Annotated in this window: 37 protein-coding genes and 4 pseudogenes (2 of these 41 running past the window's edge); 37 read left to right on the top strand and 4 right to left on the bottom strand. The window is 42.8% G+C overall.

The window, feature by feature from the left end; all coding sequences use genetic code 11:
- The 4 genes and pseudogenes from AC58UU_RS18705 to AC58UU_RS18690 all read left to right on the top strand — a co-directional run.
- A protein-coding gene (locus AC58UU_RS18705) for a low temperature requirement protein A (RefSeq protein WP_497318147.1) crosses the window boundary here: on the top strand, positions 1–378 show its final stretch. It extends 711 nt beyond the left edge of the window; 378 of the gene's 1,089 nt are visible here — the last part of the coding sequence; its start codon lies off the left edge, out of view; it ends in the stop codon at positions 376–378.
- 240 nt (positions 379–618) lie between these two features.
- The gene (sigK, locus tag AC58UU_RS18700) at positions 619–1,143 is read left to right on the top strand and encodes an RNA polymerase sporulation sigma factor SigK (protein WP_127527862.1); all 525 of its coding nucleotides are present in this window, start codon (positions 619–621) and stop codon (positions 1,141–1,143) included.
- Positions 1,144–1,202: 59 nt separating this feature from the next.
- Positions 1,203–1,877 carry an ABC transporter ATP-binding protein gene (locus tag AC58UU_RS18695; protein ID WP_497318145.1) on the top strand — a complete coding sequence of 225 codons (675 nt, stop codon included), beginning with the start codon at positions 1,203–1,205 and terminating at the stop codon, positions 1,875–1,877.
- Between the two features lie 180 nt (positions 1,878–2,057).
- Positions 2,058–2,312, top strand: a pseudogene (locus AC58UU_RS18690) (Y-family DNA polymerase); the annotation flags it as partial.
- Between the two features lie 51 nt (positions 2,313–2,363).
- Here AC58UU_RS18690 and AC58UU_RS18685 read toward each other — a convergent pair.
- A pseudogene (locus AC58UU_RS18685) lies at positions 2,364–2,591 on the bottom strand (DDE-type integrase/transposase/recombinase); the annotation flags it as partial.
- A 478-nt stretch (positions 2,592–3,069) separates the two neighbouring features.
- On the opposite strand from AC58UU_RS18685, the gene AC58UU_RS18680 reads away from it, so the two are divergent.
- The 17 genes and pseudogenes from AC58UU_RS18680 to AC58UU_RS18600 all read left to right on the top strand — a co-directional run.
- On the top strand, positions 3,070–5,424 hold the full coding sequence (locus tag AC58UU_RS18680) for an AraC family transcriptional regulator (RefSeq protein WP_497318143.1): 2,355 nt from the start codon (positions 3,070–3,072) through the stop codon (positions 5,422–5,424).
- Between the two features lie 206 nt (positions 5,425–5,630).
- Positions 5,631–6,545, top strand: a complete 915-nt coding sequence (locus tag AC58UU_RS18675) for an ABC transporter permease (RefSeq protein WP_497318141.1) — start codon at positions 5,631–5,633, stop codon at positions 6,543–6,545.
- An 11-nt stretch (positions 6,546–6,556) separates the two neighbouring features.
- Positions 6,557–7,450, top strand: coding sequence for a carbohydrate ABC transporter permease (locus tag AC58UU_RS18670; RefSeq protein WP_464651282.1), 894 nt, complete (start codon positions 6,557–6,559; stop codon positions 7,448–7,450).
- Positions 7,451–7,519: 69 nt separating this feature from the next.
- Positions 7,520–9,070 carry an ABC transporter substrate-binding protein gene (locus tag AC58UU_RS18665; protein WP_497318138.1) on the top strand — a complete coding sequence of 517 codons (1,551 nt, stop codon included), beginning with the start codon at positions 7,520–7,522 and terminating at the stop codon, positions 9,068–9,070.
- 134 nt (positions 9,071–9,204) lie between these two features.
- The gene (locus AC58UU_RS18660) at positions 9,205–11,310 is read left to right on the top strand and encodes a DUF5054 domain-containing protein (RefSeq protein ID WP_497318136.1); all 2,106 of its coding nucleotides are present in this window, start codon (positions 9,205–9,207) and stop codon (positions 11,308–11,310) included.
- Positions 11,311–11,330: 20 nt separating this feature from the next.
- On the top strand, positions 11,331–13,700 hold the full coding sequence (galA, locus tag AC58UU_RS18655) for a beta-galactosidase GalA (protein WP_497318135.1): 2,370 nt from the start codon (positions 11,331–11,333) through the stop codon (positions 13,698–13,700).
- 260 nt (positions 13,701–13,960) lie between these two features.
- Positions 13,961–19,012, top strand: coding sequence for an OmpL47-type beta-barrel domain-containing protein (locus tag AC58UU_RS18650; protein ID WP_497318133.1), 5,052 nt, complete (start codon positions 13,961–13,963; stop codon positions 19,010–19,012).
- Positions 19,013–19,629: 617 nt separating this feature from the next.
- Entirely contained in the window at positions 19,630–20,025 is a 396-nt protein-coding gene (locus tag AC58UU_RS18645) for a helix-turn-helix transcriptional regulator (RefSeq protein WP_497318131.1), read from the top strand.
- 342 nt (positions 20,026–20,367) lie between these two features.
- Positions 20,368–20,928, top strand: a complete 561-nt coding sequence (locus tag AC58UU_RS18640) for an S-layer homology domain-containing protein (RefSeq protein WP_497318129.1) — start codon at positions 20,368–20,370, stop codon at positions 20,926–20,928.
- 314 nt (positions 20,929–21,242) lie between these two features.
- Positions 21,243–21,440: pseudogene (locus AC58UU_RS18635) on the top strand (macrolide ABC transporter ATP-binding protein); the annotation flags it as partial.
- 467 nt (positions 21,441–21,907) lie between these two features.
- Positions 21,908–25,807 carry a discoidin domain-containing protein gene (locus AC58UU_RS18630; RefSeq protein ID WP_497318127.1) on the top strand — a complete coding sequence of 1,300 codons (3,900 nt, stop codon included), beginning with the start codon at positions 21,908–21,910 and terminating at the stop codon, positions 25,805–25,807.
- Positions 25,808–26,152: 345 nt separating this feature from the next.
- A complete protein-coding gene (locus tag AC58UU_RS18625) occupies positions 26,153–27,088 on the top strand; it encodes a carbohydrate ABC transporter permease (RefSeq protein WP_497318125.1) in 936 nt (311 codons plus the stop codon).
- A gap of 22 nt (positions 27,089–27,110) precedes the next feature.
- On the top strand, positions 27,111–27,941 hold the full coding sequence (locus AC58UU_RS18620) for a carbohydrate ABC transporter permease (protein ID WP_497318123.1): 831 nt from the start codon (positions 27,111–27,113) through the stop codon (positions 27,939–27,941).
- A 113-nt stretch (positions 27,942–28,054) separates the two neighbouring features.
- A complete protein-coding gene (locus tag AC58UU_RS18615; RefSeq protein WP_497318121.1) occupies positions 28,055–29,422 on the top strand; it encodes an ABC transporter substrate-binding protein in 1,368 nt (455 codons plus the stop codon).
- A gap of 60 nt (positions 29,423–29,482) precedes the next feature.
- Positions 29,483–31,165 (top strand): sensor histidine kinase, encoded by a 1,683-nt coding sequence (locus AC58UU_RS18610; RefSeq protein WP_497318118.1) that lies wholly within the window; start codon positions 29,483–29,485, stop codon positions 31,163–31,165.
- Positions 31,166–31,172: 7 nt separating this feature from the next.
- Positions 31,173–32,711 carry a response regulator transcription factor gene (locus tag AC58UU_RS18605; RefSeq protein ID WP_497318116.1) on the top strand — a complete coding sequence of 513 codons (1,539 nt, stop codon included), beginning with the start codon at positions 31,173–31,175 and terminating at the stop codon, positions 32,709–32,711.
- 202 nt (positions 32,712–32,913) lie between these two features.
- A pseudogene (locus tag AC58UU_RS18600) lies at positions 32,914–33,327 on the top strand (sigma-70 family RNA polymerase sigma factor); the annotation flags it as partial.
- A gap of 193 nt (positions 33,328–33,520) precedes the next feature.
- Here the strand turns inward: AC58UU_RS18600 and AC58UU_RS18595 are convergent.
- The gene (locus tag AC58UU_RS18595) at positions 33,521–34,318 is read right to left on the bottom strand and encodes a helix-turn-helix domain-containing protein (RefSeq protein ID WP_497318114.1); all 798 of its coding nucleotides are present in this window, start codon (positions 34,316–34,318) and stop codon (positions 33,521–33,523) included.
- Between the two features lie 212 nt (positions 34,319–34,530).
- Here AC58UU_RS18595 and AC58UU_RS18590 point away from each other — a divergent pair, with 212 nt between their 5' ends.
- Genes AC58UU_RS18590 through AC58UU_RS18580 form a run of 3 tightly spaced genes read left to right on the top strand, consistent with a single transcriptional unit; the run spans position 34,531 to position 36,936 of the window.
- Positions 34,531–35,298, top strand: a complete 768-nt coding sequence (locus AC58UU_RS18590) for a sugar phosphate isomerase/epimerase family protein (RefSeq protein ID WP_497318112.1) — start codon at positions 34,531–34,533, stop codon at positions 35,296–35,298.
- Between the two features lie 17 nt (positions 35,299–35,315).
- Positions 35,316–36,380, top strand: a complete 1,065-nt coding sequence (locus AC58UU_RS18585) for a Gfo/Idh/MocA family protein (protein WP_497318111.1) — start codon at positions 35,316–35,318, stop codon at positions 36,378–36,380.
- A 46-nt stretch (positions 36,381–36,426) separates the two neighbouring features.
- The gene (locus AC58UU_RS18580) at positions 36,427–36,936 is read left to right on the top strand and encodes a DDE-type integrase/transposase/recombinase (RefSeq protein ID WP_497318109.1); all 510 of its coding nucleotides are present in this window, start codon (positions 36,427–36,429) and stop codon (positions 36,934–36,936) included.
- Between the two features lie 229 nt (positions 36,937–37,165).
- Here the strand turns inward: AC58UU_RS18580 and AC58UU_RS18575 are convergent, their stop codons facing one another.
- Positions 37,166–37,981, bottom strand: coding sequence for a helix-turn-helix domain-containing protein (locus AC58UU_RS18575; RefSeq protein WP_497318107.1), 816 nt, complete (start codon positions 37,979–37,981; stop codon positions 37,166–37,168).
- Positions 37,982–38,179: 198 nt separating this feature from the next.
- Here AC58UU_RS18575 and AC58UU_RS18570 point away from each other — a divergent pair, with 198 nt between their 5' ends.
- The 12 genes from AC58UU_RS18570 to AC58UU_RS18515 all read left to right on the top strand — a co-directional run bounded on the left by AC58UU_RS18570 (position 38,180) and on the right by AC58UU_RS18515 (position 54,474).
- Positions 38,180–38,323 (top strand): hypothetical protein, encoded by a 144-nt coding sequence (locus AC58UU_RS18570; RefSeq protein ID WP_497318105.1) that lies wholly within the window; start codon positions 38,180–38,182, stop codon positions 38,321–38,323.
- Positions 38,295–38,924, top strand: a complete 630-nt coding sequence (locus AC58UU_RS18565) for an alpha-L-rhamnosidase N-terminal domain-containing protein (RefSeq protein ID WP_497318103.1) — start codon at positions 38,295–38,297, stop codon at positions 38,922–38,924. Before AC58UU_RS18570 ends, AC58UU_RS18565 begins: the two co-directional genes overlap by 29 nt.
- 42 nt (positions 38,925–38,966) lie before the next feature.
- Positions 38,967–40,196 carry an alpha-L-rhamnosidase-related protein gene (locus AC58UU_RS18560; RefSeq protein ID WP_497318101.1) on the top strand — a complete coding sequence of 410 codons (1,230 nt, stop codon included), beginning with the start codon at positions 38,967–38,969 and terminating at the stop codon, positions 40,194–40,196.
- The gene (locus AC58UU_RS18555; RefSeq protein WP_497318099.1) at positions 40,091–40,381 is read left to right on the top strand and encodes an alpha-L-rhamnosidase C-terminal domain-containing protein; all 291 of its coding nucleotides are present in this window, start codon (positions 40,091–40,093) and stop codon (positions 40,379–40,381) included. Before AC58UU_RS18560 ends, AC58UU_RS18555 begins: the two co-directional genes overlap by 106 nt.
- Positions 40,382–40,399: 18 nt before the next feature.
- Entirely contained in the window at positions 40,400–41,656 is a 1,257-nt protein-coding gene (locus AC58UU_RS18550) for an FAD-dependent oxidoreductase (RefSeq protein WP_497318097.1), read from the top strand.
- 955 nt (positions 41,657–42,611) lie between these two features.
- Positions 42,612–44,717, top strand: a complete 2,106-nt coding sequence (locus AC58UU_RS18545) for a helix-turn-helix domain-containing protein (protein ID WP_497318095.1) — start codon at positions 42,612–42,614, stop codon at positions 44,715–44,717.
- A gap of 424 nt (positions 44,718–45,141) precedes the next feature.
- Positions 45,142–45,993, top strand: coding sequence for an ABC transporter permease (locus AC58UU_RS18540; protein ID WP_497318093.1), 852 nt, complete (start codon positions 45,142–45,144; stop codon positions 45,991–45,993).
- Positions 45,994–46,006: 13 nt separating this feature from the next.
- Positions 46,007–46,882 carry a carbohydrate ABC transporter permease gene (locus tag AC58UU_RS18535; RefSeq protein WP_497318091.1) on the top strand — a complete coding sequence of 292 codons (876 nt, stop codon included), beginning with the start codon at positions 46,007–46,009 and terminating at the stop codon, positions 46,880–46,882.
- 127 nt (positions 46,883–47,009) lie between these two features.
- A complete protein-coding gene (locus tag AC58UU_RS18530) occupies positions 47,010–48,704 on the top strand; it encodes a type 2 periplasmic-binding domain-containing protein (protein ID WP_497318089.1) in 1,695 nt (564 codons plus the stop codon).
- Between the two features lie 87 nt (positions 48,705–48,791).
- Positions 48,792–48,941: a hypothetical protein gene (locus AC58UU_RS18525; protein WP_497318087.1), complete on the top strand. Its 150-nt coding sequence runs from the start codon at positions 48,792–48,794 to the stop codon at positions 48,939–48,941.
- A 54-nt stretch (positions 48,942–48,995) separates the two neighbouring features.
- Positions 48,996–54,158: an OmpL47-type beta-barrel domain-containing protein gene (locus tag AC58UU_RS18520; protein WP_497318085.1), complete on the top strand. Its 5,163-nt coding sequence runs from the start codon at positions 48,996–48,998 to the stop codon at positions 54,156–54,158.
- Positions 54,159–54,273: 115 nt separating this feature from the next.
- The gene (locus tag AC58UU_RS18515) at positions 54,274–54,474 is read left to right on the top strand and encodes an amidohydrolase family protein (RefSeq protein WP_497318083.1); all 201 of its coding nucleotides are present in this window, start codon (positions 54,274–54,276) and stop codon (positions 54,472–54,474) included.
- Positions 54,475–55,012: 538 nt separating this feature from the next.
- Here AC58UU_RS18515 and AC58UU_RS18510 read toward each other — a convergent pair.
- Positions 55,013–55,915: a helix-turn-helix domain-containing protein gene (locus tag AC58UU_RS18510; protein WP_497318081.1), complete on the bottom strand. Its 903-nt coding sequence runs from the start codon at positions 55,913–55,915 to the stop codon at positions 55,013–55,015.
- A gap of 394 nt (positions 55,916–56,309) precedes the next feature.
- Between AC58UU_RS18510 and AC58UU_RS18505 the strand changes: the two genes are divergently transcribed.
- On the top strand, positions 56,310–57,671 hold the 5' portion of the coding sequence (locus AC58UU_RS18505) for a UxaA family hydrolase (RefSeq protein ID WP_497318079.1). 1,341 nt of this gene lie beyond the right edge of the window; only the first 1,362 of its 2,703 coding nucleotides appear in the window; its start codon is at positions 56,310–56,312; the stop codon falls past the right edge of the window.

Genomic DNA, 57,671 nt, shown 5'->3' with positions numbered 1-57,671 from the left:
TATTTTGATCACATTGAACGGAAAGTGAGCAAAGAAATACAAACTACCGGTCAAACGATTATTTATGGCCATCTATTCATTTATTTATCCATGAGTTCGATAGCTGCTTTGATCCAATTGTTATTTAAGGAACAACTCGATTATCTATTCATGTTGGGTTTTATTTTTGGATCCGTACTGCTATATTTTTTCTCTACATCACTGGTTTTTCACCGATACAGACACAAACACCTACGCCTTAAGAACTATCATTTGGTGATATTATTAGGGATAATTGGATGTTTTATGGCGTTGGACTTGGTTTTTCATGTACCTAATTATGCAATCATCGGAGAGATGATGGTGTTTTTTATCGTATACGCAAAATTAACGACTTGAGCTTTTTGCTCGTTTCCAAAAAAAAATTTGAGATGAAGAAAGGATGGCAGACATGAGAAAGGTTGATGTGAAAGAAAAAGCACGGACTCGTGAGCTGCGTATCTTGAATCAATGGAACCACTACGATACGTTTCGCAAATCAATTGATAACCAGTGAGGTTACCCAAAACTTCGTATTTTATGAAGGACCTCCTACCGCAAACTTATGAAATTGATTCATATATATGAGTAAGTTTTACGTTGCTTTGTGTTCACAATGTCAAAAAATTCGACAATACAGGAGAAGATCTCGAGGATTTAATCTCCATCGGGACGATTGGTTTGATCAAAGCTATCGAGTCGTTCTCTCCAAACAAAGGGACGAAACTCGCAACATTCGCTGCTCGCTGTATTGAGAATGAGATCTTGATGCATCTGAGGTCGCTGAAGAAAACGCGGAAAGACGTGTCCTTGCATGATCCCATCGGAACGGATAAAGAGGGGAATGAGATTACGTTGATCGACATCCTTGGCACGGAAGCAGATGATGTCGTGGATAAGGTTCAGCTCAAGATAGAGAAAAGCAAAATCTATCGCAATCTGGAGATATTGGATGATCGTGAAAAGGAAGTTGTCGTAGGGCGGTTTGGGTTGGAACTAGGTGGGGAAGAGCGGACGCAGCGGGAGATTGCTAAGGAGCTGGGGATTTCGCGTTCGTATGTATCAAGGATTGAGAAAAGGGCGCTGATGAAGCTGTATCATGAGTTTTATAAGGCGAAGCGGTAAGGTTACGAATCGGATACTTCATTTATTTGGACCCTGTGCAAGTAATGGAGGTGAAGGTTATGTCGTTAATCCATATCGAGAAAGCCAGTAAATACTATACGATGGGCGAGGAAACGATTAAAGCATTAGATGATGTCTCGTTAGATATTGATCATGGAGAGTTCGTTGCAATCATGGGACCGTCAGGTTCCGGCAAATCCACACTGATGAACATCATCGGGTGTTTGGATATTGTAGATAAAGGTATCTATGATCTAGATGGTCAAGCAATAAACGTGCTTAAGGATTCTCAGCTTGCTGAGATTCGTAATCAGAAGATCGGGTTTGTTTTCCAGAGCTTTAACTTGCTGCCGAGATTAAGTGCCTATGAGAATGTGGAGTTGCCTTTGATCTATCGGGGTATGAGCCAAAGGGAAAGAGGGCCGCTTGTTCTACAGGCGTTGGAAGCGGTGGATTTACTGGATCGCAGGAAGCACTTTCCATCGGAGCTATCTGGCGGACAGCAGCAACGTGTTGCTATTGCGCGAACGCTGGCAGGAGATCCGTCGATCATTTTGGCGGATGAGCCTACAGGAGCGCTGGATTCGAAGACAGGTGTGGAGATTTTAAACATTTTAAAGAGATTAAATGCACAAGGTCGGACGATTATATTGATTACGCATGATTTATTGATTGCGCAGCAGGCGAAGCGGATTGTGAGGTTTCGGGATGGGCGGTTAAATGAAGTAGTTTAGTGTTTATAAGACCGGAACTCCAAACAAGGGGGTCCGGGTTGTTTTATTTTCTTTGAGTTATTCACTGAAAATATTTAAAAATGGGCAGATTTGCGGAAATTACGATATAAGAAATCCGAAATGAACGTTTGGATGCTCCATATAATGATGCAAACAAGTATTCTTATCTAGGGGATGATTATGTTGGCAAAGGAACGGACGATTTTCCTTGCGGACTGCCAATCGTTTCTAAACAAGCGTTGAAAAGGCTACTCATCCCGGTTTAGAAAATTTCCCCGTTGTTGCAGGTGATCCTGCACGTCGATCCGGTAACTTGCCGCTTGTCCCATCGCGAAGAGTTTCGGTATTACAACCGCTCAACGACCTGGGGAGGAACTCCAATTGTGCCCAAACGCCATCGTAATGCGTCCGCACATGCAGCGCTATATTGACGTTGTGGTGCAAGAATTAAAAAAAGATAGCAATTTCCCAATAAATTGTAATTAACTATGCCATAATACCAAATATTTTATTAAGCCATTCAACTGCAGAGAGGACTGACGAATTATTTTCGGTTTGCCCTTTCCTAATCATATGCATAGCCTCGATTCCCTTTAACGTCTGTTCTGCAGTTAGAAATGATTTGAAACCAAGCATCGGTTTTGTAATTTTCTTAATGAATCGTTGATCTTGCTCCACAATGTTGTTTAGATATTTTGTCTGTCGAATCAAGATTTCTTTTGGTAGGGAACTGAACGGATTTCTGCTTACAGCAAAAAAATAGGGGGAGCTTTGGCTCCCCCTATTCAAATTCCTCGAAAGAAAAAAATGCATATTTTCGGTGAAAATTCCTGCATAATGCAACAAAAATTAAATTTTATATGTATATTTGTTGGATTATTTAAATATGACAGTGTTTATTTGTATGAGTTCTATATTATGATAGTATTTTGAAAAGGGACTGCTATAGCCAACATCTCATCATCCGATTAACGAAGTCAATAGCGCGGATAGACAAACTGTTTGTTTACAGTACGATGATTGTGAGGAGGGGGGAGAGATTGATGATTCTGCACAGGATCATATATGCCCTACCGAGGTTATCCGATAGGCTTGTTAAGCTCATTGGATTCTTTTTTTGATGTATGGATTGGATAATCCTGTACCACAATGTGATTAAGGTCCAATATCAACCAGAAGGAGTAACATTGACATGATGAGGTTTTTTGGATCAAGCAAATACTTTCATAAGATTTATCTATGGATTGGCTTGGCCTTTTTGAGTCTACTGATTATTTTTTCAACGATTATTTACTTGGGTGTCAAGAAGTCGGTACTCCAAAATAACTATGAACTAAATAAGCAGCTGCTTTCAGAAGTTGCCTATAATCTAGATAATTTCGATCAAATGGTGAAAAATTTATGTTACTCCATTTATATGAGCAGTGACACCAAATCCATTTTTGAATTGGATAGTATCAGCAACAATATTGTCGGAGCGAGTGCCGCCCTGGAGAACTTAAGATCAGCCTATATGAGCAATAACGGATTTATCCATTCAATTTTTATCCATAATGGAAAGTCAAAAGTCTATTTGTCTACAAACAAAGGGCTGTTCAGCAGCGATCCTCAACTTGAAGAAATGATTCGCTTTTACCCGGTCCTGCCAGTACTTAAGCCAATTTACAGAAAGATGGAGAGCCTTTATCCGATTGCGTCCAAGCCAACGGATGATGTTTTCACCTATGCGATGTATGATTGGTTGGGAAAGGAAAATATGCCGGAAGACAGCATTTATGTGAATATTAAAGCGGATTGGATGCTGGAGAATATCAATAGGATCAACACATCGAATCCGAAATCAAAGAGCAGTATTTATATCCTGAACGGCAATGGCGAAAGTATTGGGAATCCGATACAAGATGATACGAAAGCTTCCCTGCAATTGGTTTTTAGAGACTTCATCAAGGACAAAATCACGGACTCTGGAGCCCCGTTCGATTCCTTTTCTGTCGACTTTAAGGGGGAAAAAAGCTATGTGTCATTTATATACTTGCAACGTGTCGATTGGGTACTGGTGAAGGTTCAGCCTTATAAAGAGGTATTCCAACATATAGAAAATATTAAATTCATTATGCTGCTTATAACCTTGTTATTCATTCTCATTGCACTCGTTGCTTCCTTTGCGATATCCAGGAAAATATATATTCCTATAGGCAAGCTTGTAAAACAGATTAATAATACGATGGATGATGAAGAAAACGATGTAAATCCGGCAGATGATGAGATCGGCTTTTTAAATCAAATGTACAATAAGTACTCTGAATACAGAGAGCTATACTTGAAAGAAAACCACAAGAAAGATCGGCTCCTCAATAATTATTATCTTACAAATCTTCTGATGGACAGTAACTCTGTGACTAAGGACGATATTGCTAATGCATCAGGGAGCAATATCGCTTTGTTCGACTCCGGCGGGAAATTGGCCGTATGTGTCATTAAAATCGATCAATACAATCATTTTGTTATGAAAAGCAATAAAGATCAAGAGTTGTACAGGTTTGCTATCGCCAATATTATGTGTGATATGGTTGCGTCAGAATTTTATAATGAAGCGGTGGATATGAAAAAAGACCAGATTGTGCTTATTGTGAATACAGGACAAGATCAGGTGGACGATGTTATCCGCATTCTGTCTGAGCGTATCGCGGAAGCGCAGAAGATGATTATGAATTATTTTAAATTGTCCGTAACTGTGTCCATTGGCGAAATGGTGGAATCCGCTGTTGCTCTGGAAGGGAGCTACCGCGTTGCCTTGTATAATGCCAACTATCGAACCTTGTTAGGAAGAATGTCCATTATTACAAGTGATAGAGTGAAAAAGAATAATGAAAATGAGCAAGTTCATTATTCTCCTCAGTTGAATAAAAAGCTGGTTGAAGCCATGAATTCTGGACATATAAAGAATGCCGAGAAGATCATTTTAAGTATGTTGGATGAAATCAAAGAGCAAAATTTCAACAATATGATGCTGTCTGTCATGCATATAACAACTTTTATTTTGAATACGCTCAATGAAATGAATAGGTCCAAGCTTCAACCCCAGAATATCGATTACAATGTTTATAATATTAAAATGATGGAATTCGAAACGATAGAGGAGATTCATGGCGAGCTTATCCGATTGCTTTCTCATGGAGTAGGAACGGTCAGACATTCAAATATAGAGAAACATGCCATTCTTATAGAAACGGTCAAAGGAATCGTTGAGGAAAGTTATTCGGATCCTGGTTTAAGCTTGCAGCATATAGCAGAAAATCTAAAAATGTCATCCGTATACCTGGGGAAAATTTTTAGAGATAATCTGTCGGTCTCTCTCGCAGAATATGTTAACGGAGTCCGATTGGAGAAGGCAAGAGAGATGCTGGAGCATTCAAATTTCACCATCGTCCAGATCATTGAGAAGATCGGCATGGAAAATGAAAGTTATTTTTATAAACTTTTTAAAAAGAAATATGGGCTAACACCGAAGGAATATGTTCTGAAGAAAACGATAATGAAATCTTAAAAGCTCACCGCTTATGTCCTCTATTGGGAATAAGCGGTGAGCTTTTGTCTGTTGCGTGAGAAATGCAACAATAATTAAATTTTACATGTTTAATTTGTCGGATTGTTTAAATTGGACAGTGTTTTTTCGCGTAAATTCAATCTATGATTCGATTAAAGAGAGAACCAAGCTAGAAGGAAATACGATCATCCAGGGAGTGAGTACATTTGAGGCAATCACATTTTATCAAAACCTTCAAGAGAAACAAGCAACTATTTATTTTATCTTTTCCAGGCGTATTGTTTTTGTTCATTTTTAGTTATATGCCCTTATATGGCATACTGTTACCTTTTAAGAATTATAAAATTGATTTGGGTTTCTGGAAGAGCCCATGGGTCGGACTTGATAATTTTAAATATTTGTTCACTCAAGATGCGTTCCGAATCACCAGAAATACAGTTGGGTACAATCTGGCTTTTATTGTTGTCTTATTGATCGTGTCTGTAGTGTTTGCGTTGATGCTAAATGAAATGAGACGATCTTCTGTTAAGGTTTACCAAACGATTTTGTTCCTGCCTTATTTTCTTTCTTTTACCGTAGTCAGCTACGTTTTCTTGGCTCTGTTCGACATGCAAAATGGATTTGTGAATGCCATACTCCATATGTTTGGGAAGGAAGCGGTTCTTTGGTATAACGATGCGAAATATTGGCCTCCATTGCTGATATTAACCTATGTTTGGAAGAACGCTGGATATTTTACAATCATCTATTACACGGGCCTCTTAGGTATTAATGATGAATATTACGAAGCGGCAAGGGTAGATGGCGCAAACAGATGGCAGCAAATAAAAAACATTTCAATTCCGTTATTAAAGCCGCTTATCGTGATCATGGTAATGACGCAGGTCGGGAAAATCTTCGTAGGAAATTTTGATTTGTTTTATCAGATACCAAGAGATTCATCGTTGCTGTATGCCACAACAGATGTAATCGATACGTATGTGTTCAGATCATTAAAATCACTCGGTGATGTTGGAATGGCTTCGGCTGCAGGCGTGTATCAATCGGTTGTCGGTCTTGTGCTGGTTATTTTTGTGAATTGGCTTATTCGAAAATTCGACTCCGAAAATTCAGTATTTTAAGGTGGGTTACTATGCATAGTTCAGTTCAACGAGGATTCCCTGTATTCAATGTAATATCGCATCTGATCTTGATTGGTTTTGCAGTGCTCTGTATATTTCCATTAATTCTTGTGATCTCAGTATCTTTATCCAGTGATGCGAACATTATGCAATATGGATATAGTCTTCTCCCCCAAAAAATCGACTTTACTGCTTACCGATTTATTTTTGCAAGTCCGGATCAGCTTCTGACTTCTTATGGCGTAACCATCTTTGTATGTATTGTGGGCACAATAATTAGTACTATCATAACCACAATGCTAGCCTACACCATGTCTCGAAAAGATTATGCATATGCGCAGAAAACGTCGTTTTATGTTTTCTTGACCATGTTGGTCAGCGGTGGATTAGTTCCTTGGTATATTATTATTTCCAAATTTTTGCACATGTCGGATACGATATTCGTATTATTCGTTCCTTATCTGGTCATTCCCATGTTTGTATTGATTATGAAAGGATATATGTCTGACATCTCTCCTGCAATTATCGAATCGTGCAAGCTGGATGGTGCCAGCGAATACCGTATATTTTTCAGCATCGTTGTTCCTATGACGATATCGGGTATTGTCACAGTGGCGCTATTTATTGTGCTCATGTACTGGAATGATTATTACTTAAGCCTAATGTTTATTCAGAACAGCAAATATGTTTCGCTTCAGTTCTTGTTATGGAGGATTATGTCCAATGCGGATTACCTTAGAAGCTCTGTAGCAGCCTCAATGGGTTTATTGAAAGGCGTCGTTATGCCGGATCAGTCAGCAAGAATGGCCATTTGCGTGCTGGCTGCTGGTCCCATGATGTTCATCTTCCCATTTATTAATAAATTTTTCATCAGAGGTATTTCCGTCGGTTCCGTAAAGGGATGAGACGCATTGTGATTGTAATACTGGAAACAGTATTCAATATATAAAAGTAAAAATCAGGAGGGTTCAACAATGAAAACCAGAAAATTGTCAAGAACGTCAGGTTTGCTTTTGGTTACAGTCTTGCTTGCATCAGCTGCGTTATCCGGTTGCGGTTCAAACACTCCCAAATCGGATTCTGCTTCACCGAACACTTCGACTCAAGCACCAACAACAGATACCAAAGCTCTGGCCCCCGTTAATTTAACATGGTACGTCGTAGGGACGCCTCAAAAAGATCAGCAAGTTGTTACAGATGCGATCAATAAAATTTTAAAAGAAAAAATCAATACGACCTTAACGATCAATACGATTGATTGGGGTGCGTACGATCAAAAAATGAATGTCATAATCTCTTCCGGGGAGCCGTACGACCTTGCCTTCACATCGTCCTGGGCAAACAACTATTCTCAAAACGTATCCAAAGGAGCCTTGCTTCCGCTGGATGATTTGCTTCCAAAATACGGTAAGCATATTTTGGAGCAAGTGCCGGAAAAATATTGGCCTGCCGCCAAGGTAAACGGAAAAACGTACGGCGTATTAAACTATCAGATTTATGCGATCGGCAGAGGTTTAAACATTAAAAAAGACTTTGCTGACAAATATGCCCTAGATACATCGAAAATTAAGAAGTATGCCGACATTACGCCTTTCCTGGATCAAGTGAAACAAGGCGATCCGGGCGTTACACCTTTTTTGGCAACTGGCAATATAACGAATATGTATGATTTGTTCGATAATGAAAAAGGCATGACGCTTGACCAAGTGCAAGGGAACAGTGTGAATCCGCTTGGCATTCATACCGCCGATAAATCGTTAAAGGTATTCGACTTGGTGGAAAGTCCGGAATTTATGGCACAAGCCAAAATGTTCAGAGATTGGTATCAAAAAGGTTATATTCGCAAGGATGCCGCTTCTTTAAAAGATGGGAAAGCGGAAGGAAAGACTGGTAAATATGGGGTAATGACAGGCGGATATGGTCCCGGAAGTGAAGCAGGCCAATCCACTGAACTCGGATATCCAATTGTTCAGGCAAAACCTGTACCTCAATTTGTTAATACAGGCGCTGTCATTGCCGCTATGACGGGTATTAATAAAAACAGTAAAAACCCGGAAAGAGCCATGATGCTGTTGGATCTATTGTTCTCGGATAAAGATCTTTATAATCTGTTTGTTTATGGAATTGAAGGCACTCACTATACCAAAGCAGATGCCAACACTGTTGAAGTTGCCAAAGACTCCGCATACAATCCGAACAATGCATGGGAATTCGGCAGCTGGTTCAATGCCTATGTGCAAAAAGGTCAACCTGCGGATACTTGGGAGCAAATGAAAAAGGCAAATAACGATTCCATAGCGTCGCCGCTTCTTGGCTTCCTGTACAACGCAGATGCCATGAAGAAAGAGAATGCACAGATCAATGCCATTATGAATGAGTATCTTCCAATTATCTATACAGGTACGCAGGATCCCGAAAAAACGATTCCGCAACTAATTACTAAACTGAAAGCAGCCGGTTTGGACGCGTTGACTACAGATGCTCAAAAGCAAATTGACGATTGGAAAGCCGCAAACGGTAAATAAAAAGTTAGAAGAATTCTAAAGAATTTTAATGAATTTTAATGAATCTGCGCTGATTGAAGGTTGAGGGGAATGGCCAGTTAATCGGGTCATTCCCTTCTTATAAAGCCTGTTTCACTGACTTGGAGGAACCATACATGAGCAAACTGAAAAAAGTTCACGTTATATTTAAAACTCATTTGGACATTGGTTTTACGGATATGGCGGAGAATGTAATCAATAAATATTTTAATGTATTTATTCCTCAAGCGATGCAATTAGCCAAACAGTTAAGGTCGGAAGGAGATTCTGACAAATTTGTCTGGACGACCGGCTCTTGGTTAATTCATGAATTTCTCAAACAAGCTTCCGAGGCTCAGAGAAAAGAGATGGAGGAGGCCATTGAAAACGGAAGCATCGCGTGGCATGGATTGCCTTTTACCACCCACACCGAACTCATGGACGCGGCTTTATTCGAATACGGCTTGTCGATTAGTAAAAAGTTGAATACCAGATATGGGAAAAACATCATTGCGGCGAAAATGACGGATGTCCCTGGGCATACGATCGCCATGATTCCATACTTGGCTAAATTCGGAATTCAATATTTGCATCTCGGCGTAAATCCTTCATCCACAATTCCGAGTGTTCCCACGCTCTTTATTTGGAAGGGGAAAGATGGATCGGAAATCATTGTGAATTATGCAAGCGACTATGGGAATGTTGTGGAAATTGACGGATTCGATGAAGCGATGGTATTTGCCCATACAGGTGACAATTCAGGGCCACCGTCAGCCGCCGATATTCGAGCGGAATTTGCGCGGCTTTCAGAACGATTCCCAGGTGCAACGATCCAAGCATCCACAATGGACGCCTTTGCCGAGAAAATAATCAGCATGAAAGACCGCTTTCCTGTCGTTTACGAGGAGATTGGAGATACCTGGATTCATGGCGTCGCTACAGATCCCGTGAAAGTTTCCCAGTACAGGGAATTGTTGAGACTCCGCGACAAGTGGGTACAGGAAGGCAAATTGGATCCGGATAGCAAGGAATATGATGAATTTTGCAGTCAGCTTATTCTGATTCCAGAGCATACATGGGGAATGGATGAAAAGAAATTTTTGACGGATTTCAAAAATTACTCGATTCGCGATTTCCATCGTGCAAGACAGGTTGATCATATTTCAAATGGAGCTATTCATGATAAATATCGGTATCTGGGACTTTTCGCCATGAATAATGAGTTTGGCGCTTCACCTGACTTGTTTGCGGCATCTGGCGTAGAGAAGAGTTTCAGTTACTTTGAAAGCTCATGGAAAGAGCAGCGGAATTATGTCCACAAAGCCGTTAGCGCTTTGTCTGAGGGCAAGCAGCAGGAAGCCGCGGAAGCGTTCCAGGCATTGGCGCCTGAACAAACTCAATTGCACAATGCGAAGGAACTTAACAATTCCAGTACGTATCAGCTCGGTTTGTTTCAGGTTGCGTTTGACAGTCAAGGAGCCATTTGCAAGCTAATCGACAGTCATGGCAAGATTTGGGCGGATGAGCATCATCGGTTAGGTTGTTATCAGTACGAAGCCTTCGGTCATGAGAATTACAATGCATGGTCCCAAAACTATTCCCAAAATTTGAGTGAAACCTATTTCTGGGCCGATGCGGATTTTGGGAAGCCTGGCATGGAATTTGCAGAGCCTCGGCCTGAACATAAGAGGTTCTCGCCCCATTTGATCAGCTTAAGAACTCAGACTCAAGAACACTACGACCACGTACAAGCGCAGCTTGTTATGCCTTCCGAATGCGTTCAGGCAAATGGAGCTCCGCGAGATCTTCAAATTGACTACAAATTTTATAAAAACCGTAAGCAAATCGACGTGGAAATAAGCTGGTTCAATAAGCAGGCTAACCGTTTACCGGAAGCAAGCTGGTTCTCATTTGGGCCCAACGTCGATAATCCGAATTTGTGGAAAATGGATAAGATGGGCCAACTGATTTCTCCGCTTGAGGTTGTAAAAAACGGAAACCGCAATCTGCATGCTGTCAATTCAGGCGTTTATTACCATGGAAGTGATGGCGAAGTTCGCTTGGAAACGTTGGATGCCCCTTTATTATCGCCTGGCGAGAAGAGGGTGTTGCAATTCGACAATAGTTTTGCTCCTTTGGATGGAGGCATGCACTTTAATTTGCACAATAATGTGTGGGGAACGAATTTTCCAATGTGGTTTGAAGACAATGCCAAATTCAGATTCTCCATTCATATAAGTTAAGAAGTACAAGGAGAGAAACCATGGCTGACATCAATAGAGTGAAGGAAAATTTTGATAAAGGATGGAAGTTCCATCAAGGGGATTTGCCCATCATGCATGCCGTTAAAGGTGGAATGACCGGAGGCTTAACCGATTGCGAGGATATCGAAGACGGCGAATGGCTAAAGATCGCGTACTTTGATGAAAGGGAAACCTCGCAGATTGATCTGGCAGCCTGGAAGGAGGTCGTCCTGCCTCATGATTGGTGTGTTGAGGGCGACTATGTGAATGATGGAGGCAAAGTCAAACACCACAAAAGTCATGGCTATCTGGCTGCGGGAGTCGGGTGTTACAGGAAAGTATTCGACATTCCACAAGAGCTTGAAGGCAAGAAAATTTCTCTGGAGTTTGACGGTGTGTTCCGTAACAGCACGGTCTGGGTGAACGGTCATTTGCTAGGCACCCACGCAAGCGGATACACAGAATTTACGTATGATATTTCGGATATCGCGCGTTACGGAAGCGAAGGGAAAAATGTTGTTTTTGTCAAAGTGGATGCGCGCGATTATGAAGGCTGGTGGTATGAGGGCGCCGGGATTTACCGTCATACGTGGTTAACCGTAACGGATCGGCTTCATGTAGACCGGTTCGGGACTTATGTGACGACGCCTGAGGTTAGCGAAGAGCAAGCGGGAATTGCCATCGTCACTGCCGTGAGAAATGAATATGATGCCGCGAAAGCTTGCAGGCTCGTAACGAAGGTATACGATAGTCATGGGAAAATAGTTGGCGAAAGCGCCAGTGCTATGGAAATTTCATTCCAGCAGCAAGGAGTTTTCGAGCACTTTGTACGCATAGCTAAACCGGCGCTCTGGTCGCCGGAGTCGCCTTCCTTATATTATGTCATGTCGGAAGTCTACCATGAAGAGCAGCTTATGGATACGTTCCGGACAAACTTCGGTATTCGATCAATCGAATTCAAAGCGGATGCAGGCTTTTTCCTGAATGGGAAGCATTATCCCATCAAAGGCACCTGCAATCATCAGGACTTTGCCGGCGTCGGTGTGGCGCTGCCTGATCAGCTCATTGCATACAAGCTCAGATTGCTTAAAGAGATGGGCTGCAACGCGTATCGAAGCGCTCATCATCCAGCAACGCCGGAGCTTCTGGATCTATGCGATCAGATGGGCATGCTAGTCGTGGATGAGAACAGGAAGCTGGATGTTTCACCTTCAGGGATTGAAGAATTGAAACATATGCTTTATCGGGGCCGCAATCACCCTTCAATCATCATTTGGAGTATGGAAAATGAGGAAATATTGGAAGGGACCATTATGGGAGCGCGAATGGTCAAAACCTTGGCTTCAATTACGCGCAGTATAGATCCGACTAGACCGACGCTAGCAGCTATGAATCATGGATGGAATGACGGCGGATACAGCGATGGCGTGGATATCGTAGGGTATAACTACGGTCAGCGTGAGGATCAGGATATTAGCGACCATGAAAAGTACCCTAACCGAATCATGCTGGGAAGTGAAAGCGCAAGCTGCACGGTAACCCGAGGCATTTATGAAAGAGACGACATTCAAGGATATTGTCCGGAATACGGCATTCATATTCCTGAGTGGAGCTGTTCGGTGGAGAAAGCATGGCGTGATGTAGTCGAAAATCCTTTCCTTTCAGGTGTGTTCATTTGGACAGGATTTGATTACAGGGGTGAGCCTACGCCTTATGAATGGCCAAACATCAACTCTCACTTTGGCGTGATGGATACGTGCGGCTTTCCGAAAGATAACTATTTCTATTTAAAGTCGGCATGGACCGAAGAGCCGATCGTGCATATCATGCCTCATTGGAACTGGCAGGGTAAAGAGGGTCAGATCATTGATGTATGGGTATATAGCAACTGCGAACGCGTAGAATTGTTTCTGAATGGAAAGAGCTTGGGCGAACAACAGATGCCGCGCGCTTCACATTTGGAATGGAAAGTGATCTATGCGCCGGGCGAACTCAAGGCCATCGGCAGGAACGGTTTTACGGAGGCAGCGCGTAAAGTTGTCGCAACAACGGATGAACCTTATGCGATAACATTGGTGCCTGATCGAACTCAAATTGCAGCCGATGGCAGCGACGTAGCCGTCTTCAGAGCGTTTGTCGTGGATGCTCTTGGAAGAGTGGTGCCTACAGCGGATAACGAATTGCATTTCACAGTGGAAGGGAAAGCGAACATCTTGGGCGTAGGCAACGGAAATCCAAGCAGTCACGAACCTGATAAAGCGAATCGAAGGAAAGCTTTCAACGGCAGTTGTCTGCTGATTATTCAATCCGTAGAAGAAGCCGGCGAAATCGCCGTAAAGGCAGCTTCCGACGGTCTCATGGCGTATAACTGCACAATTGCTTCAGTCTAATGTTTAATTGAAGCACTCTGGTTTCTTGAATTAGATAACGATTTCTCTAATTCAAGAAACTATTAACATACAATTTATGTAAGCGTTTCAATTTATTTGGCAGACAGACTCAATGAAAGGGGTGATACTGTGGTATAGATCAATTCATGAGCTATCCTACTTCGTTATGAGGAAGATATGAAAAATGTCGAGTGCTGGCACAGTCGCAGAAGGGGTTTACAAACAGACGCAATTAAATGGTATTACAAATGGGAGGTAGTATGATGAATGACAAAGGTAAGAGTAAATTAAAGGCAGTCTCTCTAACTCTTTCACTGGCACTCTTGTTGTCAAGTGCAAGTAGTTTGTTCCCTTTCAGTGGTAATAAAGTAATGGCAGCAAATGTAGATGATTGGCCTGAAGTCTCGGGGTTTCTTCAAAATATGACGGGAGTGTATACGGCTCCTTCCATTGTTCCGAATAGTGGTGATTTTACACCAGATGGCCCCATTATGGGGAACGGAGACATGAAAGTCGTACTTGTGGGAGATACGAATCAGCAAAAATTCAGTATCAGTGAAAGCGACATGTGGACAGACGGACCAAGCGGCATTCGGGCTATTACTACAGGGGGAATTACGATTGGGCCTGACAGTAACAAACCTGCCCCTTCCGCAACAGGCACTTTTAGGCAGGAGCAGGATATCTTAAACGCAAAGGTAACGGCTACTTCACAGTCTAATTTCAAAACGGTAACCTATGTTTCAGCAACTGAAAATACAATGGTAACCGAACTGTCGACGGATGGCACCGCTTCCATACCGATGTCGGTCGATATATGGGCAAAGGCGGACAATCAAGCAGCATTCCCCAGCACCGCCGGAATTGACAGTACGACCGGAATATTGTGGGCAACGAGGGCATCTAATGGGGGGGCAGGTGCAAGATGGACGACAAGAAATGCAATCGCTGCCACGATTCAAGGTGCGAGTGTTACGGAAACAACAGATAATCTTGGTAAGAGTACGGCAACCTTTACGCTAGTGCCGGGTACAACCGTCAAAATTTATACGGTGCTTAAAGGCGGTAAAAACGCCACAACCCATTTGGCGGATGCAAAAGCAAGAGCAGGACAGTTGAACGATTCCATTGTTGCAGGTCTTAAAACGGCGCACCTGGATTGGTGGAAGCAATTCTGGCTCAAGTCTTATGTAAGAACGTACGATGATCTTCTGGATAAGGCTTACTATGGCGCACTGTACCAATTTGGTTCCATCAATAGGGCCGGATTTACTCCTGCAGGTCAATACCCATTCTGCCTAAGTGACTTTCCCGGATGGCAAGGCGATTATCACTTGAATGCGGAATATTTGGGCCAGAACGAAGCTTTCTTCGTAGGTAATAGACCTGAGTTATCCGATGGCGTCTTCCAGCCCTTGCTCGATTACATGCCTCAAGGAAGGATTAATGCTCAGAGCCAAGGGAAACAAGGTATATTATATCAAGTCGGACTTGCCCCGTGGGGGACATTGTCGGATAATTTTTACGGAGGTCAGGTTTTAAATGCATCCTATTCTGGGGCTCTTCTCATTTGGAACTATTATTACAATCAGGATATCAATTGGTTGAGAACGCAAGGTTATCCTTATATTAAAGCTTTGGGCGATTTCTGGGTAAGTCACCTCGGAGCCAAGGTTGACGGTAAATATGTCGATTATGGCTCGACGAATGAACATAGTTATGGTAGAAATCCAATTCTGGATTTAGCGCTGATCAAGTTTGTCATGAAAGCTTTGTTGACCACTAGCCAAGATTTGGGCGTAGATGCGAATATGCGGGCAACCTGGCAAGATATTTATGATAATGTCAGCGATTATCCGACTGCAATTCAAAACGGAAAAAGAGTTTTTGTTGGCAATGAAGCAAAAACTTCTTTTCTCAATTATACGGATTTGGAATTAATTTATCCGGCAGAGCAAATTAGCATTTCATCGCCCCAATATTTAAAAGATATCGCGTTCAATTCATTGGATTTAGCGTACTATGATAGGCCTACTTACGGAACATATGCAAATAGGGTTGGCTATCCGATTGATAAAGCGGTATCTCATATTAAATCAGATATTCTTAACCATCCGCTTGAAAACTGGCACGGATTAAGGCAGAACAACACAATTGGGGGTCTCCATGGCAATGGCGAGTTTATGGAGTTCATCCATTCAGCCATGCTTCAGAGTCAGGAAGATTTTATTCGGATCTTCCCAAATTGGTACACGGATAAAGCGGCGAAATTCAAGAGGTTAAGAGCCAAAGGTGCATTCTTGGTCGATGCGGATGTTACTTCATTCGGCGTGATTCAGAATGTAAACATCGTGAGTGAAAAAGGCAAAACGGTTTCCGTGATGAATCCATGGCCGAGCCATCCGCTCCAGGTTACCAATAACGGTGTCCCGGTCGCTACCACAAATAACGGCGGAGGTCTGTATACGTTTAATACGAGCGCAGGTAATTCTTATGCTCTTACTCCGGGGCCGAGTAGTATTACTTTGAACCAAACGCAGGCAACTGTTGAGCAGAACCAAACTTTACAATTAACTGCACAGGTTATGCCTTCAGATGCTAATGAAGTTGTAACCTGGTCTTCCAGTAATCCTACTGTTGCGACGGTAGACGGTAATGGGCTTGTAACAGGAAAAACTGGTGGCACAGTCACGATTACCGCTGCAACGGTTGACGGAAAATTTGTTACATGTACGGTTACGATTCCTACGAATCTCATGAGCATACCATTGCCCGCAGCCGTTACAGCTTACGGAGCGGCGAAGACAGCGGCAGCTCTTGGATTGCCCGGTAAAGTATCCCTTGTAACCAATGCGGGAAATGTGGATGCCAGTGTGACTTGGGATGTAAGCAGCACAAGTTATGATCCAACAAAGGTAACAGAGCAGACCTTTACAGTAACAGGAACCGTAACCCTGCCTTCGGGAGTCTTTAATCCGAACAATGTACCATTGACAACAAGCATTAGCGTAACTGTAAACTCTGCTCAGGGAATACCTGGAAAAATAGAAGCGGAAAATTACATTAGTATGTCTGGCATTCAAACAGAGAACAGCTCGGAAGGGACAAAGGATGTAGGCTGGACTGATTCAGGAGACTGGATGGACTACGTTGTAAATGTTCAAAAATCGGGATTGTACAAAGTAGATTACAGGGTAGCAGTAAACTCTGGTACAGGCATCGTCAATTTATTAGTAGATAATGTTTCGAATAAAATAACATCGTTGCCGTCAACCGGTGGCTTCCAAACTTGGAAGACCGTATCCGACAAGGTTTACTTAAATGCCGGCAAGCATACCATAAGGCTGGCCATCAATACAGGCGGCTGGAACATTAACTGGTTTGAGTTATCTGAAGTGCCGCCATCGAATCTCATGAGCATCACAGCGCCGGCAGCCATCACAGGAGCGCCCATCGGAACGGCGAAGACAGCGGCAGCTCTTGGATTGCCGGTAAAAGTAGCTCTTGTAACCGATACGGGAAAAGTGGATGCCAGTGTGAATTGGGATTTAAATAGTGCAAGCTACGATCCAACTGCCATGACGGCGCAGACCTTCACCGTAACAGGAGAAGTAACTCTGCCTACTGGAGTCCTAAACCCGAATAGCGTTCCATTGACAACAAGCATCAACGTATCTACAAAGCCTGTCGAACTAGTAGCCCACTGGAAGCTCAATGAAGGCTCCGGTACAACCGCTGGAGATTCTTCAGGCAAAGGCAACACCGGAACTCTGGTTAACAACCCAACTTGGACCAATTCGGGCAAGTTCGGCGGAGCGCTTGCTTTCAGCGGTGGCTCAAGGGCCGAGATCAACCCTTCGGCAACTTTGAATCAAACGGGTGACGAGTCCGTGTCGTTGTGGTTCAAGACTTCTCAGCCTTCAACTGGCTACATGAACCTTTTCCGTCAAGATAAGCGTTTCACGGCCCTACAGTTAAAAGGCGGGGGTCAAGCTCAAGTGGCCTATTGGCCCAATGGTTCATCTAATCTTAAAATGCTATCGTTTCCATGGACCTACAGCGATAACAACTGGCATCATTATGTGGCTTCCTACGATCACGCATTGGGGCTGAAGGTCTATGTCGACGGTAAGGTAGTGGCAAGCGACGCAACGAATCTCGGACCGCTTCCGATTGTAACGAATAAAATCGTGTTGGGAGCCAATGAATCCAGCGGAGAAGCTTACACTGGACTGTTGGACGACGTTCGCGTATTTAGCGGTCCGTTGACTCAGGACCAAGTAACGCAATTGATGATTGCTGGAGTTGATCAACAACCGCCAACGACAACGGACAATGCGCCAAGCGGCTGGGTCAATCAAGATGTCACGGTAAACTTAAGCGCAAGCGATAACGGATCGGGTGTAGCCAATACCTACTACACGGTAGACGATGGAGCTAAGCAAACGGGAGCTTCCGTCGTATTGTCAGAAGAAGGTGTTCACAAGCTTGTATATTGGAGCGTAGACAAAGCAGGCAACGTGGAACAAGCGCATACGGTATCTGTTAGTATGGATAAGAAAGCTCCTGAAACAAAAGCAGCGATAACACCTGCCGAGCCGGATGGACTGAACGGATGGTACGTGCATCCGATTGCGGTAAGCCTGAACGCTGCGGACAATCTGTCGGACGTAGCGAAGACGGAGTATAGTCTGGATGGAGGGACTACGTGGAAGATTTACACATCGCCGTTAACCTTTGATCAAGACGGAACACATACGATAAACTTCCGCTCCACGGATAACGCCGGCAATCAAGAAGAAGGAAAATCGGTAAGCTTCAACCTGGATTCAGCCGCCCCTGTGGTCGAGGTGGCCGTACCGGGAGCCAACAGCATTTATCAAGATTCCGTGGATTTGACGCCTCAGATTGCATTGACGGATATCTTGTCGGGTGTGGACAGCAGCAAGACGACGGTGACGCTGGATACGTATTCTTACCAAATCGGAGCGGCGATCCCGCTTTATACGTTGCCGCTTGGGCAGCATACGCTTGATGTATCGTCCAGCGACTTGGCCGGCAACCAGGTAAGCAAGACCGTTCAGTTTACGACGATAGCCAGCATCGATACTTTAAAGGCATTGGTGACACGCTTTGCTAATAACAATGGGATCGATAATGCCGGTATTACCAATAGCCTGCAGGCGAAATTGGAGAAAAATAATCTGAACAGCTTTGTGAATGAAGTGAAGGCTCAAAGCGGGAAGCACATCTCAAGCGAAGCGGCTGAATATTTGCTGCGAGACGCTCAATATGTATTGACACAAAAGTAGAGTAATTCAAGTGTTTGAAACCAAGAGAATAAAGGCATGACACGAGGGGGGGAGATCAATTTTCTCCCCTTCATCCATTTTGTTACATTCCTGTCCTTGTTCATAATCACTATCATATTTTTTGCGGATGCCAGCACTTCATTTGCCCATACTCAAAGTATGGGTTACTCGGCGGTATAAGTTAAAGGAAACGTGATTGACTATGAACTTTTTTTGATGAAAGAGACATACTGAAACAATTTGATACCAACAAGGATAATCATCTGGAGAACGAAAAACTGCCCTCGCAGAAAGAAAGAATCGAATCGTTATTACAGAAAGATCTTCGTATCGATGTGAATTCGAAGCCCTTACCGATGGAATTACTTTCGATGAACGTAGCAGAAAAGGGTTCCACAAGAGGCGTAGTGTTCGATTCCGGAGGGAAACTGGAAGTATGTGTCATTAAATTCGATCAATACAATCATTTTGTTATGAAAAGCAATAAAGATCAAGAGTTATACAGGTTTGCGAAAATCAACAAGTGTATTATTCTTTGCATTTGAAAAAAAAGCTGGCTGAAGCGATGAATACTGGAAATATAAAGAATGCCGAGAAGACCATTATAAGTATGTTAGATGAGATCAAAGAGCACGGAAGAGATTTATGGCGAGCTTATCCGATTGCTTTCTCATGAAGTAGGAATGGTCAGACATTCAAATATAGAGAAGCATGCCATTCTTATAAAAACGGTCAAAGGAATCGTTGAGGAAAGTTATTCGGATCCTGGTTTAAGCTTGCAGCTTATAGCAGAAAATCTGAAAATGTCATCCGTATACCTGGGGAAAGAATATATTAACGGAGTCCGATTGGAGAAGGCAAGAGAGATGCTGGAGCATTCAAATTTCACCATCGTCCAGATCATTGAGAAGATCGGAATGGAAAATGAAAGTTATTTTTATAAACTATTTAAAAAGAAATATGGGTTAACACCGAAGGAATATGTTCTGAAGAAAACGATAATGAAATCTTAAAAGCTCACCGCTTATGTCCTTTATTGGGAATAAGCGGTGATTTTTTGTCTGTTGCGTGAGATATGCAACAAAAATTAAATTTTACATGTTTATTTTGTCGGATTATTTAAATTGGACAGTGTTTTTTCGCGTAAATTCATTCTATGATTCGATTAAAGAGCAAGTTCAAAAAGCGTCGAAATGGCACCAGCATGAATGGATAGCAAACCACCCAAAATAAAGAGAGAACTTAGCTAGAAGGAAATACGATCATCCAGGGAGTGAGTATATTTGAGACAATCACATTTTATCAAAACCTTCAAGAGAAACAAGCAACTATTTATTTTATCTTTTCCAGGTCTTGTGAAAGGAAACAAAATTCAAATTGCGAACACGCAAACAGGCAATGTTCCAAGCAAGAACGGGGATGTGACACTGGCAAAGCTGACATTTCAAGCAGTTAGTCAAGGATCGGCCGAAATTGCACTGGACAGCGTGAAACTGGTGAATTCGCAGTTAGCGTCTAATGTTATTTCTGGCAACAGTAAGGTTTCAGCTAATATAACCAACAAGAACCCGAATGATGTGTTAAATAGCAATGTATTTCATAGCGACATTGTTAGTGTCAAAGACTTGATTCAAACTATCCAGTCTAAGGTAGCGGAAGTTCTGACATCTAATTCGAAAATTGAACTGTCTGACATTAAAGGACACTGGGCCGAAAAGATGAGAGATTTGGCAAGCGCAAGCTCCTATGCAGTGAATCAAATCAAAGATGCGGCAGAAGCTGGCCTCATCAGCGGCAAGAACGATGGAATATTTGATCCGCATGGCAACACCACACGTTCGGAGGCGCTTATGGTCATTCTGAATGCATTGAACCTTAACCCTCAAATAAAAACATTATTGGATAGCTTGGACTAATCCTCACTTCATCATTAAGCAGATCTGTGACATTCGTACAGGTCTGCTTTCTATTATTATTTTAGTCCGAGAAGCTGAGAAGGGTCCTATAAGTGGAAAAAAAGAATGGGATGACTGGGTTGAAGCCAACCGTCACAATCAGCCTGCGCTGATGAATGACAAGAACGAAGTGCCTAAGTCGTTTCTGCATGCTCTTCGGCATGTTGTTTCCCTATCAAAGCGTTCTGACTCCTTTAATTCGGTTTCTCCAAGCGGAGCGACCATCAAGAAATAAAGTGGAAAAAGGAGGGCTAATCTATTGAAATTTTGCTTATTTGGCTGGCGATCCTCCGATCATTTTGGCGGATGAACCTACCGGGGCATTGGATTCGAAGACGGGTGCGGAGATCATGGATATTTTCAGGCGGCTGAATGAGCAGGGCAGGACGATTATTGTAATTACTCATGATCGGCAGGTTGCGGAGCAGGCCAAGCGGATTGTGAGGTTTCGGGATGGGAGATTGGTGCATTAAATTATATGTATCGTCTAACGAAGTTTTTGTTATAGGAGTATGTTACATTTACCGCCTATTCATATGGCGGTTTTTTTGCGCACTTCTTAGTGCAAGGCCAAGAGACAGTGAACAATCAGGAAGTATTGTGAAGACAATTTTACAAATCAAACCATGTGATGCAATCTAGAGGCGGAGTATAGATAAAAGACAAATGGACCTCCTTCATCAAAATAACATTAAATTTCTCACGCAAGCGCATTTATTCGGGTTTGTAAGATGATAACAAATTACAAATAGTTTCAGCTAAAATTACAAAGCGTTTTACCTGTAATGGATTATAATCTATTTATGCTTACAATAAACTTGTTTAGCTAAGGGGGGACAAACTCAGCCAGAGGCTTCTCTATGGAAAATGCAGCAAATTCATGTTGAGATTATTTTCAGGAAAAAGAAGGGTGGAAAAAAGTATGTTTAACATGCTTCAAATGAAAAAGATTTCAATTTCTACGTATCTGATTCTCACTGTATTTGCAGTTATTTTCACAATCGTTATTCAGACACCGAAGGCAAATGCTGCTTCTGCAAATTATACCCAAACCACGGAAACAATTGGTGGTGTTAATTATTCGGTCATCACCGTTACGTATTCCGGGGATGATGCGGGTCCTGCAGTTAATGAAGCTATTGCGGCCGCCAGAAATGCTACGAAACCAGTCATATTGGATTTTCCGACAGCGACATATAACTTCAAGGATTCGTCTGCCGTGGATGCTCAATATTATATTTCCAATGCATCGACTGCAACACAAACGCCAGGAGGGTGGAGAAAGGTCGGACTTTTGATTAATAACATCAACGACTTGACGATACGGGGAAACGATACGACGCTGATGTTCCACGGCGTGATGACGCCCATTGTATTTGACAATGCCGTAAATGTGAACATGAATAACATTAGCTTTGATTTCAAACGGCCGGTTATGTCCGAAATGACGGTGGCAGCAGTTGGCAGCAATTATATTGAAATGAATGTTCATCCGGATTCCTTGTATAAGATTGTAAATAATCGTCTTCAATGGACAGGTGAGGTTGACAGCACTGGCGCTGCTGCAGACAATTGGGTAGCGAGAGGGTACGCAAACGTCACTCAAGTGCAAGAATATGATCCAAATACCAAAAAGACGTGGAGAGCATCCAATCCCATTGCGAACGCTTCTAGCGCGCAGGATTTAGGAGACAGGAGAGTAAGATTTAATTACGCCACCGCCCCCAAAATAACCGTTGGACACGTCTATCAGCTTAGAAACGACGTTCGCAAAGAACAGGGTGCTTTTATTTACCGGAGTAAGAATGTAACCTGGACAGGGGTAAACTTCTACGCTGCTCCTGGACTAGGCATCGTAGGGCAGTATAGTGAAAACCTTACCTTTGATCAATTAAATTTCGCACCGAAAACGGGAAGTGGGCGGACAAACGCATCTATGGCCGATTTCATGCAAATTTCGGGTTGCAAAGGCCAAATAACGGTAAACAATTCCAACTTCTTCGGAGCACATGATGATCCGATCAATATTCACGGTACTCATCTACAAATTGTCGACAAACCGGCCTCCAACCAGATCAAGGTTAGATTTAAGCACTCGCAGAGCTGGGGATTTGATGCTTTTGCGGTTAATGACAGTATCGATTTTATAAAGGGTTCAACACTTCTATCCTCTGACAGCGCTATCGTAACCGGTGTGACTCGAGTAGATGACAATAATATCCTGCTTACCCTTGATAAAAATGTTCCAAGCTCGATAACCGTTAATGATTACTTTGTGGAAAATGCAACGTGGAACCCGAATGTCACAATTAGCAATTCAACTTTTGAATCCATTCCTACAAGAGGCATCCTGGTGACGACTCGCGGGAACGTTCTAATTGATCACAATAGATTCAACAGAATGGAAATGAGTGCGATCTTGATTGCCGATGATGCCAGCAGTTGGTATGAATCCGGTATGGTCAGGAACGTAACCATAAGCAATAATACATTCAATAACAATGGGAATTCTGTCATAGACATTTCGCCTAGCGCGCCTTCCACGAACCCTGATCAGACCGTGCACAGCAACATCAGTATTAGCGGTAATTCATTTTATAAGACGGGAGGAACCACCTCGATCTTTGCAGGAAGCGTCAACGGATTCAACTTTACCAATAACATCGCTCAGGAAGGGGGGGTTCAGATCAATGCAAAAGGTTCAAAAAATGTAACTATATCAGGAAATACGTTTGCACAGAGTGGGGTAACCAAAGGTATAACTTTGTCCTATATGTATACGAATACCGACAAAATTGACACGTCTCAAGGTTTTACGGTAACAAGAAACAACAATTATGTTCCTGTAGTTCCTAATCCTAACGACATCCCTCAATCACAAATGACAGCCACTGCAACCAGCCAACATAGCGGTAATGAGGCAAGCAAAGCGATTGACGGGGACAGTGGAACGATCTGGCATACTGAATGGTCTCCAATGGCCAATCTTCCTCAATCCATAACGATGAATCTTGGGGGGACCTACAGCATTACGAAATTAAGGTACCTGCCAAGGCAAAATGGTGAATCCAATGGTAATATTACGGATTACACGATTTCTACAAGCACGGATGGTGTAACGTTTACGGATGCAGTATCCGGAACGTGGGCGGATGATAAAGCGGAAAAGATCGCAACTTTTAATTCAGTATCAGCAACTTATGTGAAACTGACAGCTGCCCGTGGACATGGGGGCTTTGCTTCTGCTGCCGAATTGAATATTGAACGTGTGCCTCAAAACTTCCAAAATCTTTCTTTGAGTGCAAATGCAACTGCATCGAGTCAATATAATTCAGATTTTACGCCCAGCAAAGCGAAAGATGGAAACACCAGCACACAATGGTCGCCGCAGTCCGGAACCGGAGTAAATGAGTGGCTTCAAATGGACTTCGGAACAAATAAAACGATCAATCAAGTAACAATCAAGGAAAATTTAAACAGGACAGCCGGGTATAAAGTGCAATATTATAACGGATCAAGTTGGGTCGATATTGTAACTGGAACAACGATAAATTCGTCGGTCACACATTCTTTCGTAAATATTACTGCACTAAAAATAAGGCTTTATATCACTGCCACTCAAATAGATTCAAATGGTTGGGGAAGAGAACCGAACATAACAGAATTGATCATTAATGGACAGTCATTAGTTACATCGATCTCTGTACATGGCGAAGGCGGTGCAAATTCGCTCTCCGTGAATGGTACGCTGCAAATGCAGGCCAACGTCCTCCCTTCAGATGCAAACAGCAGAGTAACATGGAACGTCTTCGAGGCCGATGGTATCACAGCAACGGATAAAGCAACTATAAATGCCAATGGATTACTAACGGCAATAAAAGGAGGTACAGTAAAGGTAGTCGCAGCGGCCACTGACGGCAGTGGAGTAAAAGGATCCACATCAATTACGGTTGAATCCGACCTGATAGACGTCGCATTGGATAAAGCGAGTCTTGCTATCGGCTACGCGGAAGGTGACAGCGAAGTAGGTGTAACCAAAAACGTTAATTTGATAACGAGCGGTGCGAAAGGGACAATAATTACATGGAGCAGTGACGCTATATCTGTCATCGACGCGAACGGTACGGTAACCCGCCCGTTATCTTTCGAATCAGATGCGACTGTTAGGCTATTAGCAACGATCAAGAAAGGTACTGTTTCGGACACAAGGACGTTCGTACTTAACGTATTAAAGGGGGTTCCTCCTGTAACCACCGCAATGTTAAGTCCGGCTGCGCCTAGCGGCAAGAACAGCTGGTACACGACGGATGTGACCGTAAACTTATCTGTAAGCGCCAGTGTTTACGAAGGCTCTGTAACAACGGAATACCAAGTGAATGACGGTGAATGGGTCGTTTACACTGGCTCCATTCCAGCTTTCGGTGACGGAATTTATAAGCTCGGATACCGCAGCAAGGATATGGTAGGCAATGTAGAAGATCTCAAAACCGTCGAATTTAAAGTCGACAAGACAGCTCCAGCTCTTTCCGTCCAGTTAGATAAGACATCGATTTGGCCAGCGAATCATAAAATGGTTACGATCAATGCCACGCTGAATCCTAGTGATGCTACATCGGACGTTGAATCCGTGGTATTAACGTCCATAACGAGCAATCAACCAGATAGCGGCCAAAGCGACATTCAGGCCAATTTCGGCACAGCGGCCACTTCCTTTAGCTTACGTGCGGAGAAGTCGCGCATCTATACCATCACGTATACAGCTACCGATAAAGCTGGTAACAAAACGGTTGAATCTGTTACCGTCATAGTACCTCATGATCAATCCGACAATCAGGGATAACAAGTTGGTAACCAAGTTGAATGAATGATGAGAATCGTCAGTTTCCTATGAGAAAAATTTGTAGTTCACAAACAAAGAACACGGAACCCAATATGGGCTATCGTGTTCTTTTTGTTTTGGCTATTCGAAGACAGGCGCTGAGATCATGGATATTTTCAGGCGATTGAATGAGCAGGGGCGGACGATTATTGTGATTATGCATGATAGGCTCGACCTGCTCTCTTTTTATTTTTAAACCTGGCAAATAAGACAATAATACAAATGAGTAAAGCATTTGCTCCATTCCGGGTCCATCTGAAATAGTAGATAATATAACTATTCAATCAATTTAATAGGAGGCAACCCGTGGAGAAGATCAATACACTTACTCATCCTGCAAAAAAGAAGTTTCGCCATGGCTATTCATTAGAGAGACGCGAAAAGCAAGTGGGTTTCATATTCGCAATCCCTAGTATCATCGGATTTTTCCTGTTTGTTTTGTTACCGATACTAGGAATTTTTTTCTTGAGCTTCTATAAAGTAGACCTAATGTCAGGGGATTTTTCGTTTGAGGGGTTGAAATATTATAGCAAAATGATTTATGAAGAAGATTTTTGGAAATCAGTTCAAAATACAGGCATTTATTTGGTGATTTATGTCCCATTGACCCTTGTACTTGGACTTGCAATAGCTTTAATCCTTAATGCCAAACTCTATATGAGAGGTTTGGTCCGAACATTTTTCATTATTCCTTATATCACCACTTATGTAGCAACATTAGTCGTTTGGAATGTGTTCTTGCACCCAACGCAAGGACCTTTAAATAGTTTACTTATGAGCTTGGGTGTCTCTACACCTCCGCAATACATGGTGGATACACATTGGGCATTGCCTGTTCTTGCTATCATCGGAGCATGGAAAGACGTTGGTTATCATTGCATTTTATTTCTAGCCGCATTGCAAGCAGTATCAACCGACTACTATGAATCTTCTTCGATTGATGGGGCCAATCTCATGCAAAGATTCCGACATATCACGCTACCATTAATCTCGCCAACTACCTTTTTTCTTCTACTGATCACAATTATCGGTGGGCTTCAAGCTTTCTATCAAATGGCTTTAATGACTAAAGGTGGACCTGCATTCAGCTCAACCACACTTACCTATTATATTTATCGTTCCGCTTTTGAATTTTCTGATTTCTCCTATGCATCTGCAATCGGTGTGTTCCTTTTCTTGATAACCTTATTGTTAATTTGGATCAATTGGATTGCACAAAAGAAATGGGTATTTTATCAATAACATAAATGGGAGGAGGATAACTGTGGAAAATGGATTTAATGTTGGGCAAGGTATAAGATCACTTATATTTATCATAATCGGACTAATCTTTATCACGCCGCTTCTTTGGATGGTATCGACTTCTTTTAAATTTGAAAGCCAAGTTTTTGAAAAGCCATTTGTCTTCTTCCATTGGGGACAATTGAATTTCGAGAATTACAGAAACATTTGGCTCAACACGCCTTTTTTAACTTGGTTATACAATTCTATATTTGTTGTCGTCTTCTCAGTTGTATTTCGTTTAATTATTGCTGCATTTGGTGGATATTCATTTGGCTTTTTAAAATTCAAGTATTCTGGATCCATATTTTTCCTGTTCTTAATGACATTATTTGTACCGTATCAGCTTACCTTATTACCACAGTTTATTGCATTTCGTTTTGTTCATTTATTGGATACAAGGTGGGCATTAATCATCCCAAATATTTTGGATATTTTATCCATTTTCATGATGAGACAATTTTTTTTAAGTTTTCCTCGTGAATTAATTAGTGCTGCTTACATGGAGGGTAGCGGAATTACATGGTCTTTTTGGAAAGTAGCACTACCTTTAGCTAAAGTTCCATTGATTACGCTAGGCATACTCAGTTTTTTTATGATCTGGGATCAGTTTTATCAGCCCCTGATTTTTTTGAAATCTAAAGATCTTTATACAATACCAATGGGCTTACAAAGTTTTCAAACTCAATTTGGTAAAGACTATGCACAACAAATGGCGCTGGCATGCCTTGCTATTGTACCTGTATTAACTGTATTTTTGATTCTACAAAAACAATTTATCGAGAGTGTGACTTCTTCAGGAATAAAAGGATAAAAGAACAGACAATTCTACAAATGAGCCAAGCGTTTATTCCATTCAATATCGAATTCATTTCACTCTATAATTAAATTGTACAAAAATAAAATAAATAAAGGGGAACAACACAAATGATCAAAAAATTGTCCGTTATCGCAGCGTCCTGTATGCTGGTTTTCATGGCAGCAGGCTGCAGTTCCAAAGGCAGTTCGCCAAGCAATACAAGTGCTGTTGATACTAAGAATACAGATGCAAGCTCAAAGGCCAGCGTGACACTTGAGGTATTAAATATTTCTGAGTATATGGATACACCTGAGTTTAAAGCTTTTATCGATCGTTTTCACAAAAAGTACCCGAATATTAAGATTGATCCGATCTCAGTCCCCCATGAACAATATATTAATAAACGTAATGTCATGCTGGCTAGCGGCTCTGTCGTTGATTTAATCTGGGGCAATGGTGTAGATCAGTTTGATGCGATTAATAAGGGATTTCTCATGTCAATTGATGAAGCAGCCAAAGAAGCTGGCGTAGATATGAGTAAAGATTTCGGTAATTTCAAACCGGATAAAGATGGGAAATATTATCGTTTTCCTATTCAACAAAATAACTGGATGCTTTTTTATAATAAAAAAGTATTCGATGATGCTAAAGTTCCATACCCTGATCCTAAAGTGCCAATGACTTGGGACGAATACGCCGTCACCGCTCAGAAACTAACGAACAATGAAAGTGGAAAAAACAAAGTATACGGTATGTTTTATAACAATTGGGGCATGTACTACTATGGTTTCGGCAGTCAATTAACTGACGGCAAGTTCTATACCTCAGATGGATTGAGCAATATTAATGCACCGGAATTCAAACGCAGCTTAGAATGGATGAATGATGTTATCAATGTGAAGAAAGCAGCAATGCCAGTAGCGGAATATATCTCCAACAATACAGATTTCTTATCCTACTGGAACGGTAATTACGGAATGGTTGTTGGTGCCCAATGGTATGCACAGTTAGCTGCGACGAAAAAAGATAAATTCCCGCGTGAATGGAAAGCTGGAATTGCACCAATGCCGGTGCCTAAAGAAATGGCTGGCAAGCATATGAACTGGTCAAGCATCGATTCTTTGGCGGTTCCCAAAAATTCAAAGCATGCCAAAGAAGCGTTGATATTCGCTAAGGAGTACGTCGCGGATTACACCTTGAGTACGGGAACGCTTCCAATGTATAATAAGATCGATGCGAACAAGTACTTCCAAGATCTAGCTGACAAGTTAAAAGATGACGGAATCACTGTGGAACAAATCAAATATTTGTTTGGCGGTGATCCTGAAGTGATTAATGTCGCAGAAAAGCCGGTTTTTGGCGCCCCATCTGAATATGAAGCAACCTTCTTGGATCAACTTACACAATATTACACTGGAAAAGTATCGGTGGATGATACTTTGAAAAATATTAAGCAAAAAGTCGACAAAGTGATTCAAGATCAAAAAAATAAATAAGTAACTTTCTATGCCCGTCTGATTAGAGGCGGGCATAGAACTTTTATAAGGAGAAGAAGCATGATGTTGTGGGGTCACAAACGGTATTCAGGTCCTAAATCGGTTCAGCGCAGATTAATTTTTTTGCTAGTGGCCGTTTTCATTCCCTTATCGTTGGTACTCTTTTTTGTTTATCGATTTACCGAGCAAACTTTGGTGAGCAAGGTGAACGAGGTTAATCAATTCAGGATGGAACAAACATCTTCTCGTGTTCAAGATTTATTTCAAAGAATATTTATGGCTACAAATCTATTTATTAACGATAGGCAATTTTTAGGTTCACTTGACGTGAAGGATCCTTACGATATTGAGAAAAATAAAATTTATTTAGAAGCGATAGAAAGGCTGCAATATGCTTTCTTTCTCAATGAAAAATACGCGGTCATTCTACGTGACAACAACGGCAATATTTATCAATCGGATACATCTCGGCTGGGATTAAGAAAGGAACAATTGCAGGAACGGGTTCTAACAATCATGGACTGGGAAGAAGCTGATATTTTTTATAGTTTCAAATGGTCTATGATAGACTGTCCTCAAATAAATGGAGATTCCGCAAGCTTTATTGTATTCACACGCTGGCTGTTCAACCCCGGAACTGCTACAAAAAAGGGGATGATCTCAATCGTTATCCCTATTTCATATATACAAAATATTCTAAAAAACGATGGGGGACATTATGTAATTGAAAATGAAAATCACGAAAGTTTGTTTTCAACTCAAATAGATGGTGATCAAACAGTAGAGAAAATATCGAAAAGCACGAGTACTCACAGCATGAAGCAGCTAAATCCAACGAATTGGTACTTATATCAATTGGAAAGTACGGATTTTTTAAACAACCAGTTGAAATTGTTTAGTTTTGTTGTGTTTATGACGATTGTAGTGATATTAATTATTTATTTTGGAATTATGGCAGTGGTACTTCAGACAACTAGAAAAATATTTAATCAAATACGATCCTTATCCAAGCAATTAACATCGAATTCACCCAATTTAACGATATCCATTCAATCCGATTACCAAATCGTTGAATTATCAGAAATACTTCGCCAATTGGTCCATAATCTGACGACCTCTCGTAAAAACTTTGAACTGGCTTCTACTGAAAAAAGGAAATTGGAAATGCAAATGCTTCAGCAACAAATGAATCCGCATTTTTTATTAAATACATTAAGTACAATTCGATTTATTGCCGACTCCACCTCACAGCAAAGGATAAGTTCATTAATACTATCTCTTTCTTTTCTTTTAAGACAGCAATTATATAGGGAAAATTCTCATTGGACGATGAAAGAAGAGAAAGAGTATTTACTTAGGTATATCGAGATACAAAATGCTAGATTTGGTGACGAATATAAAGTCGATATTCATTTTCAAGAGGAGACTATGGAAAAGGTTGTATTACGTATGCTTATACAGCCACTCTTAGAAAATTGTTTTGAACATGCTTTTGCTGGTAAACCAACCGGATGGATTCAAATATTCGCACAATTTAAAGAGGGTGGAATGGAGATAACCGTTCAAGATAATGGAGACGGATTTATAAATAAGGAGACACAAAAATCGAGGAAATCCATTGGGTTAGCGAATGTAAAAGATCGTTTGTTGCTTCACTATGGGGGATCCGCCTATATTGATATTCAGAGTTCCCCATCTATAGGGACTTGCATTCGGGTATTTATTCCAGATGAAACGAGCTGACGCTTGGATGAAGCTTTTGATAGTAGAAGATGAGGCGCCTGTCCGTAAACACATAAAGTGGATGTTGGAGGACAGTGGTATTGAGATATGGGAATCGGAAAATGGTAGAGATGCATTAGATGTATTAAAGAATAACGCAATGGACATTATGCTGACAGATATTCGCATGCCTATCGTGGATGGTATAGAGTTGATACAACAGTGTAAGATTCTCTATCCCCGGTTATGGTCAATTGTAATAAGCAACTATGCAGAATTTGACCTTGCTCAGATGGCATTGCGTTATGGGGCGAAAAATTATTTGCTTAAAGCAACCATCAATAAGGAAAGCCTGGTCTCCGAATTAAATCAGGCTTACGAAGATTCGCGAAATCAAGGTTCGGACAAAGGACGTTTGGACTCAAATGAACAGTTAATGGTTCAAAACTCATTATTTTATGAATGGCAGCATCAGCGTATTAATTCGGCAGAATTGATAAAGAGGTCATTGAAATTAAATGTCCAAGTCTTCCAGTTCGAGGAACCCCAGTCGATGTTTACACTGCTTGAAGTGGACCGATTTTCTGAATGGTGTGAAGCAAAATTTAACAAAAAGACAGATCTTGCCATATACGCTTTTATGAATGTAGCCGTAGAAGTCATTAAACAATTTCATCCTAAAAATGAATTATTTCATTTAGAAAACGCTAGATTTATACTTCTGGATTTCGGTGAAAGCAATAGGGAGAAGCACACCGAGAAAATGGAAGAAGTTCAGCTTGCGTTGCAGCAATTTTTAAAACTGGAATCTTCATTAATAACGGGATATGATTTCACGACGTTAGATTCATTATTTGAGATGGTCCGTCATTCGATCAACGATACGAGACATTTATTTTACTGCACGCCAGCGTGCCTCATTTCACCAAATGAGTGCGAATCTACAAGCAAAGATATAGATTTGTATTCTTTTTTTCAAAACATGGAGATGGAAAACGATAACAACTACACTGCAATTTCAAATTTGCCGATGTGGATCGAGTCCTTTTTTGATTTGATCCGTTATTTAAAGCGTCCGCCTAGTACGGTTAAAGAAGATTTAAAATTCCTAATCACTTTTATCGAGAAAAAGGGATTTGCTGTCCCGGAGGATCTGAAATCGGAAATAAGCCACAAACAAGCCTTTCGGTTAACTGATTATAAATCCATATTTGAACGATGGCTAAATGAATATCATTATTTGGGCACACATCGGATAGAAATTGTCAAAGCATTGAACTATATCCATGAACAATACCGAAACAAATTCACTTTGGATGATGTCAGTAATCACGTTAACATAAGTCGATCTCATTTCTCTAAACTATTTAAAGAGCATCAGGGCGTATCCGTTATTGAATATGTGGAAGGGGTTCGCATGAAACAAGCAAGGGTGCTTTTACGGACAACTCCACTCGCCATTAGTGAAATTGCCGATAGAATCGGTGTTCAAGATATATTTTATTTCAGTAAACTATACAAGAGATATTACAAAGTTAATCCAAGTAAAGACCGGAGTATGGTGTAAAGTCAGTTCGACAGTTCTCAAATTCGCCGAATAATGGGAAAGATTGAAGTACAAGTACCAAGTGGGCTCCACAATCTGGAACAGGTGTTAACGAGTGGCTCCAAATGGACTTTGGCTCATGTGGAGAAGCCCCATAGCGTATTGGCGAGAAGCCCCTAGCCACTTGTGTGGATTGGTGCTTCTTATGTTTGTTTTTACGTTGCTTCGTGTTCACAATGTCAAAAAATTCGACAATACAGGAGAAGATCTCGAGGATTTGATCTCGATCGGGACGATCGGATTGATCAAAGCCATCGAGTCGTTCTCGCCGAACAAAGGGACCAAGCTCGCGACTTTCGCCACTCGCTGTATTGAGAATGAGATCCTTATGCATCTGCGTTCATTGAAGAAAACGCGTAAGGATGTGTCTCTGCATGATCCCATCGGAACGGACAAAGAGGGGAATGAAATCACGTTGATCGATATTCTCGGCACGGAGGCCGATGATGTCGTGGATAAAGTGCAGCTGAAGATAGAGAAGAGTAAAATTTACCGTAATTTGGAAATTTTAGATGATCGAGAAAAAGAAGTCGTTGTTGGGCGCTTTGGGTTGGAACTAGGTGGGGAAGAGCGTACGCATCCATGTCGCTTGCATCAGCTTCATGTTAACCAACCAAAAAGTAAATGAACAACCATAATAAATAAAATAGAGGAGCGCAAGTATGGAATCGGCTTAAATAATTATGGAGCATCCCATTGCCAAAGGCAAATCGCTTCTGATAGAAACGGATATGAAAATTCATGATATTACTCCTCAAGTCGGCTTTGACTCATCTGCCTATTTTATCAGGCTTAAGTTTGTTATATTGACTTGGTGACATGCCGAATCTGGACTTGAACAACCGGTTAAAATGCGTATAGTTGGAAAACCCGCATAAATAAGCGACCTCGTGCAAAGTCACTCCCTCGTTCAGCATCCGTTCTTTCGCCATCGACAGTCGAACTTCTATTGCGTAGTCCATAATCGATTGATTCAAGGTCTCCTTAAAAAGCTGGGACGCTCTGGAGACGCTTAGACCTACGGCAGCTGATATGTCCTTTAAGGTAAGCCTTTCTGTCGCGTTGCGCTCGATATATAACTTGATCTGATTGGATATGGACCGCTTATATGTATTGGCATGTTCTCCCGATTGGCTTATTCGCTGAATATGCAGCATAAGCACACGCGACAAATACTCCAGGATTAATGGACTGGAATCCTTCACTCTTCTATTCTCGTAGACCAACTGCTTCCAAATCGAGGAAAGCGCTTCATCCATACCAATATTGATCAACGTTCGCTGCCCGTTAAGCTCCCACCATTGTCTGATCCAAAGCTCTTCTGAATGGATCGTAACGTAATAATCCGCACTTCGGGGGGGGTCGTGCTTATTGAGCGGAATCATTAAATTATAATAATCCCCAGGCTTGCAAAGCAAAAGGCAACCGGGTTGAATGGGATATACAACTCCATTGACATCGGATTGACAAACTCCCTCCATTTGCAATCGAATTAAATAGAACTCTATGGCCTGATTGCGATTCGTATAATACGGACGCGTATGGATGGAGTATCCTGCATATATCATATTTATTTCCTTCCTCCATTTCACAAGAAGATAAGTAAAATCGCTATCACTAGTTTAATTCGTTTGTTTCATTCGGTAAAGCAATACTTCTCCCATTAAAGATCATAAGATCAGATAATAGAATCGTAAGATACGTAAAGGCGCAATTGCACCTTTTGCTTTATACTTGGTTTGACGAAATGAATTTTCAGCCAAGGAGTGATGCTGTGTTGATGAACAAATTAGCAATTCAGTTGTATACGCTTCGCGAAGAATGCGCGAATAACTTTCCTCAAGTGCTTCGCGATCTGAAGCAATTGGGTTGGGCTGGTGTGCAGATGGCCGGTTACCACAATTATGATCCTGAGGAGCTGGCTTCGGTTATTCATGAACAGAAGCTGCAAACTGCAGGACTGCACGTAGGTTTGGGCAGAATAACCGACGAATTGGACGAGTTGATTAAGGAGGCCCGCCTGTTCCGAACACGGGATATTATATGCCCGTCGCTTCCTTTGGAAAGCCGTACGGAAGCTGGCTACCGCAATGTCAAACAGCTTTTGGGAGAAGCAGCAGTAAAGCTGAAGCAGCACGGACTGCGACTAAGCTATCACAACCATGCCTTTGAGTTCGAAACGGCCGTCGAAGGTGAAAGTGCTTTAGAATATTTGCTTAATCCGACTGATGACAACCTGATTCTCGCTGAAATTGACGTCTATTGGGTTAAGAAAGCGGGCTTTGAACCTGCTGCATTTATTCAGAGATATGCGGGCCGAATGCCTATTATCCATCTGAAGGACATGTCCGATGATGATGAGCAAATATTCGCGGAAATCGGAACGGGCAGTATCGATTTCCGGCCGATATTACAATGGGGCGAAGCAAACGGAGTCGAATGGTACGTGGTTGAGCAGGACACATGCCGCCGTGATCCGATGGACTGCGTAATGACGAGCTTGACCAATCTGAAGCAGCTGATTGCCGAACGGCAAGCTGCAAATTGAAGAAGGAGATTATACATATGGTTAACAAGCTGAGAATGGGAATCGTAGGAGCAGGCAACATTTTTCGAGCGGAGCATGTCAAACCTCTTTTGGAACACGAGGAGGTAGAGCTGGTTGCAGTATGCGATGTGAATCAAGAAAGGGCCGAGAAAGTAGCCAAAGAATATGGCATCCCGTCCGTGTATAGCGATTACAAGGAACTTTTGCTTAGAGATGATATTGATCTCATCGATATATGTACGCCGAACTTGTACCATTCTGAAATTTCGATTGCTGCATTGAATGCAGGAAAGCATGTTTTTTGCGAGAAGCCGGATGCGGTAAATCCCGAGGAAGCGCAAAAAATGGCCGATGCAGCCAAAGCCAACGGTAAAATTATGATGGCTATGCGCAACAACCGCTTCACACCGGCTGCACGCTACTTGAAACGTTATATCGGGGAAGGCAATATGGGAGAAATATACACCGGTCGCTGCGGGTGGATTCGTCGGCGCGGCATCCCGGGCAAAGGCGGCTGGTTCACGACCAAGAAGTTGTCCGGCGGCGGGCCGCTGATCGATCTTGGCGTTCACTTTATCGATCTGGCCATGTGGCTCATGGGCAATCCAAAACCAGTCTCCGTGTCCGGTTGCACGTATACGAAATTTGCTAATGACGAAATTTCTGATTCCTTGCATAGCAGCTTTGGTGAGAAGAAATCAGACGGCACATTCGACGTAGAGGATTTGGCGATCGGTTTTATCCGATTCGAGAACGGAACCTCGCTCCAAATCGAATTCAGCTGGGCCTCTAACATCGGTGAAGAGATGAACTTTGTAGACCTTCGCGGAACTCGCGCCGGATTTAGCCTGAAGAATAACGTGCTGCAAATCTTCTCCGAAGCCGCAGGGCAGTTGACCAACATCACCCCTGTAATCAAAGGCAATGGAGCTGCTCCCCATGGCGAGCATTTGAATCATTTCATTGATTGCGTTCAGAAACGTGCCGAGCCGATCATTCTCCCGGAGCACGGCGTAGATATGATCAAAATTTTGTCGGCTATCTACAAATCGGCAGAAAGCGGGAAAGAAGTCCGACTGTAAACCATTTTCCATATTTCAATCATAAGAGGTCCCGAAGGCAGACAGGATGTGGGTGATCTTTATCGCTATGTTGACCTTTGCCACCTTCAATTATTATGACGCGGATGCTGTTGGAGCGTATCGATCCGTTCAGCGTAACCATGTACTCGACTTTCATCGGTTGTGCTATGTATATCATAGCTGCTTTGTATGTAGGCTGGTACCTGCCATTGACTGGTTGATGACCAAAAATCCAAGTGTTCGTCCGGAACGATTTGGAAAAGATCTCGTCAAAGATGATCCCTTCTGTGTAAGATTGGTAAGTGATGATCGACTATTGGATATTGCGGAACTACGACAACAAAAATATCTAAACAATATTATTGAACAAGATCATCGATTCATAAAGAAAGTCATTAAACCAATGCTGGGATACAAATCTTTCAGTACTGCAGAGAAAACAATTGCCGGAATCGAAGCTATGCATATGATAAAGAAAGGGCAGGTCGAATGCAATCATTCGTCTGTCCTCTCTGCAGTAGAATTAATTAATAAAGTGTTTGGTTTGACAGCATAATCAAGCAACATTATGGAGGCTATCTTTGATCTGTTTTTATAGTTGCACCAAAACCTTCACGGTTAATCTAAAACGAATATTGAAGCTGATGAAGTAAAAAGTGGATCCAGTAGACCTGTTTGGATTACAAAAAGACGACTCTCACTCCCAAAAAATGGGGGAAAGGGTCGTCTTTTTATTCGTTTCTCTTATATACTCCGAAAAACTACAAGTTCTTCAGTGGCCTCCTTTACAAGCGGTGGGCTTTTCGGTATTGCATTGGGGTTACGAGGCAATTGTTTTTGAATACACGGCTTAAGTAAAACCCGTTCTGATAACCGCAGCATTCCGAGATTTGATCCAGTGTCAAGTTCGTTTCCGTCAGCAGTGTCTTGGCTTTTTCAAGACGAAGGGAGGTAAGATACTTGATAGGCGTCGTTCCTAATTCCGCGTGAAACTTTTTACACAGCTGCATACGACTAATCCCCAGAGTGGTGGCAATCGCATTCAGGCTGAATCGCTCAAATGCTTGGGCCTGAATAAGCCTTGTTGCCTGTTGAATGATCGAGTCTGCCGGTCGATGGGGTACCTCGTTCAACAGTTCCTCCGCCTCTTCACAATACAGCAGCCATATATGATGCAGGTAATGGCTTCTTAGGACCATACTCCACCGCTCTCCTTGGATGCTGTACGGTTTCAGAGCTGCGTAATCTCCAAGCAGACTTTCGGTATTGCGCAAGCTGACTTTTCCCACTGGAAGGGTACCCAGTTCCGCAAGATCAATTTCATTTCCTTCGTCATCTCTCCAACTCATCCGAAATACAAAGAGTGTGATGGGCGAAATCACGACCCGTCGGAACGTGACACCTGGTGGACAAAAAACGAGATCACCGAAAGAAGCGGTTGCATGATGCTCATCGATTTCAAAGTAAAACGATCCATTCTCTACAGCAAAAATGAGCCATTCGTTCTGAATGCTCTCATACTGAAAAAATTGCTCACGGTGCACGAAATGTCGGAAATACGTCATTCTTGGTATATGACCGCACAATGGAAAGGCACACATTAATGATCTCCCCCATTTCATAATGAGGCGTGGTCGAACATGCAGACCCGGCTTCGCCCTGTGGGATAATAAGTATATAGTTCAGTTTACATTAGTGTATGGAAAAAATGAAGGGCTTTCAAATACAATGAATGAGGGGCTAATCTTCATCCTCAGGGGGTAAACATCCAAAGTCAATATAGGGGGAGAAGTACGTACATGGATAAAAAATGGAATGGAAGTTGGATAAAGGAAGCACGTTTTGCCGAATTACTGCCGCTGAATTTATATCATAAAGAAGGGGATGCCGCTCCCCCACATCATCACGGAGGAATTGGAAAATTTTCATATGTTGGTACGTAAAGAGTTTGTTCTTACGGATGCTTATAAGGAAGCTTTACTCGATATAACTGCTGACGATTATTACAAGCTTTACATCAATGGCCGATTTGTGGGTCAAGGCCCTGCACAAGGCAACTATTATTACTACTATTACAATAGATATGATGTCGCTTCTTTCTTGAAAGAAGGGACCAATGTCATAGCCGTTCATGTTTACTATCAGGGTCTTGTCTGCCGTGCATACAATAGTGGAGATTACCGGCAAGGAATGATTGCCGAGCTTGAAGTGGACGGTAAGATTATCGTGAAGAGCGACCGGACTTGGTTATGCCGCAAGGCCAACGAATACGTCAGCGGCGGCATTGTCGGGTACAACACGCAATATTTGGAATGGATCGATAGCTGCGAGCAGGTTCCAGACTGGCGAAACGCCAATATCGATATATCCGGATGGAAGCACTGCAAGGAAATGGAGGATCATGGGTATCGTTTGTTCCTTCAGCCGACTCCTCCTGTTTCCGTTTACGAGATCATGCCTAAGCATATATCTGCCCTACCGGAAGGCGGTTATTTCATTGATTTTGGACATGAATTAACAGGTCAATTTCGACTTAAAGCCTAAGGCCGGGAAGGTGATGTTGTAGAAATCCGGTACGGAGAAGAGTTGAATAGTGATGGACGCACCCGATACGAGATGAGATGCAACTGTGTATATAGGGAGCTGTGGACTTTGTCGGGAAGAGTGGATGAGGCCGAGTTTTTCGATTACAAAGCTTTCCGGTATGTTGAGGTTTTCGCAACATCGTCTACCGTAAAAATCGATATTGACAGTTGCCGAGCAGTAGTCAGACACTACCCGTTAGATGAGGAAGCGAGCTTGTTCGAATCGTCCGACTCTATGCTGAACGCTATATGGTCCATATGCCGTAATGGGGTCAAATTCGGCTCGCAGGAGCATTACGTGGACTGTCCGACCCGTGAAAAGGGGCAATATTTAGGCGATAACACGATTATTACCCATGCCCATGCTTATGTTTCGGGAGATCTTCGGCTATTCCGCAAAGCTTTGCAGGATTTCGTTCTGCTGTCTGATTCCGTTTGCCCCGGGCTGATGGCTGTGGCTCCGGGCCACTTTATGCAGGAAATCGCCGACTTTTCGTTCCAATGGCCGCTACAGCTGATGCAGTATTATCGGCAGAGCGGAGATATACAATTTCTAAAAGAGATGCTTCCGACAGCAGAAAACATGCTGAGACATTTTCGCTTGTATCGGCGCGAGGACGGTTTACTTGAGAACGTTTCGGACAAATGGAACCTGGTTGATTGGCCCGAAGGTATGCGTGACGGCTATGATTTTCCGCTTACAAAACCTGTAGGAACAGGGTGCCATAACGTCATTAATGCGTTTTATTATGGTGCCATGAAAGTGGTTTCGGAAATGCGCTGTATTGTCAATGCTCAGCACACTGACGATGAAGGAGATTCTTATGATTTGGACGGATTCCGAGATACTTTTCGAAAGGCATTTTTCGATGAAAGCAGCCAGTTGTTCACTGATGCTGTAGGGTCGTCCCATTCTGCACTGCATTCTAACGTGCTACCGCTCCTGTTCGGTTTGGTACCTGAGGAAGGAAAAGAATCTGTTATCGAGCTCATTCGCACTAAGCGTTTGAACTGTGGCGTTTATATGTCTTATTTCGTTCTGCAAGCTCTTGCGGAAGCGGGGGAATACGCCTTGATTTATGATCTGATCAGCTCAGCTCAGATGATATTCATTCATGGAGCAACATGGTCAAGGAAGGGGCGACAACCTGCTTTGAGGCGTGGTCCAAGCAGGCGAAATGGAATACAAGCTTATGTCATGCGTGGGCGAGCGCTCCTATTCCGATCCTGATTGAGCATATCGCGGGGATTCAACCGGCTGAACCGGGTTGGAAGAAAGTCACCTTCAAGCCCCGCATTCCGGATACACTCAAGGAGTTAAAGCTTTCTTTTCGGGTGGCTATCGGCACGATCTCTTTTGAACATAAGAATGGTCAGTCGACTTTGCGAGTGCCAGATGGTATAACCATAAATTAATTGGAAGAGGTATGAGATATGGACGGTACTTACGATGTAATTGTAGTTGGCGGTGGTTCTGCTGGCTGCATAGCTGCCATTCAAGCGGCACGTGCAGGCGCAAAAACAGCTTTGGTGGAGAAGAACGGTATTCTTGGGGGAACGATAACAGTGGGCGCTGTCAATTTCCCAGGTTTGTTCCATGCTTGGGGACAGCAGGTCATTGATGGAATCGGCTGGGAGATTATTATGGAGACTGTTCGTATGGGCGGTGCCATATTACCGGATTTCTTGGCCATACCGGAGAAGCATTGGCATCAACAAATTAGGGTCAACCGTTTTGTTTACGCTGCAGTATTGGACGAGTTCATCTTGCGGGCCGGTGTTGATCTAAGATTGCACGAAATGCCCGTTTCTGTTGCTGATCAGGACAACCAGCTTCTTGTTTCTGTTGCAGGTAAAGGGGGCATAAAGGTGCTGCAAACCCGCAAGCTTGTCGATTCTACGGGCGATGCCGATTTGTGCGGAATGTTGGGATATGCCCGAGAGAAAAGTGAGAAACTTCAGCCAGGAACGTTGATCAATGAAATCGATGGATACGAGTTTTCGAGTATCAATCCCGACGAGCTACAGCGGGTGTACGATGAAGCATTAGCCGAAGGCAGCATAAGGGTCACCGACCACCCTGCAAGCAATCCACCCTTTTATAACGATCTGCGATCTGGGGTAATCAGTATGCATATTCCAGGTATTGATGGTTCCACCTCGGAATCCAAGACGGAAGCGGAAGTTACGGCAAGGCAGACACTCTTGCGGATTTACCGTTTCCTGCGACGGGTACCCGGTTGTGAGCATCTGTCGGTTCGTTATGCTGCGAACGAGTGCGGCATCAGGGAGACTTGGAGAATAATCGGAGAGACTAGGATAGACGAGGCCTCTTACGTTTCTGGGTTTCATTGGCCGGATGCAATCTGCTATAGCTTTTATCCGATCGATCTGCACCATCCGAGCGACAATACCGTTATTAAGCATTATTTGGATAAGGGAGTCGTCGCAACAATTCCCTATGGTGCATTAATACCGGTTAACAGTGACCATCTGCTAGTGGCTGGACGCTGTCTTTCTGGAGATCAGATGGCTAATTCGGCTTATCGGGTTCAGGCTACTTGTATGGCTACCGGCCAAGTTGCCGGGGCTGCTGCGGCATTAGCTGCCAAATTGGAAGTGTCGCTAAGGAAGGTGCCTTTGGCAGCACTTAGAGCTTTGCTTCTCGAGCATAGTGCTATCGTTCCTTGATAACGCTGTTAAGTATGTACTATCCTACTTGCTGGTTTTTGTGACACTTGGTTTCTTTATATATACGAGTGCGGTCAAGACTGTTTACCTTCAAGAAGCTGACCGGACTGACGCCTATGGAATACAGGGAGTGGATCACGGAGCTGGAATAATACAAAAAGCCTGCACAAAAGCGCGATTCTCCCCCTTTGACATGATTAAACGTAATGAAAATGACAAAACAAAGACTGCATTGGAGGAGATCAAGTCTCCGGAGGGTATGAAGCCATTTATAATTTATAGCAATAGGCAATGAGTCATGCGCTGCGAGCCTTTTTATATTGGTGTTAATAGTCAGTTCATTGCGCTAACGGATAACTCCATTAGAAGAGGCAGTTAGTGTTATCGGCTGCCTCTTCCCCGCTAACTGGTAGATTACTTCAAACCTTGCTGTTATTATGGGCAATTTAAAAATAATTGTAAGAATCCGCCGCTATTTCGCTCTAAAAGAATTAGGTTTCGCTCAAAAATACAGGTGGTAACTAATCTCATGCATCTGTCAGAGCAAGTTGCAAAGCACGCTGGGGTATCGAAGTGTTCTACTGGTTAATCAACAGGTGTGGTATTTTTTGATTTAAATTATCTATAAAAAATCACAAGTGACATGAGAAGTTTTTTAAATGTTCCGTATAACCGACCTTTATAACCATGCCTCTAACTGAACGGAATTATGTCTATCACAGAAATATGTCTATTGTTGAACTAATATCCTGTCGCTATAATTAACCTAAAATAAGGTTGTTTTAAAAAATGAGGTGTACCTATTAGGAATCATTGGTTTTCACGGATATTGATTTCTTATGTACCGGTTTTTTTGATTGTTGTTACTTTGCTCATTTTATTTCTTTTTCTGGGAGTGAGTGAGGTACTAAAGAAGGAAGCCCAGGAAGCTAATCGAATTTATTCCACACAAGTAATGAAGCTTATTGATCAATCGCTTTCGGCTATTGATCAAAGTATTATCAATGAAATTATAGCAGACCACAGCAGTATTCGTGATTTTTATAAACCACAGCAAGAAATTAACCATTTATTCCAAACCTATGAAGCTTCACTTGAATTGAATAATCTAGTCTTAAAGCATGCCATTATCGATTCGATTTATCTTTACCGTTACTCGGATCAAGCCATTTTAAGCAAGAACCGTTTTATTCCGCTCAGCGAATTTGGGGATAAGGAATTTCTGCAAGCCCAAATGACCGGAGATGTGTCGCTTCAATCATGGAGGGGAAGTAGACAATATGTGGAGTTCTCCTCTCAGACGGAGCCGATATCTGTAATAACACTTGTTCGCAGCGTGATTTTATTTTCCGGGGAAGAAGGCAAGATTGTCACCAATGTCAAAATAACGGCTTTACAGAAGATACTTCAGGATTTATTTGATTCGGGGATCAGCTACGCGGAGCTTGTGGATGGTGAGGGCAATGTAATTCTGTCAAGAAATGGTTCCGAGTTAGAGCGAGCCAAGCAGAAGCCAACAGAAATGTATTTATCCGATATTCACTCGCCGATAACCAATTGGCATCTCCGCAGCGGTGTCGAGGCGGGTAAGCTGTATTATTTTATTTCTAATTTTTCTTATATATGGCTTACTATTGGTCTGAGTATTGTTGCACTTGGAGTCATCTGGATTGTTTATATCACCCGTCGCAATTATCGTCCGGTCGAGCTTATGATTAATCAAATTCAATCGCTCTCCTTCAAGATTAGTCAGAAATTGGCTACGCAATCAGGAGGAAATCAGCTCCGTTTTATTGAGAATGCGGTAGAAAATTTAATAGAGGAATCGAATAAATTTCAACAAAGGCATGAAGAGAATATCGTATTCCGCAAGAAAGTATTTTTTCAAGAGGCTTTGGAAGGTTCGCGAGAGATCACACCTGAGCAATGGACGGACGAAATGATCAAGTTTGACCGTCCTGTGAAGTATAGCGGTTTTGAAGTCGTGTTATATGAAATGGATAAATTTACTGATTTTAAGATGAGCTACAACCAGAAGGATCAATACTTGTTAAAATTTATTCTGTGCAGTGTGATTGTGGAAGTGGCACAAAATAACGGTGTGACCGTTTGGCATGAGTGGATGGATCATCATATCGTAGGGGTGCTTTATCAGTATCAGGATGAGCAGGGGGAGAATTCCGAGCGGCTTGCAAGTATGCTGGAGGAAGTGCGTGAATGGGTGCAGAGCAACCTGACGTTTACCGTTACGATTGGTGTAGGCAGTTTAATCAAGGAACCCGCATTGATTTATCGTTCATACGACGACGCAAAGCAAGCGCTTGGCTATAAGTCTGGTTTGGGCAACAATCGAATCATTGCTTACAACGATATCGAAATGTCTCCGAAAGGGGATATGTTCCGTCATCTCCAGCCTGTACGGAAGCTGTCACAGCAATTCCGCTTGGGCAATCCAACGTGGGGGGAGGAGCTTGAGGCATTCTTTGATGAATTGGAGAGAACACTGCTATCCAGAGAAGATGTAGAGAGTATACTAAATTATCTGATTTATCAAATGAACCGGGAGCTCATGGAGCTTTCGGAGGACTATGGCGAAATATGGCGAAATAAAGGGCTGCTGCCTATCAATGAATTATTGCAGCGGTTTGATACTTTACGGGAATTCCGTGGTAAGGCAAGTCTGATTCTGACTGAAACATCAGAACATCTGGAGCGTATACGTGAAGGCAGGAACAATAGGAGCCTGCTTGCCGAGGTAAGGAGCTATATTGAAGCCAACTACTTTGATCCGGATCTTTCCTTAAATCATTTAAGTGATAAATTCCAAATCAATTCGAAATATGTAAGTCAACTATTTAAAGAAGAATTCGGGGAAAACTTTGTTGATTATTTGGCCTTCGTGAGGATTGAGCATGCCAAACAACTGCTGAGTGATACTTCCATGTCTGTACAGGATATTGCCGGAAAGGTCGGTTATCAGCATAGTGTCTCTTTTAACAGGGTATTCAAGAGAATTACCGGGAAAACGCCAGTTGTATTCCGCAGTGAATCAGTAAAGTGAGATTCTTTCGCTGCTCTATGTTCATAAAGCCTTCGCGTATGAATCTTTCATATGTTTGAGGCTTTTTTTTGTGGTCAAAATTGAATGCCAAGCCAGATAAAGGAATTGTTTCGAGAACTGGACGGAAATATGACTGTTACTGAATTGTGTCTATTATTGAGCAAGTATCCTCACGACGGCAATTATAGTGAAGGCAAATCGCATATCCCAGCTTATACAGAAAATTGTTTAACAACAGATTCTTGTCTATTGCAGGCGTAATATGAATATCCCTACACTTAGTTTTATAACAGACACCACAGAAGAATGGAGGGTAAGCATCAAATGGTAACTATCAATAAAAAGAGATTAAGAAAGGAAGGGTAGGCATCAAATGGTAACCATCAAGAAAAAGCGATTGAAAGAAAATTTTCCACTGTTTATCATGTTTACCCCTGTGTTATTGTTTTTTATTATTTTCAAATATATACCTATGCTAGGACTGATTATTGCTTTCAAGGATTACAATCTGTTTCAAGGTTTTCTCGACAGCCCATGGGTAGGACTTAAGCACTTTCATTATATTTTCTCGAATCCCGAAACGGTTCGAATTGTGAAGAACACCTTTGTGTTAAGTTTAACGGGCATTTTATTTGGCTTTCCATTGCCGGTTATATTGGCTATTCTCTTAAACGAAGTACGCAGGATGTGGTTCAAACGCTCGATCCAAACGTTGATTTATTTACCTCATTTTTTTTCATGGGTCATTATCAGCGGGTTTGTTTTCACGATATTTAATCAGGAAACAGGCATTGTTAATCATGTAATTGAACGGATAACCGGAGAGACCTATGCGTTTCTTTATCACAATTTCTCCTGGTGGTCGATTTTTATCGGATCGGCGTTATGGAAAGAAACCGGGTTTTCAGCGATCATCTATCTGGCAGCAATAACAAGCATCGATACCAGCTTATATGAAGCGGCCAACCTGGACGGTGCTAATAAATGGAAGCAAATTTGGCATATTACGATTCCTGGACTGGCTTCGACCATGATTCTTATTCTGATTATTTCCTTGGGGCGTGTAATGGAGGTTGGATTTGATCAAGTGTATGTATTGCGAACGCCTGTCGCGACTCTATCGGACGTCATTAGCACTTACATATATCGGATTGGTGTACAGAATTCACAATTCAGTCTGACAACTGCACTGGGCTTATTTGAATCATGTATCGGATTAATTCTGGTGCTGACTGCCAATCAAATCGCAAAACGTTATAACCAGAGCTTATGGTAGGAGGGACTTTAGAATGAAAACCAGTAAGGGAGAACGCGTTTTTTTCGCCGTTAATTACGTTCTTTTGGCTTTATTCGGGATTAGTGCATTGGTGCCCTTAATCAATATTTTGGCAGTCTCATTGAGTGATAGTTCTGCCATTATCTCGGGAAAGGTGTCGATTTGGCCGATCGGTTGGAACATCGAAGCCTATAGACAGCTTATCGAAGGAACAAGAATTATTCACGCTTTGAAAAATAGTATCATCATAACAGTGGTTGGTGTTGCCCTGAGTATGTTATTTACAATATTGGCTGCCTATCCACTGTCTAGAAATACATTCTATGGTAGACGTTTCTTTACATTGGCGATTGTGTTCACGATGTTGTTCGGCGGTGGATTGATCCCAAGCTTTCTGGTCATCAAAGAATTGGGGTTGATTAACTCTTACGCTGCGATCTGGCTGCCGACCTTGGTCAGCGCATTCAATATGATGATTATGCGAACATTCTTCCTCAATATTCCCTCTGAACTAGAAGATGCCGCACGAATAGACGGATGCGGAGAATACAGAATGCTGCTGCAAATTTTTCTCCCGCTCTCCTTACCAGTCCTTGCCACGTTGACTTTGTTCTATTCTGTAGGGTATTGGAACCAGTTTCTAACAGTGCTCCTGTACATCAATGATGCTAAGAAATACAACCTTACTGTACTTGTGCAGAATATGGTGGCAAGTCAGCAGCTGCTTCAGCAAATCAATACATTTCAAGCGGAAGACTCGGTTTCTATGACACCAGAAGCGATCAAAGCAGGAGCAGTTGTGATTTTGCTGCTACCCCTAATGATCGTGTATCCATTCTTGCAGAAATATTTTGTAAAAGGTGCCTTAGTTGGTGCAGTTAAGGGATAGAGGCTGTTATGGATTGCTAAGGAGGTGATGTCAATCGGTTAGAGTATATAGAATGGAGTAGGAGTATGAATGGGCAAGGGTATCAATGCTCGGAGAAATGAACGAAATATAATCAGGAGGGTTAAATATGAATGGGATAAAAGCAGGATATCGTACAAAAATAAGGATCGTTTTGGCATCGGCATTGGTTTTATTGATTATGAACGGTTGCTCCAATAGAAAGGATAACACAGTAAGTGATACAGCTTCTCCAGACGCGAGCGCATCCGGACAGTCTACTAAACCGGCGACAATGAAGCCGAAGTCGAAAATATCGGTTTCCGTCTATGACCGGGGGAATGTACCAGCTGCCGAAGGCACTATAGACAACAACCGCTGGAGCAAATGGATCAATGCCAACGGACCGGCCAATGTAGAGTTTGTCCCGATTCCACGTTGGGAATCGCTGCCGAAGCTAAATACTTTGTTTGCCTCGGGAACGGCTCCTGATTTAATTTTTGAATTTGATGCAAAAATTAAAAATCAGTTTCTTGCGCAAAAGCAGTTTATGCCAATAGATGATATGGTCAGCAAAAGTGTGGAATACAAAAAATTTCTTGAGCAGAATCCAGGCGTCAAGAAATTGGCAATGAATGAAGATGGCAAGATGTATTATTTTGGCCGTGTGGTTGGTCCTACGCTGAATGTGGGACTGGTGATTCGTGAGGATTGGTTGGAAAATCTGGGTTTGAAGTCTCCGACAACCCCTGAAGAGCTAGTGGCTGTTGCCAAGGCGTTTACTGAACGGGATCCGGACGGTAACGGGAAGAAGGATACATTCGGTTACCATCTAAGCTTCATCGGCGGGGGAATAATCGATCGTATGTACAATAGTGGTGAAATCCCAGACGGCATGCTCCTAAATAATGGAGAGCTTGTTCGGCAGTGGGATAATTCCAAAGCTGCTCTGCAATTGAAGAAGCAGCTGTTCGATGCAGGAACGGTAGATAAAGACTTCTTGACAGATAAAGGGGAAAAGGCGCTTCAGGACTTTGTCAACGGCAAGCTTGGTATTTACGGTATTAATAATATCAACTCAGTCAATGGTGCGGGATACAAAAATTTCGAAACGTTACGTAAAAATAATCCAAATGCCAAAATTAAATTTATTCCATTTCCAACGACAGTATACGGTTCATACAGCTGGGGCTGGGAACCGATTCAGTTGATAGCGGCGGTGAATGCGAAAGCCAAGAATCCTCAGGCTGTTATGGACTATATGGACTTTCTTACCAAGGATTCGACGCAATTGTCAATGACATATGGTGTCGAAAATGAACATTGGAAGATGGGAGAGGATGGTTGTCCGAAGCAGATTGATCCGGCCAAATCAAAAGCTGAGGTGGACTATAACGGAGATTTCCGAATGCAGGCCAACATAGGGATAGGTTTGCTTGCCAAATGCGCGCAACCGGAAAAAGTATTCGATGCGAAAGTTCCGCTGCAGAAGGAATATATGGATCTACAGCTTCAGCAAGCGAAGCCTGCTTATTTAAATCCAGAGCGTCCTTTCAACGGATTCACGGCTTCGGGTTATAATCCGGCCCTTCCACAAGATTTATCGGCTTTTTCGGCTCAATTAACGCAATCGATCAGCGATATTTTCAACAAAGCAATTGTGAGCGGTGCTTCTTATTCTGTGGATCAGGCGATAAACGATGCTAAAACAGCCTGGAGCAAAGGCAGCGGCGACAAAATCGAGGCATGGTACAAAGACTGGTACGCCAAGAATAAAGATAAAATTTACACAACAGCAGAAATATACAAGCAGTATGTAAAGTAGGCTTTTACGATAGTTGATTAACCAAAATATAGCAGTATACAAGTCTACCACGTTACAACCTAGTTTAAACTCTTCTGAAAAAAGAGGATGTGCAAAAAATTCTTAGGCGAGCTGGGTTATGAAGATACGGCACGTAAATTCACAGCCCATCAGTCTGGAGGAAAAATTGAAGTAGATATGATGAAATACGCCGCCGGGATAACAGTCCATATACGTTATTCTGGCATCCGCATATGATTGCCAATATTCGTTGAGTGATTTAACGCATGATTAACAGAGGAGGTTAAATGCATGAAACATGCATTCCGATGTAAATACCTAACAATAGGGATACTGATTGTGTTGTTTATGAATGCGATTAATGTACAAGCAACGGCCAATTTTGAACCACAGATAGCGCCAGCCATGTCAGAGGGAAATCAACCATTGCCTGATCCTGAAGATCCTCTGGCTTCTGAGTTGGCTGAAAACGGCATAATGATTGTTGATGATTCTTTTGATGAGGGGGATTGGGATGGGTGGTACCCTCTGGCAGAAGGAGGAAGTATTATTGTCGATGAGGAGAGCGGTGGTATAAAGCTTCACAAAATCGAAGCTGCGGGAAATCTGGATGTTATGAAAAGAATCAGCCCCGTTAGTGGCATAGTTAGTATTGAATACGATGTCAAAACAGATGAACTGGAAAAATGGAAATGCGCGGCCTATATCATGGATGGAAGCAATAGAGATATAGCGGCCTCCGTAGCGTTTGATAATGGAAATATAAAGATATACAACGGCGCACAGCTTGAAACGGTGCAGGGCTTTAATCCGGGACAATGGTATCATTTGAAATTAGATATCAATACGGATTCGGATACCTTCGATTTTTATATTGACGGGCAGCAACAATGGTATAATGCAAAATTAAGAAATCCCATCAATCATGTTGGTCAGATGCTGTTTAAAATGGGGGATTCCAGTAGTGGCACCCTGTATTTTGATAACGTGAAAGTATATACGGGTGTCAGAGGCTCAAAGGTTGAGGGTAGCAAGACACCTGTAGATAGTGCATCCGGAATATCAGATGATTTTGAGGACGGTCAAATTGGTATGGCGCCTGACGGATGGGCTGTACTTGAAAACAACGGCTTTGTTGCTGTAGAGCATACTCCTGGCAGTACCGGTAAAAGTATGAAGCTGACGAAATCACAAATGACGAATGTAACGGGAGCTTCGGTAAGTGCCACAAAAAATTTCAGCTCCATGCTTACTGGCAAGGTAAGCATGGAATATAAATTTTTGACGGAGGAGATTCCTTCTAAGTGGAAAGCCATGTATATTGCGGAAAATCTAAAAAATGCTATCAGTCTGGCGATCGATGGTACTAAGCTTAAAATATTGGGACCCTCAAGCAAAACGAAAATTATTATAGATAATTTACAAGCCAATCGGTGGTACAGCATTAAAGTGATTGCAGATACTGTAAAAGATACACTGGACCTATTCATTGATGATCAAGAGTACTTAACAGATGAGCCCTTCAGATTTACCGTAGCGGGGCTGAACAAAATGGACTTTATCATGGCAAAAGACAGTATGGGCACCCTGCACATTGATGATGTAAATATCAAAAAACTGGAGGAAGAGGTAGTTGTCCAGGTTCCTGGCTATAATCCAGACCCGGCAGTTCCGGGATATTCGTTAGGGGACTACGCCCATGCGGAGCCATTGCCTTCAGGAATCATTATAGAGGCCGAGGAGATGAGCCTGAGTAACTACGTAGTAGAGGATTCTCAAGTAGCACACAATGGAAAAGGGATTGCGGTGGAGAAGCCAGGACTTGGCATTGCTGCTTTTTCATTCTACGGTGCTTCCGGCTATTATGCCGTCCATGCTGGGTATTATGAAGCAGAGGGCAAATATGACAGCGTTTACAAGATGAAGCAAAATGGAAGGGAGATCGATTATTGGCTGGGGCAGTATGATGATGATGCGCTTCATGTGAGACATGCCAAAGAATATTTGTATATCAATCAGGGAGATATGTTCACGTTGGAAGGGGTTTATGGAAAGGACCCCGCCAAGTTGGATTATGTGGAGTTTTCCGCAGCGATTTCAAGAACTCTGGATAGAGGCCATTTGATAGATGATTCCTATTGGCAGCCTGTGGGCTGGATTCCAAGTAGCTGGACTGTTGGGGAAGAAGGCGGAACGGCGAGTTTACGTAAACTGAATGATGAAACCCCTTTCATTTTTGACGATGTCAGCAGTATAAAGAGTGTCTGGGGAGAAAGACCGTTTTTGCCTCAATCGGAAGGGGTTGTCACCCTTGATTTCAAGGTCCGCTTTGTAACCAGAGCAGATGGCGTAAGCTTTGAATTGCGAAATGGTGCTGTTCCCGCCATTAAATTGATTACGGCAAACGGAAATATTGAATATGAGAATACCGATGGCAGCCGCTCCGTTATAATGCCGGAATACATGGGAAATGTCTGGTATGGAATCAAGGTGATTGCCGATCTGGATGCCGGTAAGGCCAGTGTTTATATAAATGGAGCAGGTCATAAGATAGAAGCTGCCAGCTTCAGCAATCCTGCAAACACACTGGATAATGTGTATATCCGGACACCGGAGCAAGGTGTGGCCAAGCTGGCCATCAATGTGATGGAGCTCTATAAAGGATATTTGATTTACGATAATTTCATCACAACCTCTCCGGGTAATATGCCCTCGGGTTGGACTGTGCGGACTGAAGGGGGAATTGGACAAATACAGGAAATGAGAAGCAACCTGTATTATGATTGGAATTCATTCAAATTGGAGGATATAAGTGTTGGGGATAGCGTATATTTGTCCAAGAGCTATCCGCATCAGGCGGGACAGATTACCTTGGAGTATGAGTTCCTTCTGCCTTCCAAGGTGGATGGAATGTCCATGGTGATTGGAAGCGAAAATGTGCCGGGAGTAAAGATTGTCACAGACGACGGAAATATAGTCTATGAAGCTGCCGATGGGGCAATCGTCAAGCTTTGGGAAAACTATAAAGGGAATATGTGGTATAGCATGAAGATTGTTGCGGATGCCTCCTTGGGTACGGCAGATATCTATGTCAATAATATCAGGAAGGCATCCCAGGTTTTTCTGAGGAATCCGGTTAATAGCCTGAATTCGATACAATTTATAACACCCGGAGATGCTACCGGCGTTATGTGGCTGGATGATGTCAAATTATTTCAAGGAACCTATATCAGCAATGTGCCGGAGCCTATTGCTGCCTCTGTCGAATCACCATATTTGGTAGGTGTCCAGACCTGCGATTTGTGGCGGGAAGGAGGTCACTTCGGGTATGATGCGATAGCTCCTTACGATAACAGGACACCACTCCTGGGGTACTTTGATGAAGGGAATCCTGAGGTAGCGGATTGGGAAACCAAATGGATGGTGGAGCATGGAATCGGCTTATACTATCCGGCCTGGTACAGACCGAAGGGTTCATTGGGATCGCCAATCAAGGAGCCGAGAAATTCGGCAAAGCTGCATCAAGGCTTTATGAATTCCAAATATTCGGACAGGATCAGCTTTGCCATACTGTGGGAGAATGGCACAGGAGCCATGGATGCAGAGGACTTCAAGGAGAATGTTGTCAACTATTGGATTGAACGCTACTTCAAGCATCCGTCCTATTTGCTGATTGATAATAAGCCGGTTATAGGTATATGGAAGACGGATGATCTGGCAGGTCAGTTAGGCGGGAACAGCGGGAATGCAGCCGTATTTGAGGAGATTGATGCGGCGCTGAGGGCGGAAGGCTTTGCCGGAGCCATCTTTCTTGCCCAGCTTAGCGGAGCGGATGCGGCCAAATCCCAGGAGCTAAAAGAGCGAGGCTATGACTATACCTACATTTATAACCATACTTCAAATGAAATGGTCAAACAATTGGACCGGCTGCAAAATCAGAAAAATACCAATGCTCTCCCTGCCATTTCATCGATTTCTCAGGGATGGGGAGACGAACCCTGGGGAATGTCGGAGCGCAAGACCAATATTCCGCTGAATGAATGGAAAGCAGGCTTGGAATGGTTAAAGAGTAACTATATGCCAGATAATGGAGATGAGGCTGCCTCTCTTGGGAGCAGGCTGCTATTATTGGGCAATTGGAATGAAATAGCGGAAGGGCATGCCCTGATACCTAGCAATATTTCAGGTTTTGGTTATCTGGACGGGATAAGAGAGGTGTTTTCTACAGATGCCCCTGCCCACACGGATATGGTTCCCAAGGATGTCGGGTTAGGTCCTTATGACACATTAACGCCCAAGCAATGGTCGACTATCGGTGCAACTGGCAATATCGATAAGATAGCACCCGTAAGTGTCGCATCTGTAAGTCCTGCTGAACCTGACGGCAGCAACGGATGGTATAAGTTGGATGCAACGGTAAGCATATCGGCCATGGATAATTTATCAGGAGTCGCGAAAATAGAATACCAAGTGAATTACGGGGATTGGATCACTTATAATGGTTCCATACCTGCATTCGGTGAAGGGATTTATACCGTTAATTATCGTAGCACAGATCAAGCAGGCAATGTAGAAGCCCAACAAACGCTAACGGTTCAGATTGATAAAACACGGCCGGCAGATGCAACGTTAGCAGCAGATATTACAGCGCCAACTAACACTGGTGTCACTGTATCGATCAGCTATCCGGCTGATGTATCGCTGAAAGAATACAAAGTGGGCGAAAACGGTACTTGGACTGCGTACACGTCACCTGTCCTCATTTTAGATAATGATACAGTGTATGCAAGAGGAACTGATGCTGCAGGCAACGTATCGAATGTAACCACCTATGTGGTAAGTAATATCAATAAGATAGCACCCGTAAGTGTCGCATCTTTAAGCCCAGCTTTACCTAACGGAAGCAATGGATGGTATACTTCGTCTGTAACGGTAAGCATATATGCTACGGATCATTTATCTGTCATGGAGAAAATAGAATACCAAGTGAATAACGGGGAATGGATCACCTATACGGGTTCCATGCCTGCCTTCAGTGATGGGATTTATACCGTCAATTATCGCAGCACGGATCAAGCAGGCAATGTAGAACAGATCCAAACCATCGAGTTTAAAATCGACACAACAGCACCAACCCTAACCGTTCAATTAGATAAAACGTCTCTATGGCCGGCGAATCACAAAATGGTGGCGATAAATGCCGCATTGAATTCGCGCGATGCCGTATCAGGCGTTGCATCGGTGGTGTTAACCTCGATTACGAGCAATGAGCCGGACAGCGGCCAAGGCGACATTCAAGCCGATTTGGGTACTGCGGTCGCTTCTTTTAACTTGCGTGCCGAAAGACTAGGCAAGGGTACGGGACGTATATACACGGTTACTTATACGATAACCGACCAGGCTGGCAACCAAACGAATACATCTGTAACCGTTACAGTGCCTCATAATCAATAGATAAGAAAATATGAATTTTCGGGGAGTCACGAGAGTGGCTCCTTTGGTGTATTTATGGCAGGTTGGAAATAATGGAAAAAAATTTGCTCGTGAACACCCTTGTTATATTAGAAATATGGTCAAATTCATTAATTTTTGGCTGGAGATGTTTGGGCCGGAGCGGGTTATGTTCGGTAGTGATTGGCCAGTCTGTCTGCTTTCTGCGGACTATGATCAGGTTATGGAAATTTTGTTAAATTCGATTCCGCTGCATTGGGGAGAAACAGAGCGAGCGCAACTATTTGGCGGAAATGCGGAGCGTTTCTATAAACTTTAATAGGGGGTACTCAATGACTAACGAAGGCGGTGACTGTATTAGGTAAAGCGATAGGTCAGATCTCACGCAATCGATTCCTACCTTTTTTTAAAGCGGGGCGTTATGGTCAAAATTAATTCGCGAAGCGCATAATTGCCAGCGTCGACGAAAGCTTACAGCGGCTTCAAACCGATTATCTTGACATGCTATTTTGCATGACATTGAGTTTGTGCCCTTCGCTGAAGTGTCGGAAGGAGCTTTTTATGCTCGGGAGAGTTTGAAGCGCTCCGGCAAAAATTAGGTTCTACGAAGTTTACGGTTTACCATTGTCCGTTTTCGAGAAAACGATTAATTACTTTCATAGTCGGAACGCGACCAGTGAAGATTTTCATATATTTCGACCGAATCGTCTTACGTCAAAGTTGACCTTGCGATATGCACGGTTTCCTCAGTACTACCAATGGATGCGAAAAGCCTGCTGTTCTTATAAGCAGGCTCTTCTTAATAAGCTTCGGTGAGTAATATTACAATAATTTGCTCTTGAGATACTTTCACATTTCTATGTCATGTTGTCTATTTTGAAGCTAATTTCTTTAACTACTTTTCTTCGATATAGGCCTGGGGTAACGCCAGTAAACTTCTTAAATAACTTATGAAAATAAGGTAAGCTCTCATAACCGCAATTGTGGGCGATCGTATCAATACCTAAGTCAGTAGTTAGGAGCAGCTCCTTTGCAGTTGAAATCCGCTTGGCATTCACATAGTCGGTGATGTTCATCCCGGTTAGTTGTTTAAACACCCTGGATAAATGAGCGGCTGAGACTGAAGCGTGCTTAGCCAAATACGAAAGTCCAGCGATTTGCTCAGTGTGAAACTGATCCAAGTGTTGCAGGATGTTTAGTAACCAGGAGGGGCCGACATCGGACGCTGCCAGTTGATGATGGGATTCTTTTAATATCAACCGATTAATGCTGATCAGAAGGCTATTTAACTGCAGTTGAATTGCGTATCTAAAACCAGCTTCGTTTTGTTCTAATTCTTCATGCATTTGTTTGAGTTTTTCTTCGAGATGAGGGCGCATGGCTGGTGGGAGAACAAGCTTATAGCTCTTATATTTTCGGGCTCGGTCAAAAACTTGCATATTCGTAAACGAATCACCAGCTGAATAGTGTCCGATCAGTTGCGGATCAAAAAAGACAGCAGTGGCAGTAATTGGAGATTCAGAATCTGGCAATGCCTGATGAATGGTATTGCCAGGAATGATGAAGAGATCTCCTTCATTCATCTCATAGAGCATTTGGTTTAAGAAAAACGTACCTTTTCCACTATAAACATAAACTAATTCAAAGCGATCATGAAGATGCTCTGGTAGTTCACGATTTGGTGTCTTTTTGTCCTTAAATACGATGTCAAATGGCAAGAGGTGGTCGTTAATAAAGTTTTTTATTAGCGGTTTTTGCATTTTCCGAACCTCCCAAAATCATCTCACTTCATTATTTCTCTTATGTATAGAATATCAAAATAGAGTATGTTTTTGCAAAGGTAAAGAATTATCAAATGCCATAATCCTGTTACAATAATAAGTGTGCACACCAAAATCAGGGAGGCTATGCTTACTAAAAAATTGATGCCACTTATTGCCTGAATGCGCATCAACTGGGTGAGAATATTGTTGTTTTAACAGCACTAACCTTGGAAGAAACTCAATTATTCATTTATAGGCTGAATCGAATCCTAGGATTCATTCTCATAACAACGCTAGGTTGCGTGCTAGTCATACTATGCCAGGTAGTTTAAGTGCTGCCAATGCTGTATTTGGATTGTTCGAAAAATCTCATCAAAGGAGCCAGTCATCGATGGACGTCGTTTACCAATTTGAAGAAGTAGCGAGACTTCCCTTGCCCGGGGATAACTGCGCCGTTGCGATTCACCAATTGAACTCCGGTACCGTCATTCAGTATGAAGGCCAAATCCTCACCTTGGATTACACGGTTATGGAAGGCCATCGATTTGCGGTGAAAGCGATCGCTCCTGGTCAAGATTTGCTTTCGTGGCATTTGCCTTTCGGCGTGGCGATTAAGCAGATTGAGCCCGGCCACTATGTGATCAACGAAACAGTACGTGGAGCGCTCAGTGTGCGCCAGTTGACATTCGCAGTGCCGGCGGAGCCCAATTTCGCGGATCAAGTTTCTCCTTATATCCTTGACGAGGAGAACTTTCGGCCGGCTCAGGCATCGCCAGTTTATGAGGATACGCGCACATTCATGGGATACCGCCGCCATGAAGATCGCGGGGTTGGCACCCGGAACTACATCGTACTGCTCGGCACCACCTCGCATACAGGGAGCTACGTGAATGAGCTTGCCTCTCGTCTGCAAAGTGAATGGAAGAACGATTCTAATATAGACGGGTTCGTTCCCGTCGCTCATACGGAGGGCGGCACAGAGAAGCCGAATAATGTGGACTTGCTGCTGCGGACGCTCTCAGGTTTCATGGTCAACCCGAACGTCGGAGCGGTATTGGTTGTCGATTATGGCAATGAATCGGTCACGAACAAGATGGTAGAGGCTTATGCACGCGAGCATAACTATCCGATCGATGAAGTGCTGCATAAGTTCGTGTCGCTTACAGGCAGCTTTGAAGAGGAGCTGGTTAAAGGTGAAGCGATAGTGCGGGAATGGCTGTCAACGGTTAACACGATGCAACGGACGCCTGAATCCATCCGCCACTTGCGAATCGGCTTGCAGTGCGGCGGTTCGGACGCATTTTCCGGAGTATCCGCGAATCCGCTGCTCGGTTGGGTTTCAGAACAATTGGTGCGTTACGGCGGTGCGGCTAGTCTAGCCGAAACTGATGAGTTGATTGGCGCGGAGCCCTATGTCTTGTCAAAAGTACGTAACGTGGAAACCGCGCGCAAATTTCTGGAACTTGTGAACCGATTTAAGGAGCGCACTTCCTGGCACGGCACCAGTGCGGAAGGTAACCCGTCAGGTGGCAACATGTATCGCGGCTTGTACAACATCTATCTCAAGTCTATAGGAGCCGCTATGAAGAAAGACCCGACAACTCGGATTGATTATGCAACTGAGTACGGGGAGCTCATGAAGGATGGCGGCTACTATTTCATGGATAGCCCTGGAAATGACCTGGAGAGCATCGCCGGACAGGTAGCCGCAGGCTGCAACATGATCTTCTTTACAACGGGAAATGGTTCGATC

The sequence above is a fragment of the Paenibacillus sp. JT22N1 genome, assembly GCF_059692155.1.
The sequence above is the reverse complement of the archived record's forward strand: the minus strand, read 5'-3'. Positions and strand labels throughout refer to the sequence as shown.

Coding starts and splice junctions, on each gene's coding strand:
- AC58UU_RS18695 (WP_497318145.1), top strand. CDS start 1,203: ATGTCGTTAATCCATATCGAGAAAGCCAGTAAATACTATACGATGGGC.
- AC58UU_RS18680 (WP_497318143.1), top strand. CDS start 3,070: ATGATGAGGTTTTTTGGATCAAGCAAATACTTTCATAAGATTTATCTA.
- AC58UU_RS18670 (WP_464651282.1), top strand. CDS start 6,557: ATGCATAGTTCAGTTCAACGAGGATTCCCTGTATTCAATGTAATATCG.
- AC58UU_RS18665 (WP_497318138.1), top strand. CDS start 7,520: ATGAAAACCAGAAAATTGTCAAGAACGTCAGGTTTGCTTTTGGTTACA.
- AC58UU_RS18660 (WP_497318136.1), top strand. CDS start 9,205: ATGAGCAAACTGAAAAAAGTTCACGTTATATTTAAAACTCATTTGGAC.
- galA (WP_497318135.1), top strand. CDS start 11,331: ATGGCTGACATCAATAGAGTGAAGGAAAATTTTGATAAAGGATGGAAG.
- AC58UU_RS18650 (WP_497318133.1), top strand. CDS start 13,961: ATGATGAATGACAAAGGTAAGAGTAAATTAAAGGCAGTCTCTCTAACT.
- AC58UU_RS18645 (WP_497318131.1), top strand. CDS start 19,630: ATGAGATCAAAGAGCACGGAAGAGATTTATGGCGAGCTTATCCGATTG.
- AC58UU_RS18630 (WP_497318127.1), top strand. CDS start 21,908: ATGAAAAAGATTTCAATTTCTACGTATCTGATTCTCACTGTATTTGCA.
- AC58UU_RS18615 (WP_497318121.1), top strand. CDS start 28,055: ATGATCAAAAAATTGTCCGTTATCGCAGCGTCCTGTATGCTGGTTTTC.
- AC58UU_RS18610 (WP_497318118.1), top strand. CDS start 29,483: ATGATGTTGTGGGGTCACAAACGGTATTCAGGTCCTAAATCGGTTCAG.
- AC58UU_RS18605 (WP_497318116.1), top strand. CDS start 31,173: ATGAAGCTTTTGATAGTAGAAGATGAGGCGCCTGTCCGTAAACACATA.
- AC58UU_RS18595 (WP_497318114.1), bottom strand. CDS start 34,318: ATGATATATGCAGGATACTCCATCCATACGCGTCCGTATTATACGAAT.
- AC58UU_RS18590 (WP_497318112.1), top strand. CDS start 34,531: ATGAACAAATTAGCAATTCAGTTGTATACGCTTCGCGAAGAATGCGCG.
- AC58UU_RS18585 (WP_497318111.1), top strand. CDS start 35,316: ATGGTTAACAAGCTGAGAATGGGAATCGTAGGAGCAGGCAACATTTTT.
- AC58UU_RS18580 (WP_497318109.1), top strand. CDS start 36,427: ATGTGGGTGATCTTTATCGCTATGTTGACCTTTGCCACCTTCAATTAT.
- AC58UU_RS18575 (WP_497318107.1), bottom strand. CDS start 37,981: ATGTGTGCCTTTCCATTGTGCGGTCATATACCAAGAATGACGTATTTC.
- AC58UU_RS18570 (WP_497318105.1), top strand. CDS start 38,180: ATGGATAAAAAATGGAATGGAAGTTGGATAAAGGAAGCACGTTTTGCC.
- AC58UU_RS18555 (WP_497318099.1), top strand. CDS start 40,091: ATGGTCAAGGAAGGGGCGACAACCTGCTTTGAGGCGTGGTCCAAGCAG.
- AC58UU_RS18550 (WP_497318097.1), top strand. CDS start 40,400: ATGGACGGTACTTACGATGTAATTGTAGTTGGCGGTGGTTCTGCTGGC.
- AC58UU_RS18545 (WP_497318095.1), top strand. CDS start 42,612: ATGAAGCTTATTGATCAATCGCTTTCGGCTATTGATCAAAGTATTATC.
- AC58UU_RS18540 (WP_497318093.1), top strand. CDS start 45,142: ATGTTTACCCCTGTGTTATTGTTTTTTATTATTTTCAAATATATACCT.
- AC58UU_RS18535 (WP_497318091.1), top strand. CDS start 46,007: ATGAAAACCAGTAAGGGAGAACGCGTTTTTTTCGCCGTTAATTACGTT.
- AC58UU_RS18530 (WP_497318089.1), top strand. CDS start 47,010: ATGAATGGGATAAAAGCAGGATATCGTACAAAAATAAGGATCGTTTTG.
- AC58UU_RS18525 (WP_497318087.1), top strand. CDS start 48,792: ATGTGCAAAAAATTCTTAGGCGAGCTGGGTTATGAAGATACGGCACGT.
- AC58UU_RS18520 (WP_497318085.1), top strand. CDS start 48,996: ATGAAACATGCATTCCGATGTAAATACCTAACAATAGGGATACTGATT.
- AC58UU_RS18515 (WP_497318083.1), top strand. CDS start 54,274: ATGGTCAAATTCATTAATTTTTGGCTGGAGATGTTTGGGCCGGAGCGG.
- AC58UU_RS18510 (WP_497318081.1), bottom strand. CDS start 55,915: ATGCAAAAACCGCTAATAAAAAACTTTATTAACGACCACCTCTTGCCA.